The organism is Sphingobium sp. FW305-3-2-15-F-TSA7 (assembly GCF_058787155.1).
Genome location: NZ_JBYSZM010000027.1, coordinates 42,484 through 97,081 on the forward strand (window position 1 = coordinate 42,484; position 54,598 = coordinate 97,081).

General features: G+C 63.9%; 47 protein-coding genes, 1 tRNA gene and 1 pseudogene. 20 read left to right on the forward strand and 29 right to left on the reverse strand.

What is annotated here, in order from left to right:
* Positions 1 to 15 precede the first annotated feature (15 nt).
* From AC3WN8_RS20320 to AC3WN8_RS20340, 5 genes are all read right to left on the reverse strand, one after another.
* The gene (locus AC3WN8_RS20320; RefSeq protein WP_492671301.1) at positions 16 to 633 is read right to left on the reverse strand and encodes a TetR/AcrR family transcriptional regulator; all 618 of its coding nucleotides are present in this window, start codon (positions 631 to 633) and stop codon (positions 16 to 18) included.
* 138 nt (positions 634 to 771) lie between these two features.
* Positions 772 to 2,199 (reverse strand): APC family permease, encoded by a 1,428-nt coding sequence (locus AC3WN8_RS20325; protein WP_492671302.1) that lies wholly within the window; start codon positions 2,197 to 2,199, stop codon positions 772 to 774.
* A complete protein-coding gene (locus AC3WN8_RS20330) occupies positions 2,196 to 4,214 on the reverse strand; it encodes a CocE/NonD family hydrolase (protein WP_492671303.1) in 2,019 nt (672 codons plus the stop codon). The genes AC3WN8_RS20325 and AC3WN8_RS20330 overlap by 4 nt, the downstream gene beginning before the upstream one ends.
* Positions 4,215 to 4,260: 46 nt before the next feature.
* Complete coding sequence (locus AC3WN8_RS20335) at positions 4,261 to 5,370, reverse strand: Gfo/Idh/MocA family protein (RefSeq protein WP_492671304.1); 1,110 nt, start codon at positions 5,368 to 5,370, stop codon at positions 4,261 to 4,263.
* A 507-nt stretch (positions 5,371 to 5,877) separates the two neighbouring features.
* On the reverse strand, positions 5,878 to 6,279 hold the full coding sequence (locus AC3WN8_RS20340; RefSeq protein ID WP_492671305.1) for a PRC-barrel domain-containing protein: 402 nt from the start codon (positions 6,277 to 6,279) through the stop codon (positions 5,878 to 5,880).
* Between the two features lie 200 nt (positions 6,280 to 6,479).
* Here AC3WN8_RS20340 and AC3WN8_RS20345 point away from each other — a divergent pair, with 200 nt between their 5' ends.
* Positions 6,480 to 6,704, forward strand: a complete 225-nt coding sequence (locus tag AC3WN8_RS20345) for a hypothetical protein (protein ID WP_492671306.1) — start codon at positions 6,480 to 6,482, stop codon at positions 6,702 to 6,704.
* Positions 6,705 to 6,794: 90 nt separating this feature from the next.
* Here the strand turns inward: AC3WN8_RS20345 and AC3WN8_RS20350 are convergent, their stop codons facing one another.
* Entirely contained in the window at positions 6,795 to 8,114 is a 1,320-nt protein-coding gene (locus tag AC3WN8_RS20350) for an amidohydrolase (protein WP_492671307.1), read from the reverse strand.
* A 337-nt stretch (positions 8,115 to 8,451) separates the two neighbouring features.
* Between AC3WN8_RS20350 and AC3WN8_RS20355 the strand changes: the two genes are divergently transcribed.
* Entirely contained in the window at positions 8,452 to 10,110 is a 1,659-nt protein-coding gene (locus AC3WN8_RS20355) for a hybrid sensor histidine kinase/response regulator (protein WP_492671308.1), read from the forward strand.
* 4 nt (positions 10,111 to 10,114) lie between these two features.
* Here the strand turns inward: AC3WN8_RS20355 and AC3WN8_RS20360 are convergent, their stop codons facing one another.
* Positions 10,115 to 10,744 (reverse strand): LuxR C-terminal-related transcriptional regulator, encoded by a 630-nt coding sequence (locus AC3WN8_RS20360; protein ID WP_492671309.1) that lies wholly within the window; start codon positions 10,742 to 10,744, stop codon positions 10,115 to 10,117.
* A gap of 200 nt (positions 10,745 to 10,944) precedes the next feature.
* On the opposite strand from AC3WN8_RS20360, the gene AC3WN8_RS20365 reads away from it, so the two are divergent.
* From AC3WN8_RS20365 to AC3WN8_RS20375, 3 genes and pseudogenes are all read left to right on the forward strand, one after another.
* Positions 10,945 to 11,793 (forward strand): hypothetical protein, encoded by an 849-nt coding sequence (locus AC3WN8_RS20365; RefSeq protein WP_492671310.1) that lies wholly within the window; start codon positions 10,945 to 10,947, stop codon positions 11,791 to 11,793.
* Positions 11,794 to 11,891: 98 nt separating this feature from the next.
* A complete protein-coding gene (locus AC3WN8_RS20370; RefSeq protein WP_492671311.1) occupies positions 11,892 to 12,380 on the forward strand; it encodes a hypothetical protein in 489 nt (162 codons plus the stop codon).
* 38 nt (positions 12,381 to 12,418) lie between these two features.
* Positions 12,419 to 12,529: pseudogene (locus AC3WN8_RS20375) on the forward strand (nucleotidyltransferase); the annotation flags it as partial.
* 174 nt (positions 12,530 to 12,703) lie between these two features.
* Here AC3WN8_RS20375 and AC3WN8_RS20380 read toward each other — a convergent pair.
* The gene (locus AC3WN8_RS20380; protein ID WP_492671312.1) at positions 12,704 to 13,024 is read right to left on the reverse strand and encodes a YdeI/OmpD-associated family protein; all 321 of its coding nucleotides are present in this window, start codon (positions 13,022 to 13,024) and stop codon (positions 12,704 to 12,706) included.
* A 409-nt stretch (positions 13,025 to 13,433) separates the two neighbouring features.
* Between AC3WN8_RS20380 and AC3WN8_RS20385 the strand changes: the two genes are divergently transcribed.
* The gene (locus tag AC3WN8_RS20385) at positions 13,434 to 15,470 is read left to right on the forward strand and encodes an amidohydrolase family protein (protein ID WP_492671313.1); all 2,037 of its coding nucleotides are present in this window, start codon (positions 13,434 to 13,436) and stop codon (positions 15,468 to 15,470) included.
* Positions 15,471 to 15,747: 277 nt separating this feature from the next.
* Here AC3WN8_RS20385 and AC3WN8_RS20390 read toward each other — a convergent pair.
* The 3 genes from AC3WN8_RS20390 to moaA form a co-directional block, all read right to left on the reverse strand.
* Positions 15,748 to 15,822: transfer RNA gene (locus tag AC3WN8_RS20390), tRNA-Asn, on the reverse strand.
* Between the two features lie 175 nt (positions 15,823 to 15,997).
* Positions 15,998 to 16,789: an NAD kinase gene (locus AC3WN8_RS20395; protein ID WP_492671314.1), complete on the reverse strand. Its 792-nt coding sequence runs from the start codon at positions 16,787 to 16,789 to the stop codon at positions 15,998 to 16,000.
* The gene (gene moaA, locus AC3WN8_RS20400; protein WP_492671315.1) at positions 16,786 to 17,799 is read right to left on the reverse strand and encodes a GTP 3',8-cyclase MoaA; all 1,014 of its coding nucleotides are present in this window, start codon (positions 17,797 to 17,799) and stop codon (positions 16,786 to 16,788) included. Before moaA ends, AC3WN8_RS20395 begins: the two co-directional genes overlap by 4 nt.
* A 95-nt stretch (positions 17,800 to 17,894) precedes the next feature.
* Between moaA and AC3WN8_RS20405 the strand changes: the two genes are divergently transcribed.
* Entirely contained in the window at positions 17,895 to 19,934 is a 2,040-nt protein-coding gene (locus AC3WN8_RS20405; protein WP_492671316.1) for a putative bifunctional diguanylate cyclase/phosphodiesterase, read from the forward strand.
* Here the strand turns inward: AC3WN8_RS20405 and AC3WN8_RS20410 are convergent, their stop codons facing one another.
* From AC3WN8_RS20410 to AC3WN8_RS20420, 3 genes are read right to left on the reverse strand one after another with little or no spacing between them, the layout of a single operon-like run.
* A complete protein-coding gene (locus AC3WN8_RS20410; protein ID WP_492671317.1) occupies positions 19,935 to 20,492 on the reverse strand; it encodes a GAF domain-containing protein in 558 nt (185 codons plus the stop codon).
* 56 nt (positions 20,493 to 20,548) lie between these two features.
* Complete coding sequence (mfd, locus tag AC3WN8_RS20415; RefSeq protein ID WP_492671318.1) at positions 20,549 to 24,022, reverse strand: transcription-repair coupling factor; 3,474 nt, start codon at positions 24,020 to 24,022, stop codon at positions 20,549 to 20,551.
* A 34-nt stretch (positions 24,023 to 24,056) separates the two neighbouring features.
* Positions 24,057 to 24,323: an FAD assembly factor SdhE gene (locus tag AC3WN8_RS20420; RefSeq protein WP_492671319.1), complete on the reverse strand. Its 267-nt coding sequence runs from the start codon at positions 24,321 to 24,323 to the stop codon at positions 24,057 to 24,059.
* A gap of 89 nt (positions 24,324 to 24,412) precedes the next feature.
* Here AC3WN8_RS20420 and recG point away from each other — a divergent pair, with 89 nt between their 5' ends.
* Positions 24,413 to 26,473: an ATP-dependent DNA helicase RecG gene (gene recG / locus AC3WN8_RS20425; RefSeq protein ID WP_492671320.1), complete on the forward strand. Its 2,061-nt coding sequence runs from the start codon at positions 24,413 to 24,415 to the stop codon at positions 26,471 to 26,473.
* Between the two features lie 12 nt (positions 26,474 to 26,485).
* On the opposite strand, the gene AC3WN8_RS20430 is transcribed toward recG, so the two are convergent.
* The gene (locus tag AC3WN8_RS20430; protein ID WP_492671321.1) at positions 26,486 to 26,839 is read right to left on the reverse strand and encodes a hypothetical protein; all 354 of its coding nucleotides are present in this window, start codon (positions 26,837 to 26,839) and stop codon (positions 26,486 to 26,488) included.
* 104 nt (positions 26,840 to 26,943) lie between these two features.
* Positions 26,944 to 28,176 (reverse strand): tyrosine--tRNA ligase, encoded by a 1,233-nt coding sequence (tyrS, locus tag AC3WN8_RS20435; protein WP_492671322.1) that lies wholly within the window; start codon positions 28,174 to 28,176, stop codon positions 26,944 to 26,946.
* Between the two features lie 25 nt (positions 28,177 to 28,201).
* On the opposite strand from tyrS, the gene AC3WN8_RS20440 reads away from it, so the two are divergent.
* Both AC3WN8_RS20440 and AC3WN8_RS20445 read left to right on the forward strand, forming a co-directional pair.
* Entirely contained in the window at positions 28,202 to 28,855 is a 654-nt protein-coding gene (locus AC3WN8_RS20440; protein ID WP_492671323.1) for a DOMON-like domain-containing protein, read from the forward strand.
* Between the two features lie 4 nt (positions 28,856 to 28,859).
* A complete protein-coding gene (locus AC3WN8_RS20445; protein WP_492671324.1) occupies positions 28,860 to 30,059 on the forward strand; it encodes an exo-beta-N-acetylmuramidase NamZ family protein in 1,200 nt (399 codons plus the stop codon).
* Between the two features lie 114 nt (positions 30,060 to 30,173).
* Here the strand turns inward: AC3WN8_RS20445 and AC3WN8_RS20450 are convergent, their stop codons facing one another.
* Both AC3WN8_RS20450 and AC3WN8_RS20455 read right to left on the reverse strand, forming a co-directional pair.
* Positions 30,174 to 30,506 carry a hypothetical protein gene (locus AC3WN8_RS20450; protein WP_492671325.1) on the reverse strand — a complete coding sequence of 111 codons (333 nt, stop codon included), beginning with the start codon at positions 30,504 to 30,506 and terminating at the stop codon, positions 30,174 to 30,176.
* Positions 30,507 to 30,638: 132 nt separating this feature from the next.
* Complete coding sequence (locus AC3WN8_RS20455; RefSeq protein ID WP_492671326.1) at positions 30,639 to 31,817, reverse strand: vWA domain-containing protein; 1,179 nt, start codon at positions 31,815 to 31,817, stop codon at positions 30,639 to 30,641.
* A gap of 110 nt (positions 31,818 to 31,927) precedes the next feature.
* On the opposite strand from AC3WN8_RS20455, the gene AC3WN8_RS20460 reads away from it, so the two are divergent.
* Positions 31,928 to 33,340 (forward strand): methyl-accepting chemotaxis protein, encoded by a 1,413-nt coding sequence (locus AC3WN8_RS20460; RefSeq protein ID WP_492671327.1) that lies wholly within the window; start codon positions 31,928 to 31,930, stop codon positions 33,338 to 33,340.
* 12 nt (positions 33,341 to 33,352) lie between these two features.
* Here the strand turns inward: AC3WN8_RS20460 and AC3WN8_RS20465 are convergent, their stop codons facing one another.
* The 6 genes from AC3WN8_RS20465 to AC3WN8_RS20490 all read right to left on the reverse strand — a co-directional run bounded on the left by AC3WN8_RS20465 (position 33,353) and on the right by AC3WN8_RS20490 (position 40,013).
* Positions 33,353 to 34,198 carry an AAA family ATPase gene (locus tag AC3WN8_RS20465; protein WP_492671328.1) on the reverse strand — a complete coding sequence of 282 codons (846 nt, stop codon included), beginning with the start codon at positions 34,196 to 34,198 and terminating at the stop codon, positions 33,353 to 33,355.
* Between the two features lie 93 nt (positions 34,199 to 34,291).
* On the reverse strand, positions 34,292 to 34,963 hold the full coding sequence (locus AC3WN8_RS20470; protein WP_492671329.1) for a DUF6975 family protein: 672 nt from the start codon (positions 34,961 to 34,963) through the stop codon (positions 34,292 to 34,294).
* Between the two features lie 203 nt (positions 34,964 to 35,166).
* Positions 35,167 to 37,200: an RNA polymerase sigma factor RpoD gene (gene rpoD / locus AC3WN8_RS20475; protein WP_492671330.1), complete on the reverse strand. Its 2,034-nt coding sequence runs from the start codon at positions 37,198 to 37,200 to the stop codon at positions 35,167 to 35,169.
* An 18-nt stretch (positions 37,201 to 37,218) separates the two neighbouring features.
* Positions 37,219 to 39,075 (reverse strand): DNA primase, encoded by a 1,857-nt coding sequence (dnaG, locus tag AC3WN8_RS20480; RefSeq protein ID WP_492671331.1) that lies wholly within the window; start codon positions 39,073 to 39,075, stop codon positions 37,219 to 37,221.
* Positions 39,076 to 39,450 (reverse strand): GIY-YIG nuclease family protein, encoded by a 375-nt coding sequence (locus tag AC3WN8_RS20485; RefSeq protein ID WP_492671332.1) that lies wholly within the window; start codon positions 39,448 to 39,450, stop codon positions 39,076 to 39,078.
* A 110-nt stretch (positions 39,451 to 39,560) separates the two neighbouring features.
* The gene (locus AC3WN8_RS20490; RefSeq protein WP_492671333.1) at positions 39,561 to 40,013 is read right to left on the reverse strand and encodes a GatB/YqeY domain-containing protein; all 453 of its coding nucleotides are present in this window, start codon (positions 40,011 to 40,013) and stop codon (positions 39,561 to 39,563) included.
* A 128-nt stretch (positions 40,014 to 40,141) separates the two neighbouring features.
* Between AC3WN8_RS20490 and carA the strand changes: the two genes are divergently transcribed.
* From carA to AC3WN8_RS20515, 5 genes are all read left to right on the forward strand, one after another.
* Positions 40,142 to 41,305, forward strand: coding sequence for a glutamine-hydrolyzing carbamoyl-phosphate synthase small subunit (gene carA, locus AC3WN8_RS20495; protein WP_492671334.1), 1,164 nt, complete (start codon positions 40,142 to 40,144; stop codon positions 41,303 to 41,305).
* A 49-nt stretch (positions 41,306 to 41,354) separates the two neighbouring features.
* Positions 41,355 to 44,696, forward strand: coding sequence for a carbamoyl-phosphate synthase large subunit (gene carB, locus AC3WN8_RS20500; RefSeq protein ID WP_492671335.1), 3,342 nt, complete (start codon positions 41,355 to 41,357; stop codon positions 44,694 to 44,696).
* Between the two features lie 78 nt (positions 44,697 to 44,774).
* On the forward strand, positions 44,775 to 45,251 hold the full coding sequence (greA, locus tag AC3WN8_RS20505) for a transcription elongation factor GreA (RefSeq protein WP_492671336.1): 477 nt from the start codon (positions 44,775 to 44,777) through the stop codon (positions 45,249 to 45,251).
* 5 nt (positions 45,252 to 45,256) lie between these two features.
* A complete protein-coding gene (locus AC3WN8_RS20510) occupies positions 45,257 to 45,883 on the forward strand; it encodes a rhomboid family intramembrane serine protease (RefSeq protein WP_492671337.1) in 627 nt (208 codons plus the stop codon).
* A 216-nt stretch (positions 45,884 to 46,099) separates the two neighbouring features.
* Entirely contained in the window at positions 46,100 to 47,356 is a 1,257-nt protein-coding gene (locus AC3WN8_RS20515; RefSeq protein WP_492671338.1) for an MFS transporter, read from the forward strand.
* Between the two features lie 83 nt (positions 47,357 to 47,439).
* On the opposite strand, the gene AC3WN8_RS20520 is transcribed toward AC3WN8_RS20515, so the two are convergent.
* The 5 genes from AC3WN8_RS20520 to AC3WN8_RS20540 form a co-directional block, all read right to left on the reverse strand.
* Complete coding sequence (locus AC3WN8_RS20520) at positions 47,440 to 47,670, reverse strand: DUF4170 domain-containing protein (RefSeq protein ID WP_492671339.1); 231 nt, start codon at positions 47,668 to 47,670, stop codon at positions 47,440 to 47,442.
* 119 nt (positions 47,671 to 47,789) lie between these two features.
* Positions 47,790 to 48,365: a hypothetical protein gene (locus AC3WN8_RS20525; RefSeq protein WP_492671340.1), complete on the reverse strand. Its 576-nt coding sequence runs from the start codon at positions 48,363 to 48,365 to the stop codon at positions 47,790 to 47,792.
* A gap of 51 nt (positions 48,366 to 48,416) precedes the next feature.
* Positions 48,417 to 48,725 (reverse strand): DUF3618 domain-containing protein, encoded by a 309-nt coding sequence (locus AC3WN8_RS20530; protein ID WP_492671341.1) that lies wholly within the window; start codon positions 48,723 to 48,725, stop codon positions 48,417 to 48,419.
* On the reverse strand, positions 48,722 to 49,135 hold the full coding sequence (locus AC3WN8_RS20535; RefSeq protein WP_492671342.1) for a phage holin family protein: 414 nt from the start codon (positions 49,133 to 49,135) through the stop codon (positions 48,722 to 48,724). Before AC3WN8_RS20535 ends, AC3WN8_RS20530 begins: the two co-directional genes overlap by 4 nt.
* 32 nt (positions 49,136 to 49,167) lie before the next feature.
* Positions 49,168 to 49,764, reverse strand: a complete 597-nt coding sequence (locus tag AC3WN8_RS20540; protein ID WP_492671343.1) for a hypothetical protein — start codon at positions 49,762 to 49,764, stop codon at positions 49,168 to 49,170.
* A gap of 296 nt (positions 49,765 to 50,060) precedes the next feature.
* On the opposite strand from AC3WN8_RS20540, the gene eno reads away from it, so the two are divergent.
* The 4 genes from eno (at position 50,061) to AC3WN8_RS20560 (ending at position 54,348) form a co-directional block, all read left to right on the forward strand.
* Positions 50,061 to 51,332, forward strand: coding sequence for a phosphopyruvate hydratase (eno, locus tag AC3WN8_RS20545; RefSeq protein ID WP_492671344.1), 1,272 nt, complete (start codon positions 50,061 to 50,063; stop codon positions 51,330 to 51,332).
* Positions 51,333 to 51,433: 101 nt separating this feature from the next.
* Positions 51,434 to 51,745, forward strand: coding sequence for an FtsB family cell division protein (locus tag AC3WN8_RS20550; RefSeq protein ID WP_492671345.1), 312 nt, complete (start codon positions 51,434 to 51,436; stop codon positions 51,743 to 51,745).
* Between the two features lie 123 nt (positions 51,746 to 51,868).
* Positions 51,869 to 52,930: a pyruvate dehydrogenase (acetyl-transferring) E1 component subunit alpha gene (gene pdhA, locus AC3WN8_RS20555; protein WP_492671346.1), complete on the forward strand. Its 1,062-nt coding sequence runs from the start codon at positions 51,869 to 51,871 to the stop codon at positions 52,928 to 52,930.
* Positions 52,930 to 54,348 carry a pyruvate dehydrogenase complex E1 component subunit beta gene (locus AC3WN8_RS20560; protein ID WP_492671347.1) on the forward strand — a complete coding sequence of 473 codons (1,419 nt, stop codon included), beginning with the start codon at positions 52,930 to 52,932 and terminating at the stop codon, positions 54,346 to 54,348. Before pdhA ends, AC3WN8_RS20560 begins: the two co-directional genes overlap by 1 nt.
* Positions 54,349 to 54,598: the final 250 nt, after the last annotated feature.

Genomic DNA, 54,598 nt, shown 5'->3' on the forward strand with positions numbered 1-54,598 from the left:
CGACGAGGGGCCGTTTCACGACTTTTCCGAAAACCTCGGTGCGCCAAGCGCCTCGCAGACATAGTCCTCGACGATCGAGAAGAGGTCCATCGATTTGAAGGCGCTGGGCGACGCCATGACGATGCAGCAAAGCCCGTCGAGCAACGCGTTCACGCCAAGTGCGGCATGTTGAACATCGATATCGGGTTTGAGCACGCCGGCTGCGTGGAGCAACCGGATCTCGTCCTCCAGCATATCGAGGAACTTGCGATCCCTTTTGTGCTGGCTGCGCAAAAGTGCCGGGTTGCCGATCGCGCGGCCGCGAAAGGCTTCGAGCAATCGCGCCGTCCGGACATGCTTGGTCGTCGTCGGAAGATGCCGGCGGATCATGAGGAACAGGCGTTCCGCACCATTGTCCGATGCGGGCATCTCCGCCGATTTGTCGAGCAGCTCGTCGAAGATATGGTTCTTGGCGAAGAAGAGGAGATCTTCCTTGTTCCGGAAATAGTGCTGGACTGCGCCGGTCGTCACGCCGGCGCGGGCGCCGATTTCGGCCAGCCGGGCGTTTTCCAGGCCCACCTCCAGGATCACGTCGCAGGCCGCTGCCGCGATCGTCGCCCGGCGTTCGTCATGGTCGAGTTTCGGGCGGGCCATTCTTATTATCCTTGCGATATTGCAAATCGGGAGCGCCATAACAGGCTCGACGATGTTTGTGCCATCACAAAGCCGGTGCGTAAACAACCGGGCGTGCAGGGATGCGGCAACAGGGCGTGATCCCCGATCGGAAAGCGCTCAGCTGATCGCGTCGGCGCGCACCCTGTTTCGCATGCCCAGCCAGAAGACGATCCCGATCGCGGCCCAGGCGGAGAGCAGGACATATTCGAGCGGGACCTGCGCATGCGCGCTCAGCAGCGGCATGATCAAGGCCGTCGCGGCCATGACGAGCGAGCCGGCAACGCCGATCATGATCGCCCATGGCCTGGCAAGAAAGTCATGGCGATCGGTCCGGGTGTCGCGCCTGCGCAGGATGATCACCGCCATGCAGCACGCCGTCAGGACGATCGTGGCGCCGATCGAGCACATATTGATGATCGGAACGATCGCACCCGCGCCAAGAAAGGCGCCCAGCAGGGTCAGGCCGGTCAAGGCGATGACGGCCGCGACCGGAGTGCTGTCATGCTGGCGTGTGGTCGCAAGCACCGATGGGAGGTGGCCGACGCGCGCCATAGCGACCATCAGCCTGACCGCGGTGATCAGAATCCCGTTCCATGTCTTGAGGATCGACATGATCAGCGCGACGAGGAATGCCGTCGAGAGCACCGGCCCGAACGGCAGCAGGCTGACCGCGAAGATCGGCGGCATTTCGGAGCTGGCAAGCAGTGCCGCCGGGAGCGCGAGACCGCAGGCGATGATGGCGAAACAATAGAATGCGGCCGCACCGACGACCGCCAGGATCATGATCCTGGCGATCCCCGACAGCCTGATGGTGGCATCGCGCTCTTCGATCGCCTGCGGGATGACCTGAAAGCCGTTCAGGAGAAGTCCGGAGATCGCGAAGATCCAGAGCGCGCCATGCCACCATGGCGACCCGCGCGTCGTCTCGAGCAAGGGCGGGGCAGGGCGGTCGACCGCGAAGACCATGACATAGCAGAGCAGGGCGAGCGTGATGACCAGGAAGCCATAGGTCAGGATGTTGTGGAAGGATGAGGCCGAACGATTTCCGCGGATGTTGATGGCGCCCATGGCCAGGGCGCCGGCGATGCTGATCAGGATCGCGTCCATGGTCACGGCATGGCCCAGCACCGAATAGAGGCTGGTTGCGGCCTTGAGCCCCGGCAATATCTGTTGGAGCGCGAGGGCGAGCGCGATTCCCTCGAAGATCATCACGCTGACCAGATTGAGCAACAGGAACCAGCCCACGATGAACGCGGTCGAGTCACCGAATGTCGCGCGCATATAGACGAATTCGCCGCCTGCTTCCGGCAGGCGACTGGTCAGTTCGGCATAGCAGGCCGCAATCGCGGCCATCACGATGCCACCACAGATAAAACCGATCATGGCGCCGCCGATGCCGGCCTGATCGATCCATTCCTTGAGGACGAGCACCCAGCCCGATCCGACGATGCAGCCAAAGCCCAGTGCGAAATAGGTCGGGTATCCCAGCGCTCCCTTCAGCCGTGATGCCTTGATCGGCGCCGGCGCGGGCGATTTCCCGTTCATCGTCCGCTCTCCGCCGTCGCGGCAGCTTTGCCGAGGGGCGCGATGGGGAGTTCGATCCGCGACAGGGTGGCCCCGCCCAGAAACATCTTCAGTCTCGGGGCAATGTCGAGAATGGGCGTCGTCGTATTGCCCTTGTCGTTTCCGGATATCGTGACCCGGATCCGCGATCCGGCCCGGAAGACCTTGCCGGTCACGAGCATCGGGAACCGGATCAGCGTGGCGTCGCCGTTCAATGCGGGTGCTGCCGTGACATCGGCGGCGTTCGAGGTCGGGAACGGCCGACCCAGATTGTCATAGGGCGCGGGGCCGAGCGTCCGATGCGACGACCGGATCATGCCCTCCGTGACCAGGCGCGACGTGCCGTCGGGATCGACTTCACTCAGATAGGCATAGATGTCGACGACCGGCGCGTTTTCGCTCGACAGCCACAGCGACAGCGACGGGCTTCCCGCCACCAGCATGTCGGTCTCGATCGGATCGCTCGTATAGGTCAGCGAACGAAGGTCGTTCTGCAGCATCGCGATCGGATAGATGCGCTTATATTCCCACCGTGTGCCGGCTGTGCCCAGGCTCGTGCCGTAATCGACGACCCAATTGTCCAGTGACCTTTGGGGCGCTGTCACTGACAGGGCGCCGTCATTCTGCGACTGGACCGTCCCGGTTCGGCCCGGCGAAAGATAATAGGATATCGTCCGTGTGCCGGGGAGCGGCCAGGTGTCGGAAGACAGCCCGATCGCTTGTTTCTGATCGATCGCGACCTCGAGGCGGATTGCGGGTTTCTCCATCGCGTCATTGGGCATCTGCTTGAGCCAATGGTCGAACCATCGCAGCGCCTCGGTGGTGCGGACGGTCCGGAATTCGAGGTTCCTCGGATTAAGACCTGGCCCGAGCGCCCCGCCATGCCCCCAGGGGCCGTAGATCAGCTTGTGCGGCACGCTGATATTGGCGTTCCAGAGCATCATGTCGGTCACATAGAGATCCTCCCATCCCCCGATGAGGAGCGTGGGGACGTTCGCGGCGTTGAACTTCGGCACCAATGTGCTGAGATTGTTCGCGCCGACGGCCTGATAGCGATCGATGAAGCCGAGCGTGTCGCGCAGCACGCCGATACCGGTAAAATCGGCGCTATAGGTGCGGTAATCCGTTCCCGCCGGCTCTTGCTGATGCTGTTCGATCGCCTCGCGCAGCAAGCGCCTGTCTGCATCGGCATCCACCGGCGTGATCGCCGCACGCGCCTTGGCGGCGGAGGCCAGGCTGTCGAGGCGGGCGACGGCCGCCTGCCATGCGCCCGCCCAGCCGCTGCGATGGATCCCGCCCATCGCATAGGCGCTGTTGGCACCGTCGAAAAAGCCCTGGACCATGACCAGCGCCTTGAGTGGCGCGGGCTTCAGCGCTGCGACCCTGGGCTGCACTTCGGCGAGATAGGATGTGCCGAACATCCCGACGCGGCCATTGCTCCATGGCTGGCGGGCTATCCAGTCCACCAGATCCTTGCCGTCGCGCCCCTCGACATCGTCGCCTTCGTGATGCTGCGGACCAAAGGACGCGCCGGCACCGCGCATCTCGGCGATCACGACCGCATAGCCATGCCGCAGGAACTGGGCGACCGATCCCGATTGCGTCGCGTCATCGGCGCCGCCGATATCCAGTCGCGCCACGCCGTCGCGATCGACCTTCAACCCTTCGGTGGATGTGAAGCTGCCGTCCGGGTTCGTCGAGCCCCGGGAATAACGGGTATAGAGGAATATGGTGGGAAGCTTCCTGGTCCGGTCCGTTGCCGGCAGGTAGAAATCGACGGCGAGCCTGGTCTTGTCGCTTACCGGAACATAGATCGATTTCCTGGATGCGGATGTGTGGACTCCGCCGCCGGCGACATATCGATCCTGATCCCAGACCGTTTTCTCGGTGGAACCGGATGGATTGGCCGGCGATGGCTGGGCATGGGCCGCCGACGATATCAGCAGTCCTATGAAAAGCAGGGTCGATCCAAGGACATTTCTGGATTCATCGGACATTCTCGTTCGCCCCATGCTGTTAAGCCAACGTCCAGGGATATGGACGTCAGGATGCCATTTGCGCAAAGTCGTCGATGGTGATCTTTTTTCCCAGTCTTCGGCTCGTATAGATCGCCTCGAGCACCGTCAGCGCACGCACGCCATCCTGACCCTTCACCGGTGCGTCTTCGTCGCGGTCGATCGCCGATATGAATGCGCTCATCTGGCGCGCGAACTGGACAGGCGAGGATATCTGATCGGTCGCCACCTTCCGGATGCCCGATGCGGTGGTCAGGAACAGCAGGTTGGGATAGCCGAAGATCCGGATGCTCCCATGCGAGCCATAGACATCGATCGATGCGGACTGGGTATCCCAGGCGCCGCGATCAGCATATCCCCGGTTGCCCCAGCCGTCACCGACGCCGAAGACGCCTTCATTGGGCAGCTTGGTCGGAAAGGATATCTCATTGTAGAGGAGATGGCCGATCGCCGCGCCGCCGTTCATTTCGACGATCGCGAATTCAGGGGCGGGGTTCGCGCCCGAAATGTTCCCGGAGCCATAGGCCGAGCAGATCTCGCTGCCCACCAGCCATGGGAAAAGGTCGAGCATATGGATGCCGTGATCGACCAGCCCCCATCCGCCACCGCCGGGGCCGCCCATGGGATAATGGACCGCGTTCATCGGCTTGAAACCGGACAGTCCCGAGCCGCCGATCAGTTCCTCCCTGACCATCTGGACATCGCCGATCTCGCCATCGGCGATCAGGGCCTTCGCCGCCGCGATCGAAGGCAGATAGCGCTGCGTCGAACCGTAGAACAGGCGCACGCCGCGCGCTTCGCAATGATCGACCATCCGCTGCGCGCTGGCCGCGTCCGGGGAAAGCGGCTTTTCGCAGAGGATATCGATGCCGGCATCCGCCGCCTGGATCACGATCTGCTCATGCGTCGAGACCGCCGAGCAGACGCACAGGATATCGGGTTTTGTGCGATCGATCAGTTCTGTCAGCATCGCAAATGTCGGCAGGCCCCGCTCACCGAAGCTTTCGCGCCGCCGAGGATCGGGGTCGACGCCGCCGACCAGTTCGACATCGTCCATCTGGCGATAGGCATGCCAATGTGCTTCCGCGACGATGCCCAGCCCCACAATGCCGACCCGATGCTTGCCCTTGTCTGTCATCCGTGACGGCTCTTGCCGATCAGCGCGTCCGGAAGATGGTCCATCGACAGGTGATGCGAAGCGCCGGTGGATGGCCCGTTCGCTTGAGCCGATACGCGAAACTCAGGGGTGATCATGACGGTGTTGCGGGCCTCTCCGGGTAAATATATTATTACGATAATAACAATTAAATCGCATGTGGCTAGAGCCTTTTCCTCCTGGTGGTGCAGGCGAATTCCTTGTGATCGCGGGTTTCATGCGCGAAGCCCGCGATATGCCCTGATTTCCGAAGCGCCGGATGAGTTCGTCCGACTTCAAATCACGCTATCGGCAGGCGTTGCCTTCGCCCGGCCACCTCGTTGGCGAAGACGGTGGTGCGGCCGTGCGGGGATCGGACGCGATGCCTCCCAAGGAAAGTGCTCGCGGGGTCGTCAAAAGTGCCCCCCGTCAGGCCAATGCGGTTTCGGACGACCGCTTGGCATTTTGATCGGCCGACTATGCCGGATGCCCGGCAATCCCGGATCGGGCTTACCAATAGGGCACGGAGCCATAGGGGCCGTAATAGCCGAAGATCCGTTCGCCATAGGTCTGATGGCTGGGGCCGCCGAGCGCGCTGAGTTCATACCGGTCGTAATAGGGCGCGGACTCCAGCGTCGCCCGATCCAGGGGCACGACATAGCCGCCGCGCTCGGGATCATAATCGAGCAGCGACCAGGGCACCGGATGGAATTTTTCACCGATGCCGAGAAAGCCGCCGAACGACACGATCGCATAGATGACCTGACCGCTGACCCGCTCGATCGATAGATCGTCGACATGACCGAGCCGCTTGCCCGCCTCATCGAAGACGGGCGCGTCATTGACCCGGCTTGCCAGGATGAACCGATGCGCGCTTTCCTCGATCGGCAGTTCCGAAATTGTCTGGTCCATGATCATGCTCCTGCTGGCCCGCGCAAGCTGCGCTTGGTTCGCTTGGCGAGGCGATCTTCCCAGTCAAACAACCCTCGAAACCGGGCGTTCGTTCCGAATGCGACATTTGAAGCAGGTCGGGATGTGGCGTCCTATTGGCGCAACCATCGCCAAGGAATTACGCTCTGCGACTTCGCGCCAAAACCGCTTTGGAGACGATCATGATGGAAGAGGAACAGCCGCTCGGGCATCGGGATATACAGACGCTGATCCTGCGTGCGCTGGTTCGCAAGCTCATGGAAAAGGGCTTGCTGTCGGAAACCGACGTCAGAGTCCTGTTGCTGGAAGCGGCAAAGGGCCTCGACATTGTAGGCGGAAACCTGACCCCGCAGGCCGCGCGCGACATTGCCGAGGATGATCTGGTGCGCCAGTTTCTCGGTCGCTGAGCGACTGCGGCATGGCGGATCATGCCATGCCGATAGTCGGCGAGAGCGCCGCGCCGACGTGCTGACGGCTCCGGTCGTCATGGGGCGTGGCTATTTCCTGAGCAGGTCGAGCGCCGCCACCGTCATCGCCTGCGCGCCCAGCGTTACCGCGGGCCTGGCTTCGACCCGGAAGAGGGGGGAGTGGTGCGGCCGGATCGGCGCCCCGCCATTCCGCGCCGCGTCGAATTCGGCCTGGGGCGTGCCGCCGACCCAGAAAAAGGCGCCGGGCACTTTGTGCTCCTTCTGGATGTAATAGGAGAAATCCTCGGCATACATGCTCGTGCGCGGCTGATCGTAGAGCACGTCCTTGCCCAGCGCCGCCGCAAATGCCGCGCGGACGCGCGTGGTCAGTGCGGGATCGTTGCTGGTCACCGGGCTCGATTGCGCGCCGATCCGGACCGTGGCGAGCTTGTCCTCGGGCATGCCGTTCATGCGGCTCACATTGGCCGAGATCCGCTTGATCCCCTCGAGCAAGGTCTGCCGGGTTTCCTCGTCGTCGGCACGAACGCTCAACTGCAACTCGGCCTTGTTGGGGATGATGTTGTGCTTGATGCCCGCCTGGAACGCCCCGACGGTGATCACGCCGGGCTTGAGCGGGGCGATGGTGCGGCTCACCAGCGTCTGGAGCGCCATCACGATCTCGGCCCCCATGACCACCGGATCCTTGCCCATCTGCGGTGACGCGCCATGCGCTGCCACGCCGGGAACGGTGACTTCGATATCGTCGATCGACGACATCGCGGTTCCCGGCACCAGCCCGATCCTGCCCGAGGGATAATCGGAGGTGACATGGAAGGCGACGGCGAAATCGGGCTTGGGGAAGCGGGTGTAGAGGCCGTCCTCCAGCATCATCCGCGCGCCTGCGACCCGTTCTTCGGCCGGCTGGACGACGAATATGATCGTGCCCTTCCACTGGTTCTTCAGCCGGGCGAGCTGGCGCGCGGCGCCGATCAGCGCGGTGATATGCACGTCATGACCGCAGGCATGCATCACCGGCTTGGTCACGCCGTCCCGATCGACGCTGGTGGCGGTCGACATATAGGGAAGGCTGCTGTCCTCCTTGACCGGCAACCCGTCCATGTCGGCGCGCATCAGCAGCACCGGCCCGCTGCCGTTGCGCATCACGCCGACGACGCCGGTGCCGCCGACCTTCTCGGTCACCTCGATCCCGGCGATCGCGCGAAGCTCCTTCGCCATGATCGCGGCGGTACGGGTTTCCTGAAAGGACAGCTCCGGATTCTTGTGGAAATCGACGAACAGCGTTTCGAGATGGGCGGCATAGTCCGCCTCGACCGCGGTCACGACATCCGACTTGGCCAGGGCAGGGGCAGCGATCAGACTGGTGGCGAGCAGGGCGGTCAGCAGGCGCATTTCAGGAATCCCCTAAATTATTGGCTGTGGTCGACCGGACGGAAGAGTTGGCGCGATATGCCTGGATCGCTTTCAAAGCGGGCTCTGCGTCAGCAACTCGCGTCGCAGCGACGCTCTATCTCGATTGGACGCATCGCTGCCGCAAACCAGTAATTTTGGGCCAGAGCGTTAGTCATTCTCGCTCTTGGCGCGATGATCCTGCGTCCGCGCTCATGCGAGACCCTCCCTCATCCATTTCAAGCGCGGCTGCTATGTGGCAGCATGGATGTGCGCTCGACGGAACCGCGAGCCCGATATCCCTCCGAGGCAAGAAGAGCTCGACAAGGTAAGCCCGCGAATGAATTCCACCGTAAAATCGTCTCTTTCCGGATGGAGTTCGGCACGCGATTCCAGCCATGATGCCGAGAAATCCCAGGCTCTCGTCAGGGTGGTTATCGCCTTTTTCTTCCTTCTGTCTCTATGCGCGATGATGATCTTCGACAGAAGGGCGTATGATTCGATCCATGAATTCTTCTATCTCATGGTGGTCGTACAGGTCCTCTCGATCCTGATTCTCACCTTTGTTAAAAAATATCCGGGAGTTTATCATTCAAGGCGACTGTTCGTCATGTTCCTTGACTACGGAGTTTTGACCTATGGTCTTATAGAGGGCGGGTATTCACTAATTCCTTTGTACGCGATACTGCTTTGGGTGACGGTCGGGAATGGCTTGCGGTACGGCGTCCACTATCTTGCCGGGGCAACCGCGATCGCGCTCTGTTCGCTTGGACTGGTGATCGGTTTCACTCCCTATTGGTCGAGCCAGCCCTATCTTGCCTTCACCTTCGTTCTGACGACGATCATCGTCCCTGCCTATGCCTTCAGCTTGCTCACGCGGTTGCGTCGGGCTTCCGAGGCGGCGGTTGCGGCCAACGCTGCCAAATCGCGCTTCCTGGCCGAAGCGAGCCACGATCTGCGCCAGCCGATCCACGCGATCGGCCTGTTCACGAATTGCCTGCTCGATGCCCCGCTTCGGACCGAGGATCGGCAATTGGTCGAGAATATCGACAAGTCCCTGAACAGCGTCTCGCTGCTGTTCCGCTCGCTGCTCGACGTCTCCACGCTCGATGCCGGTGGCATCGTGCCGAAGATCGAGGGGGTGCACATCGGGATGCTGCTACAGGATGTGATTCATCAGAATTCCAAGGCGGCCGAATGGACGGGGTCTGTCGTTCGTCAGGTCGGTTGCGGGCTGTACGTGCGCACCGACTCCGGCCTGCTTGCGACGATGGTGCAGAATATCCTGTCGAACGCGCTCAAATATGCGCCGGGCAAGCCCGTTCTGGTCGGATGCCGGAGGCGGCGGGGGCGGCTGGCAATCGAGATATGGGATCGTGGAAACGGGATCGAAGAGGGGCATTTGCACAGAATTTTCGAGGAGTTTTACCGGGTCAAGGAACGCGGCCGCGACATTGACGGGATCGGGCTGGGCCTGTCGATCGTCAGGCGCCTGGCCGATGTGCTGGATTTGGCGGTTTCGGTGCGATCGCAGCCCGGTCTCGGTGCGGTCTTCGCGATCGAGGGGCTCGTCATCGGGGACGGACCGACCGCTCCCGAAATCGTTTCGAAACTGGCCGCACCAAGCCCGCTTAGGGGGCTGCGCATATTGCTCGTCGATGACGAGCGCGAAGCCTTACTGGCGACGGCAACCCTCCTCGAGCGCTGGGGTTGCATCGTTCAGCCCGAAACCTCGCTGCCTCAGATTGTCCGGCCCTGCGATATCGTCATCGCCGACTATGATCTCGATTCACCGGTGACGGGTGTCGATTGTATCGCCCAGGTGCGACGGATGCTGGGACGGCATGTCGCGGCGATCGTCATCACCGGCGGTGATGTACGGGCCATCGCCCGGGAACTCGACGATCCGACAATCCCGATCGTGTCGAAACCCACGCGTCCGGCAGAGTTGCGGTCGCTGCTCGGGGCCCTCAAGCGTCAGGGTGAGGAGGCGCGCTGAGCGTTCAAAGACCCAGATCCACCGCTTTTGCCGCCGCTGCGGCGCGCGTCGGTACATTGAGGCCGCGCAGCAGGTCAGAGACGTGAACACGGACCGTGAAGGGTGAAATCCCGAGTTCTCGGCCGATCTCCTTGTTGGTCCTTCCCACCGCAATCAGGCGCAGCACGTCCAACTGGCGCGTCGTCAGCACCGCCTTCGCCGAAGGCAGTTCGAATCCGGTGGGGGATCGCTGCACGACGAAATCGCCATCGCGGACCGCCTGGATCGCAAGGCTGATCTCATGCGGCGGCACGGCCTTGCTGATGAAGCCGTCGGCGCCTGCCGCAAGGACGGCATCGATCGTTTCCTCCCGATCGAGCATCGAAATGACGACGATTGATGCACGCGGGAATTCCCCGCGCAGGGCACTGATGGAATGCTCGGCATCGAAACCCGGAAAGATCAGGTCGAGAAGGAACAGGCCGGGCGTATCGCCGCGGCGAACTTCCTCGAGAAGGTCTCCCCATGCGCCGCCTTCAACAATCTCTGCATCGGGCGCCAGCCGCTGGACGATCCGGCGCACGCCGTCGCGGAACATCGGATGATCGTCGGCGATGACGATCCTCTCGGCGAGGCGGGCGGCAGGACTCGTCATCCCGCCAGGCCTCGGAAGACCGTTTGCGAGCCGCTGAGAACAGACGTGCCGACATCCATCATGCTGATCATTACATCCGATCCGCAAGTGAAGCACCTAGTGCATCTGTGCTAGTGAAACATGTCTGGCGGAATGCGAAGACGTGGTTCGAAGCGGCTTTCCGAATGTACCGGAAACGCAGTATCGATAGGAAATCCGCGATGCCCAGGGCAGTGACGAGCCGACATATCCTTGTCCCTTTGACGGCGCTGCTATGCCTCTCATTCCCGGGCGTGGCGCAGGCCGGGCCGTGCGAGGACAGTTTCAAGATCAGCGGCAACGTCCTTTCGGGACCGCGCTACACCGCGACGCTCACCGTGCCTGATCTGACCCCGGAGAGCGCGGTCAACCAGATGCGCGCACTCGCACCCTCGGAAAAACTCGACGTGCTTACGGCGGACCCGGCGGGCGGCAACATGCTGCTGGAAATGCCGCAGAGCCTGACGCATCGCGCGATCCCGTTCGTCTTCACCGCGACGCGCGAGGCTGGTGGCAGCCGGGCCGAACTGCTCGCCAAGTTCAACAAGGGCTCTATCGTCGGCGAGAAGACGTTCAGGCGAGACATGTGTGCGCTCCTGTCGCGCTTGCGCGGCGGCAAGGCGGGTATCGCCGCGGGCAGGGCGGTCGTGGCGCCGAGCCCGCCGACCAGGATCGATGCGCTGGCGCTGTCGCAGCGGCTGGCCGGTGAGACGATGGACAAGCCCGCCGCGATACCGCTGCGCTATGCCGGCAAGTCCTTCACCGTATCGGGCAAGTTCGATTATGCGGAGCAGGACGGTCCCCAATATCGCATTGCCTTCGATGTTCCGGATCCCAGCAAGCTGCTGTTCACGCCGGGCCCCGGTGCACCGCAGTTCAAGGTCGATATTCACTGCATGATGGCAAAGGACCAGGCCACCTATGCGCTCAGCTTGAGCAAGGGTGAGCGCATCCGGTTGACGGGCAGGTTTCTCGAGTATCGCCAGTCCCGCACCACGCTTTACCTCGGCGATTGTCGCCCCGAGAAATGAAGGGCGCGATCGCATTCCCGCCCTTGCCGGATTTCACCGGATTTCACCGGATTTCCGATTTTCAGGCAATCATGACCAGTTCCGGAAAAGGATCTCCCATGCAAAAGTCGATGTTCGCCATGGCGCTTGCGGCGACCTGTGCCGCGCCGCTTCACGCGCAGACCGGGGAGGGCGCGGCGCATATGAACGGCGCCCGGCCGGTGTCGATGGGCAGTTTCGCCGGCGCGCGGCTCCGCATAGCGCTCGGCGGCGCAAAGGGGGAGACGCGGGCCGTTTGCGCCGGCCTGACCGTCGCGCCGATGCAGCGTAGCAATGGCGGCGATCTCAAAGGTCTCGCCTGGCGGATCGGCGAAGGACTCGAGTTCGGCCTCAGGAGCGACGAGCCCGAACCGCTCGTCTCGTTGGCCGGGCTGCGGCTGACGCCGGTGCGTTATGCGCCTGGCAGGTCGATGCCGGCGAAGGGGCGCAACAATCTGTCTGACGCTGGCGTCGTGGCCGTTGTCGTCGGGGGACTGGCCGTCCTTGGCGGCATCGGCCTGTTGGTCGCGCTCGATGCGTCGGATGATCCCGATCGCTGCTGCGAATAGGCACCGGTCGGGCGGTCCGGCGGGAAGCGCGCACCGACTCGAAGCATTATCGCGTAAGCGAGGAGGAGCTAACCTGGCTCGGCGAGCAGGTCGAGGAACTCGGCAGGGTCGTAAACATCGTGTGCTCTGAGACGCTCACGGCATTCAGTACACTGAGGAGGTTTGGAGGACGAAGAGTATTTGGGGCTTCGCCGGTGAAAGCGACCGCTTCCATGAGGCAATCGTCGAACTCACCGACGAGGGGGGATCGAATTCAAAAGCATGCACAAGGTGAAATGCTGTCCGCGAGTCCTCCTGGACCGCCCGGACAGCAACATTCGCTCTCAGGCCGGTTCTGGGCCCTTTTTTCCCTTATCGATCAGGACTGCCTGTTGCCATCGGCTTGGCGCCTTGTCGGTACGGTGAATACACCCCACCCAGCAGCAGGGCCGCTTCTTCCCCTCCGACAGCTCCTCACAGGTTCGCTCGATACGGCGTTGGCGCGTCATTGGCTGCTTCGCGTCATCGACCCAGCAGATGAATTCATTCCGTCCCAGCGGCGTCAGGCGTTCCCACAGTGCAAGGATTTTGGGATCAGATCGAATTGCTGCCTGAAGGTCGTCACCTGCCTCATGGACGGTGCCATGGGGAAAAACATCTGCCACGAAACCTCCAAGCATTGGTGCGCCCCAACGGAGTTTATCAACGCCGTGGGAAGAGCGGCTTTCGAGCTTAACGCTGGACCACGGAATGTCCACGATCAGACTCGGGCCGTCATCCACCTGCTGGTGCCCCGGCGGCGTAATCCTATCAATCTCGCCGTCTCGCTCGACTCTCTCTGACGGCTCCGTTCGGCCGCGGGCCGGACTCACCGTTCGAGACGGTCTCCTCGGCGGCGCGCGTTGCGGAATGTCTATGCAGACGTCCACCGCTTGCGTCTCGTCCGACCGATTGAATTGGGAATCGGCCGCAGGTGTCCTGGTCAGGGGATGTCGTTCACATCCGACCATTCTGCGGTTGCGTCAGACCGACCGGCTTGCCACTCTCGTGATATTCTTGCCGGGGGCGACCATCATGCACCGAACTATCCTCGCGACCTTGCTTGCCGCCACCGCTTCGATCGCTGGCGCCTCGACCCCGAAAGAGCAGCTGATGAAGCCGCCCGCGGAAGCGCGGCATTATACGATCAGCTCGACCGCCGGGAAGCATGGCGACATCTGGTCGTGGAAGACGCCGGACGGCCGCGTCGCCTATCGCATGTCGATGTCGTTGCGCGGCTGGGTCACCGAAACCGATGAACTGGTGACGCTCGGGCCCGACCGGCGCCCATCGGCAATCGCCATCCGCGGCTATACCGACACCGGCGAAGCCACCGAGGATTTCAGCGTCGACGCCGGCGGCGTCGCGCATTGGAAGACGGTCGTCGACTCCGGCTCGGCACCGTTCGGCGCCAAGCGCTACAATAGCTATGGCGGTCCCTGGCTTGCCAGCGAACTGGAGGTCGAGGCGCTTGTCGCTGCGGGCGACAAGGGCGTCGACCTGTTGCCGACCGGCCATGCCAGCATCGCGATTGGCGAGCCAGTGCAGATCGACGGTCCGCAAGGCAAGAAGACCGTCAAGCTCGCCTTCATCACCGGCACGGGCTTCTCGCCGTCGCCGGTCTGGCTCGACGGCGACAATCGCTTCTTCGGCAACGCCGGCGGGATGTCGCTATTGCCCCAGGGTTATGAGAGCCAGGGGCCCGCGCTGAAGGACATTCAGGACAAGGCGACCGCGGCGATGGTCCGCGATGTCGCGCACCGCTTCCTGACGCCCGCGAATCGCACAGCGACTCTGGTCGACAACGTCCTGATGTTCGATTCGGTCGCCGGCCGCTATCTGCCGAACCGCGCGGTGCTGATCAGGGACGGCAAGGTTGCTGCTGTCGGCGCTGCCGGATCGATCAAGGCCCCCGCGAACGCGACCGTGATCGACGGGCGGGGCAAGACGATCCTGCCCGGTCTGTGGGATTCGCATCAGCATGTCGGCGACGACTGGAACCTGCTGCAGAATCTGGCCACCGGCATGACCAATTATCGTAGCCCCGGCTCGATGATCGACGACGCGTTGAGCATCTACAAGCGCCGTGCTGCCGGCGACCTGCTGGCACCCGACGGCAAGATCTCGGTGATCATCGATCGAAAGGATCCGCTGGCCGCACAGGGCGCGCTCACCGTCTCCTCAGCAGCGGAAACGGTCGCCGCGGTCGACAAGGTGAAGGCGACCGGTCTGTGGGGCGTCAAATTCTATACCTCGATGAACCCCGCTTGGATCGCTCCCGGGGCGGCAGAGGCGCACAAATTGGGCTTGCACGTGCACGGCCATATCCCGGCCGGCATGCGCCCGCTCGAGGCAGTCCGCGCCGGCTATGACGAGGTCACGCACATCAACTTCATCATGATGCAGGCAATGCCGCAGGATGTCGTCGACAAGGCCAACACCGCTGCGCGGCTCGAGGGGCCCGCGAAATACGGCAAGGATGTCGACCTCGACTCTCCCGCGATGAAGGCGTTCTACGCGGAGCTCGCAAAGCGGAAGACGATCATCGACCCGACGCTGACGGTATGGGAGCCGCTGATGACCTCCGACGGCACCGCACTGGCCCCCGAATATGCGCCCTTTGCCGACGTCGCGCCGCCCTCGGTCGTGCGCGGGTGGAGGATCGGCGGCTATCCGTTGTTCGGCGGCCTGACCCGCGACGATTTCCGCAAGAGCTTTGCCAAGATGGTCGGCCTGGTCGGCCGGCTGCATAAGGCGGGCGTGCGCATCGTCGCCGGCACCGACGGTTATGGCCTTGAACTGGTCCGCGAGCTTGAACTCTATCAGGAGGCGGGTCTGACCAACGCGGAAGCGCTGCAGACCGCGACGATCGTTCCGGCACGCATGACCGGCATGGACGACCGCATCGGATCGATTGCCGCTGGCAAGACCGCGGACATCATCCTGGTCGATGGGGATGTCTCCAGGGATCTCACCAAGCTCCGCCGTGTCGAGACGGTGTTTCTCGACGGGTATCGGCTGGATGGAAACGCGCTTCGCAAGGCGAGTGGTTTGAGCGGGATGCCGAAATAGGGGCCTGTCTTGCGATCGCTCGGTTGCAGAGCTGGCCCCTGGCAAGCCTGTCGGATGGGCTCGCAAAGCGCGTGCTCACAAGGCCCATCGCATGTTCCATATACGGCCGCCCGGTGCCAAAAATTCCGCTTTGGATCTTTTGGTTTCGAACAGCTCGTGGGCCAACGGTGAGCTTACCGTGACCTTTCGAGATTCATTTGGAATGCTTAAGGAATTTCATCTGGGCGGACCGTCCCCCGAGCCCGTCAAGGGCTCGGGTAAATCGGACTGTCGAAAATGGCTCCCCGGGCCTGATTCGAACAGGCGGCCGTCCGATTAACAGTCGGATGCTCTACCGCTGAGCTACCGGGGAACACTGATCGGAGGCGGGCCTATAGCAGCGGGATTCGCCGGTTGGCAAGCGCTGGTTCGCGATATCCGAAATGAGTGCGAAAACGTCCGGATTCCGGGGTGTGTCGCGAAGCGCATTCGCTGATTTCCGGCCGAATCCGGCCGCGCGGCGGGTGTCGTCGCGAACGGGCGCGCGGTCAGATCGCGAACTGTTCCATCGCGATGCGGTCGTCCAGCGCGTGTTCCGGATCGAACATCAGGCTGAGCGTGCAGGACCGGTCGATCGCGACCTCGACCCTGGCGACGTCGCGGATTTCGCGCTGATCGGCAACCGCGCTGACCGGGCGCTTGGCAGCGTCCAGAACCGTGAAACCGAAACGCGTCTTTTCCGGCAATATCGCGCCGCGCCAGCGTCGCGGGCGGAACGGGCTGATCGGGGTGAGCGCGAGCAGCGTGGAGCCCAAGGGTAGGATCGGGCCCTGCGCCGAATAATTATAGGCGGTGGAGCCCGCCGGTGTCGCGACGAGCACGCCGTCGCACACCAGTTCGGGCAGAACCGCATTGCCGTTCACCGTCACTTCGATCTTCGCGGTCTGGCGCGTCTCGCGCAGCAGCGAGACTTCGTTGATCGCGGGCAGCGAGACGCTTTTCCCGTCGATGGTCGTCGCGTCCATCCGCAGCGGCGTCACGCTGAAGGTCTTGGTCTGCGCCAGGCGCATTTCGAGATGGTCGGCGCGCCATTCGTTCATCAGGAACCCGACGGTGCCGAGGTTCATGCCGAAGACCGGCACGATTCGCCGCCGTTCGAGCATCTGGTGAAGCGTCTGGAGCATGAAGCCGTCGCCACCCAGCACGACGAGCATGTCGGCGCGTTCGGGCTCCACCCATTGATAGATTTCGCGCAATATGGCTGCGGCCTGTTGCGCGGCTTCGGTCGGAGACACGACGAGGCCGCGCGTCTTCTCCGCCCAGGACTCGGCCTGGGTCATCCGCCAGTGACGCTCATATGGCGTTCGACGGCAGGTGTTTCGCCGCGGGTTTCGATCTTGAAGTCGTGGCGCGCGGGCTTGAGGCGCAGCGCGGTGTCGATCGCGGCGTCGACCGCATCCATTCCGCCCTCGGCAAGCGCCTGTTTCAGGTCGACACGGTCGTCATGGCCCAGGCACATATAGAGCTTGCCCGACGCGGTCAGGCGAACCCGGTTGCAGCCGTCGCAGAAATTGCGCGTCAGCGGAGAAATCAGTCCGATGCGGACGCCGAGTTCCTCCACCATGCTGTAGCGCGCGGGACCGCCCGTGGTCAGGTCGAGTGGACGCAGCGTGAAGCGCTCGGTCAGCCGGGCATGGACCTCGGTCAGCGGCAGGAAACGATCGGTGCGGTCCTCGTCGACCTGGCCGAGCGGCATCGTCTCGATCAGCGTCAGGCCGAAACCCTCATCGCCGCACCAGCGCAGCATCGGCTCGATCTCGTCCTCGTTCATCCCCTTGAGCGCGACCATGTTGATCTTGATCGCAAGCCCAGCCGCCTTGGCGGCCGCCACGCCGCGCAACACGCGGTCGAGATCGCCCCAGCGGGTGATATGGCGGAAACGGTCGGGATCGAGGCTGTCGAGGCTGACATTGATCCGCCTGACCCCCGCGTCGAACAGCGGCCCCGCCATATCGTCCAGCCGATTGCCATTGGTGGTCAGCGTCAGTTCGTCGAGCCCGGCGCCGATATGACGGCCGATATGGCGTGCCACCCGGTCGAGTCCGCGGCGAACCAGCGGCTCGCCGCCCGTCAGCCGGATCTTGCGAACGCCACGCGCGACGAAACGATCGGCGATCGCCTCCATCTCCTCCAGGCTCAGGATCTTGGATCGCGGCAGGAAGGTCATCGCCTCCGACATGCAGTAACGGCAGCGCAGATCACAGCGGTCGGTGACCGACAGGCGCAGATAGGTGATCCGGCGGCCGAGGCCGTCGGTCAGGGATGTCGGCGAGGGTGCTGCCGTCTGCATACCCCTAGCTAGGCGCTGTACCCATTTCCGGCAAGATAAAGGCGATTGCGCGGATGAAGGGCATTGTTAATCATTGGCGCCGAGGGGATGGCTGCGTGACGACTGAAATACCGGATCTGCCCCAACCTCTCCAGCCGGCGCCGCTGTTCCTGCTGTCGTTCCGCCATCGCGACGCGCTTGCCGCATCGGCGGAAAAGGTGGGCTGGCGTGCGATCGCGGCGCGGCGACCCGATGGAATCGAGCGACGGTTCATCGCAAGCGGCGCGGTGGTCGCCGTGGTCGACACGCGCGGTGCGCTGGAGGAAGGGCTCGCCGCGACGCGAACGCTTGCCGATCCGGTCGAAGCGAATGCCGGTGCATTGCTCGTGATTCTCGCGCGCAGCGATGTCGGCGCGCTCGATGCGCTGTTTGGCGCAGGCGCGACTCATTATCTCACCAGCCCGTTCGGCGAGGCGGAATTCGCGCAGGCGTTGCGTTTCGCCGAGCGCCACAGCGATCGACTGTCGGGCGGCTGGCATGCCAGGGATCGGGTGCTCACCGAAAGCGATGGCGGGCTGGGCTGGCGCTACACGCCGGACACGGGGCTGACGCTGGGCGAGCCGTTCCGGGACAGACTCGGCGTGGTGGCATTGCGGATCGATGGGCTGGTATCGCTCTATCGCCTGCTCGACGCGGACGGGCGGGCGGCCGCCCGGATCGCCATCGGCCGGCTGAGGGCGGGGGCGCGGACGACGGCGTTCGCGCACCGGCTGCCGTCGGGCGAGCATATCGCGCATCACCTCCATATCGATGCGGACGGCGCGATCGCCGGCAGCATCGAACCGCTCGACGAGGTGGAGGAACCCGAAACGCGCGGGCGCCGCGATGCGCTCACCGGTCTGCGCGACGGCATTGCCGCGCGTCGCTGGCTCGAGACGCGATTGAAGGTGGGAACGCCGGTGACGTTGCTGCTGCTGTCGGTCAGCCGATTCGACATGATCAACGCGGCGTTCGGTCGCGAGACCGGCGACGGGCTGATGCGATCGGCGGCCAGGCAGATTGAACGCTTCGCCGTCGAAGCCGGTGGACGCTCCGTCCTGGTCGCGCGCGTCGCGGGTGCCGAATTCGCGATCGGGCTGGAGGAAGGCGAGCCGGCCGAACGCGCTCGATTGCTCGCCGATCAGCTGTCGCGCGTCTTGACCCGTCCGTTCGTGGCGGGCGAGCATATGGTTCCGCTCGGATGCCGGATCGGGCTGGCGACGGCGGATGGCGCGGGTGACGACGCCACCGGCCTGTTGCGGCGCGCCAGTGCCGCGCTGGCGGAAGCCAAGACGGGCGAGAGCGGGACGGTGCGGACCATCGGCGGTGCCGAGGCCGTGGCGGTTGCGCTCGGCAGCCGGCTGGAGATCGACCTGCGCCGCGCGCTCGACCAGAATGAAATCGAGATCGTGTTCCAGCCCCAGATCTCGGTCACGACCGGCCGGATCGACGGCGTCGAGGCACTGGCGCGCTGGCGGCATCCCGAACTGGGCGAGTTGGGGGCTTCGACATTGTTCGCGGCGGCGGAGCGGTCCGATTATCTGCTGCCCCTGTCGGAGCATGTTCAGCGCCGCGCCGTCGCGCTGGCCGCGGCCTGGCCCGAACGGCTCTCCGCGCTCAGGCTGTCGGTGAACGTCACGGCCGCGGACATTGCCGTGACCGATTTTGCCGAGCGTTTCCTGGCGATGGTCGATGAAAGCGGCTTTCCGCGTGGGCGGTTGACCGTCGAGATCACCGAAAGCGGGCTGATCGAGGATCTGGGGCAGGCGGCGGCCTTGCTCGCGGCGTTGCGCGCGGGCGGATGCCGCGTCGCGATCGACGATTTCGGCACGGGCTATTCCAGCCTCGCCTATCTCAAGGCGCTGCCGCTCGATTACCTCAAGATCGACAAGAAGCTCGCCGAGGATATCGAGGGATCGAGCCGCGATCGCGTGGTGGTGCGCGGCGTCATCGAAATGGCGCGGTCGCTGGGTCTGAGCGTGGTCGCCGAAGGCGTCGAGACCGCGACCCAGCTCGCGCTGCTCGCACGCGAGGGCTGCAACTATTATCAGGGTTTCCTCTGCTCCGAGCCGGTGGATGGCGCGAGACTGGCCGAGCTGGTCGACCGGATGGGCTGATCAATAACTCGGAATTGGCGAGCCACCCCAAGGCGTTCTGCGGCCGGTGCAATAGTTGGTCGCATGATCGATATTGTCGATATTGTAGAGCACCGCACCCATCGAACGCGCGAGCGATTCGAACAGCGCGACCGTTTCGTCGTCGATCCTGCCAGTTCTTTGCCAATACAGGCCGACCGACGCGACCGGCTCGCCGATGCCGACCGGGAACATCGCCATGCTCCGCACGAAGGTCTGCAGATAGAGATGCTGCGGCACGCGCGAGTCGAGCGTGATGTTCGAGATCAGGATCGGCTCATGCGCCAGCATCGCCAGGCCCGAGACGCATTGTTCGATCGGAAAATCCTGACCGGTCCAGAGCGGCCCGATCGCGTCCTCGGCGATATAATGGACGCGCCCGCCGATCCTGCGGACAATGGTGATGCCGTCGGCATTGGCGATGGCGCGCGCCGAATCGCGCACAATATCGACGACATCGGCGATGGTATCAGCCCGTTTCAAGGCCTCGATCGTCGCCAGCAATTTGGTCCAGCGTTTCGCCGAAACCGGTCCGTTCACGATCGTTCGCCCCCACGAAACATCTCCAAACAAGGTTAAAAAACCGTGCCGGCAAGTCAAGCGGCAGCTTTGGCCAATCCCTTCGAAAGTTGAAGTGCGCCATTGAGTCGGGCCTTCGCGTCGCTCCAGGCACGGGTGATGACCAATTTGTTGTCCGGACGTAGCTTCGCCGTACCCTGAAGGCGCTCGACATAGGCCAGCAGCGCCGGAATATTCGGGAAGCTGTCATTGTGGAACGTGACAAGCGCGCCCCGTGGCCCGACATCGATCTTGGCGATGCAGGCGCGCTTGGCGTTCAACTTGATTTCGATCACGCGCAGCAGATTTTCGGTCGCCTCGGGCAGCTTGCCGAACCGGTCGATCAGCTCCGCCGCGAAGGATTCGACGCCCTGGCTGTCGTCGAGTTCGTTGAGGCGGCGATACAAGCCCATGCGCAGGTCGAGATCGGGCACATAGGTGTCGGGGATCAGGATCGGCGCATCGACGGTGATCTGCGGCGAGAAGGCTTCGCGCGGCGCTTCGAGGCCCGCGCCACCGGCTCTCGCCTCGAGAATCGCGTCTTCCAGCATCGACTGGTAGAGTTCGAAGCCGACTTCCTTGATATGGCCGGATTGTTCGTCGCCGAGCAGATTGCCGGCGCCGCGTATGTCGAGGTCGTGGCTTGCCAGCTGGAAACCGGCACCCAGGCTGTCGAGGTCGGACAGCACTTTGAGGCGCTTCTCCGCGGTTTCGGTCATCAATCGTTCGGGCGCGGTGGTCAGATAGGCATAGGCCCGCGTTTTCGACCGGCCGACCCGCCCGCGCAGCTGATAGAGCTGGGCAAGCCCGAAGCGATCGCCGCGATTGACGATCAGCGTGTTGGCGCTGGGAATATCCAGCCCGCTCTCGATGATGGTGGTCGAGACCAGCACGTCATAGCGCCGGTCGTAGAAAGCGGACATGCGTTCCTCGACCATGCCCGGCGCCATCTGGCCATGCGCGACGACATAGCTGATCTCTGGCACCTCATCGCGGAGGAAGGTTTCGATATCGGGCAGGTCGGCAATGCGCGGCGTGACGAAGAAGCTCTGCCCGCCGCGATAATGTTCGCGCAGCAAGGCTTCGCGCAACACCACCGGATCCCAGGGCATGACATAGGTGCGCACGGCGAGACGGTCGACCGGCGGCGTCTGGATCACCGACAATTCGCGCAGGCCCGACATCGCCATCTGCAAGGTCCGCGGGATCGGCGTCGCGGTCAACGTCAGCACATGGACGTCGCTCTTCAGCGCTTTCAGCCGCTCCTTATGGGTGACGCCGAAGCGCTGTTCCTCGTCGACGATCACCAGGCCGAGCCGCTTGAAATCGATGCCCTTGGCCAGCAGTGCATGGGTGCCGACGACGACGTCGATGGTGCCGTCGGCCAGCCCTTCCTTCACCGCCTTCGCCTCCGCCGCGGGAACGAGACGTGACAGGCGGCCGACCTTGAGCGGGAAACCCTGGAAACGCTCGGCGAAGTTCATCGCATGCTGGCGGGCGAGCAGCGTGGTCGGGCAGACGACCGCGACCTGCTGCCCGGCCATCGCCGCGACGAAAGCGGCGCGCAGGGCGACTTCGGTCTTGCCGAAGCCGACATCGCCGACCACCAGCCGATCCATCGGCGTGCCCGCGCTCAAATCTCCGAGCACATCGCCGATCGCGCGATCCTGATCGTCGGTCTCCTGATAGGGGAAACGATCGACAAAGGCGGCATAGCTGCTCGCATCCGCCTCGAACACCGGCGCCGGCCGCAAGGCGCGCAGCGCCGCTGTCGCGAGCAGTTCGCCCGCAATCTCACGGATGCGCTCCTTCATCCGCGCCTTGCGGCGTTGCCATGCCTCGCCGCCAAGCTTGTCGAGCGACGCATTCTCGCTGTCGGCGCCATAGCGCGACAGCACGTCGATATTCTCGACCGGCACGTAGAGCTTGTCGCCGCCGGCATATTCGAGCGCGACGCAGTCATGCGGGCTCTGGCCGACCGGGATCTGGGTCAGCCCCTCATAACGACCGATGCCATGATCGACATGGACGACGAGATCGCCGGGGGTGAGTGTGGCCAGCTCGTTGAGGAACGCATCCGCACTTTTGCGGCGCTTCTGCCGGCGCACGAGCCGGTCGCCGAGCATGTCCTGCTCGGTCAGGACGGCGACGTCGGGCGCAGTGAAGCCGTGATCGAGCGGCAGCACGACCAGCGCCACGCCCGATACCGCCACGCCCAGCGCTTCCTGCCAGCCATCGGCCGGGATCGCGCCTTTCAGCCCGTGATCGCCGAGCAACCCGCCCAGCCGTTCGCGCGCGCCTTCGGAATAGCTGGCGAGCACCAGTTTCCGGCCGGCCTTGCGCAGCGCGGTGGCGTGAGCGGCAACGGCTTCGTAGACATTGGCGCTTTGCGCGCGCTCGGGCGCGAAATCGCGGGGACCGTCGACGCCGAAATCGATGACCGCGGCGCTTTCGGGTTCGTGGAAGGCCGTGGCAAGATGGATCGGCGCACGTTCGATCCGCTCCGACCATTCGGCGGCGTCGAGATAGAGCGCGGTGGGTGCGATCGGGCGATAGCTGCCCGGGTCGTTGGACTGGGCGCGTTCGCGATTGGCGTGATAGTCGGCGATGGCCTCGAAACGCTGTTCGGCGGCGGCGACCGTGCCTGCATCGCGCAGGATCAGGGCGTCCTTGCCGATATGGTCGAACAGGGTGGCGAGCTTGTCCTCGAGCAGCGGCAGCCAATGCTCCATGCCCGCGAGGCGGCGTCCGTCCGAGACCGCCTGATAAAGCGGATCGCCCGTCGCGGTCGCGCCGAAGATCTCGCGATAGCGGCTACGGAACCGCTTGACGCTGTCGCCGTCGAGCAGCGCTTCGGATGCCGGCAACAGCGTGAAGCCGTCGACACGGCCGGTAGTGCGCTGGTCGGCCGGATCGAAGCGGCGGACGCTTTCGATCTCGTCGCCGAAAAAGTCGAGGCGCAGCGCCTGTTCCTCGCCCGAGGGAAACAGGTCGACCAGGCCGCCGCGCACCGCATATTCGCCGGCATCGGCGACGGTGTCGGTGCGGACATAACCATTGGCCTGCAGCAAGGTCGCGAGATCGTCGCGATCGATGCGTTCGCCCGGCGCAAGTGTGGCGACGAGCTGGCGGATGCGGAACGGAGTCAGCGTGCGCTGGGTGATCGCATTGACGGTCGTGACCAGGATCTGCGGTCGCGACGGCTGGCGCTGCAGCGCATGGAGCGTGGCCAGCCGTTCCGATGTCGCGCGCAGCGACGGCGAGGCACGGTCATAGGGCAGGCAATCCCAGGCCGGAAAACCGAGTATCTCGAGCTCGGGCGCGAAATAGCCCGCGGCATCGACGATCGCGCGCATCGCGATATCGTCCGAAGCGACGAACACCAGGCGGCGGGCGCCCTGGGCCTGCGCGGCGCGCGCGAGATCGGCGGCCAGCCAGGGCAGGAAACCGGTGGGCGCGCCTGCCAGGGTCAGCGGGGTACGGGCCGAGAGGATGCGGTTGAAATCGGTCACGCCGCGTCGCTCGGTCCCTCGAAAAGAGCAAATGTCATTGTGCCACCGGGATATAGCTGAGCGTCTTCATCTCGGTCATCATCGGCCCCTGATAGCGTTCGGGCACCGGCATCGTTCCGATCGCCCAGGCCATGATCTCGACATCCTCTTCGTCGATCAGGCGCTCGAACCAGTCGAGCTGTTCGGTGGTCCAACCGGCCGAATAGGTATCGAAATAACCGCCGATCAGCAGGTCGGCCTCTTTCGTGCCGCGATGCCAGGCACGGAAGAAGAGGCGCTTCAGGCGGGTTTCGCGATCCATGAGACGTCCCAACAGGAATAGGCAGACAGGAAATGGCCGGCGGGCGACTGGATACGCCTGCCGGCTTGGTTATAAGCGGCTCAGTAACGATGCGACCCGATATTCTCAATCCGCTGTTCGCCGAAATCACGGCGTTGAAGGGCGTCGGGCCACAGCTTGCCCGCCCGCTGGAGCGACTCGGCCTGGCGCGCGCCATCGACGTCGCCTTCCATCTGCCGACGGGCTGGGTCGATCGCCGGCCGATCGAAGCGCTGGAAGAGGGGATTCCAGGACAGATCGTCACCATCGCGCTGACCCCGACCGACTATCGTCAGGGCGGGCCGCGCGGGCCGTTCCGCGTCCATGCGACCGACCGGCATGGCGATGTCGTCAGCCTGGTCTATTTCGGTGGCAATCCGGGCTGGGCGAAGAAGCTGTTGCCGCTGGGCGAGCCGCGGATCGTATCGGGCAAGCTGGAAAGCTATGGCCAGGAACTCCAGATCGTCCATCCCGATCATGTCCTGCCGCTCACCGAGGCCGGCGCGCTCCCGGAACGTGAGCCGGTCTATCCGCTATCGGAAGGATTGACGGGCAAACGTGTCGCCCAGCTTGCCGAACAGGCGCTGGCCCGTGCGCCCGATCTGCCCGAATGGATCGAACCCAGCGTGCTCGAAAAACATGGCTGGCCGCGCTGGCGCGAAGCATTGGTGGGGCTTCATGTCGATCCGGCCGACGCCAAGGCGCGCGAGCGGCTGGCCTATGACGAGATCTTCGCCAATCAGCTTGCGCTGATGCTGGTGCGCGCCTCGGCGCGGCGACGGCGGGGCAGGGCGTTGCAGGGCGATGGCAGGCTCCGTGCCATGCTCAACCTGCCCTATACACCGACCGGCGCGCAGCAGCGGACCGTCGGCGAGATCGAGGGCGATCTGGCGCAGGAACGGCCGATGTTGCGGCTGCTGCAGGGCGATGTCGGATCGGGCAAGACATTGGTCGCGTTGATGTCGTTGCTGACCGCCGTCGAGGCGGGGGCGCAGGGGGCATTGCTGGCGCCGACCGAAATCCTGGCGCGCCAGCATTATGAGACCATGTCGAAACAGCTTGCCGGCCTGCCGGTGACGGTGGCGGTGCTGACCGGGCGCGACAAGGGACGCGCGCGCGAATCGACATTGATGGGGCTGGCCGACGGATCGATCGACATATTGATCGGCACCCATGCGATCTTCCAGGAAGCGGTGACCTACAAGGCGCTCGGCCTGGCGGTCGTCGACGAGCAGCATCGCTTCGGCGTGGCCCAGCGGCTGCTGCTCGCGCAAAAGGCGGAGCGTCCGCCGCATCTGCTGGTGATGACTGCAACGCCGATCCCGCGCACGCTGACGCTGACCCAATATGGCGAGATGGACGTCAGCCGGCTCGACGAGATGCCGCCCGGCCGGCAGCCGATCGATACGCGTGTCATGTCCGATCAGCGCTTGCCCGAGATCGTCGAAGGACTGACGCGCCATCTCGCGAACCAGGGCCAGGCCTATTGGGTGTGCCCGCTGGTCGAGGAAAGCGAGAATAGCGATCTCGCGGCGGCGGAAGCGCGCGCCGCGGAACTTCAGCTGCGCTTCGGCGATCGTGTGGGGGTGGTCCATGGCCGGATGAAAGGGCCCGAAAAGGACGCCGTCATGGAGCGATTCCAGCGCGGCGAAGTGCTGTTGCTGGTGGCGACGACGGTGATCGAGGTGGGGGTGGACGTGCCCAACGCCACGCTGATGATCGTCGAGGGCGCCGACCGGTTTGGCCTGGCGCAGCTCCATCAGCTTCGCGGCCGGGTGGGGCGGGGCACTGGGCATTCGGTCTGCCTGTTGCTGCGTGGCAATGGATTGAGCGAGACCGCGCGGGCGCGGCTGGCCTTGATGCGCGAAACCAATGACGGCTTCCGCATCGCCGAAGAGGATTTGCGGCTGCGCGGCGCCGGCGAGATATTGGGAACCCGGCAGTCGGGCGAAGCGCGTTTCCGCCTCGCCAGCCCGGAGCATCTCCAGTCGTTCCTGCCGATGGCGACCGACGACGCCCGGTTGCTGGTCGACCGTGACGGCGGGCTGGAAGGCGCGCGCGGTCAGGCGGCGCGGACCGCACTCTATCTGTTCGATCGCGATGCGGGCGTGGGTCTGCTGCGGTCGGGCTGATGGTTTGGAAGTTTAAACCGCCTCGGCCAGACGTTGCTCCGCCGCAATCGCGGCCAGCAGGTTGAAATAAACGGTCGGATCGAGCGCTTCGAGGAATTCGGCGCCGATATTCTGGTCCATCGACCAGGTCGCGCGGCCGACGAGTTGCCCCAGTTCGGGAAGTTCGATCGAGATCAGGCTGCCGTCGATCACCGAAAGCGACGTGCGCGCCATGAAGCCGAAGCGCGACACATTGAGCAGATAGGCGGTGGCGGGATCGCCAAAGGGGGGCGAGCAGGGGCGGATGCGGGTCGCGATGAAGATTTCGTCGCGCTGGGCGCGACGTTGATCCACCTGAAAAATATGCTGGGCCAGCGGTGCGCCCACGATTCTGTCTCCCCCCGGATTACACTGCAACGCTGTACTGTCCGGGCTGAGGAGTGGTGAAATTATCGGGTTAACGCCGCGATCACCGTGATCATGACTGGCGCTCAGGCGACGCGCGTCAGCACGCCATGCGCCTTCTTGCCCGCCGAGATCTTGACCGGAGCCTCCCCGACCGGGACGATCAGCGCCTCGTCGACCACTTTCTCGCCATCGACACGCGCGCCGCCGCCCTTGATCAGTCGCCGGGCTTCGCCCTTGGACGCGGCCAGCCCCAGCCCGACCAGCGCATCGACGATGGCTATGCTGTCCTCCAGCACCGAGAGTGTCGGCAGGTCGGCGCCGGCTGAACCCTCGACAAAGGTGCGATAGGCGGTCTCTGCGGCGGCTTCGGCGGCCTCGCGGCCATGAAGCATCGTGGTCGCCTCGTCCGCCAGGCGCTTCTTGGCTTCGTTGATCGCGGCGCCCTCCGCATTTTCCAGCGTGGCGATCTCGTCGAGCGGCAGGTCGGTGAACAGGCGCAGGAAGCGGCCGACATCGCCGTCATGCGTGTTCCGCCAGAATTGCCAGTAATCATAGGGCGAGAGCTGTTCGGCATTGAGCCAGATCGCGCCCGAGACGGTCTTGCCCATCTTGCCGCCATCGGCCGTCGTGATCAGCGGGGTGGTCATGCCGAACACCTCGACACCGTCCATCCGGCGCGTCAGTTCGATGCCGTTGACGATATTGCCCCACTGATCCGATCCGCCCATTTGCAGGCGGCAATCGATCCGGCGCGAAAGTTCACGGAAATCATAGCCCTGCAGGATCATATAGTTGAATTCGAGGAAGCTCAGCGACTGCTCGCGATCGAGCCGCAGCTTGACGCTGTCGAAGCTCAGCATGCGGTTGACCGAGAAATGCTGGCCCACCTCGCGCAGGAAGGGGATATATTCCAGCTTGTCCAGCCAGTCGGCATTGTCGACCATGATCGCGTCGGTCGGGCCGTCGCCGAAGCGCAGGAAGCGTCCGAAGACACGCTTGATGCCCGCGATATTCTGCGCGATCACGTCGTCGGTCAGCAGCCGGCGGGCTTCGTCCTTGAAGCTCGGATCACCGATCTTGCTGGTACCGCCGCCCATCAGGACGATCGGCTTGTGTCCGGCCTGCTGGAGACGGCGGAGCATCATGATCTGCACCAGGCTGCCGACATGGAGCGACGGCGCGGTGGCGTCGAAGCCAATATAGCCGGGGACGACCTGCTTGACGGCAAGCGCGTCGAGCGCCGCGGCGTCGGTGATCTGGTGGATATAGCCGCGCTCGGCGAGCAGGCGGAGGAGATCGGAGTTGTATTGGGTCATGGCGCCGTGCGCCTAGCATGTGTGCATGCATGTCATCTACTGTCATGTGGCCTCACATGATCACGTCATTCCAGCGAAAGTTGGAATCTCGCTTCTGGACACCGCGGCAAGAAGAAGTGAGATTCCAGCTTTCGCTGGAATGACGGAGTTGGCGGCGGTGCAGCATTTTCTGATACCTCATCACGATATGCCTTGCAGTACGGAAATCACGCTTTCCGTTGCAGTGTCGCGTGATGGAGACCGGCTTTCGCTCCATTATCTCGTCACCGGCGAGGTCGAGCGGTTGCGATATCCGGAAATCGTCTCCGGCGGTCGCGCCGACGGGCTCTGGCAGGAAACCTGTTTCGAAGCCTTTGTCCGTTCGGGCGATGATACCGGCTATCACGAGTTCAATTTTTCGCCGTCACGGCAATGGGCATCCTATCGTTTCGACGATTATCGCAGCGGGATGCGCGAAGCGCCGATCGAACCGGCCATCCTGATCGAAAAAGGGGAAGGGCAATATCGCTTGGGCGCAACGGTCGAACTGCCTGGCCGCAATCCCTGGACGCTCGGCATAAGCGCCGTCATCGAGGAAATCGACGGCCGCAAATCCTATTGGGCGCTGGCGCATCCGCCTGGAAAGCCCGATTTCCATCATTCCGATTGCTTTGTCCTCGAACTCCCGGCAGCAGGCTGAACCCATGAAATTCGGTATCGATCGTCTCCTCGCCGACCCTGCCTTGCGCAAGCCGCTGGAGGGCAGGCGCGTGGCGCTGCTCGCCCATCCGGCCTCCGTGACCGCGGATCTGACCCATTCGCTCGACGCGCTGGTTGCCGCAGGGCTCAACGTCACCGCGGCGTTCGGGCCGCAGCACGGGCTGCGCGGCGACAAGCAGGACAATATGATGGAGTCGCCCGACTTCACCGATCCTGTTCATGGCGTGCCCGTGTTCAGCCTTTATGGCGAGGTTCGTCGTCCGACGGGACAGGCGATGGGCACGTTCGACGTGCTGCTGGTCGACCTTCAGGACGTCGGCTGCCGCATCTACACCTTCATCACCACCTTGCTTTACGTGCTCGAAGCCGGCGCCGCGCATGGCAAGGAGATCTGGGTGCTCGATCGCCCCAATCCCGCCGGCCGGCCGGTCGAAGGCCTCACCCTCCGTCCGGGTTGGGAAAGTTTCGTCGGCGCGGGGCCGATGCCGATGCGCCACGGCCTGACATTGGGCGAACTCGGCCTCTGGTTCATCGACCGGTTCAAGCTCGACGTCGACTATCGCCTGATCGAGATGGAGGGATATGAGCCCGAAGCCGGCCCCGGATTTGGCTGGCCATTGGGCGAACGCATCTGGATCAATCCCAGCCCCAACGCGCCCAATCTCTGGATGGCGCGCGCTTATGCCGGCACGGTGATGCTCGAAGGTACGACCTTGTCCGAAGGGCGGGGGACCACGCGGCCGCTCGAGATCTTCGGCGCACCCGATATCGATGCGCGCGCGGTGATCGCGACGATGCGCCGGCTTGCGCCCGAATGGCTGACGGGATGCCTGTTGCGCGACTGCACCTTCGAGCCGACATTCCACAAATATGCGCAGCTTATGTGCAGCGGCGTCCATATCCATGCCGAAGGGCCGGCCTATGATCATCAGGCGTTCCGGCCGTGGCGGGTGCAGGCACTGGCGTTCAAGGCGATCCGGGAATTGCAGCCCGACTATGATCTGTGGCGCGATTTTCCGTACGAATATGAATTCGGCAAGCTCGCCATCGACGTGATCAACGGTGGCCCGGCGCTGCGCGAGTGGGTGGACGATGCAGACGCGGTGCCGGCGGATCTCGATGCGCTGACCATCCCCGACGAACAGGCCTGGATCGAGGAACGGCGCGCTTTCCTGCGTTACTGACGCGCCAACCCCGGCGCCTTTGCAGACGCCGGGGCCGGGAGAGAGCGATTTGATGCTTTGTGGTCGCGCGGCTGTTTGCGAATAACCGGTTCCAACTTATTCGCGCCGCGCTTTTCAACGCCGATGCTGGCGGTCGTGCTTCTGGATCTTGATCCGCGCGCTCAGTGCGTCGAAGCGGCGGTCGAGATCGGCACGCTCGCGGGCGGTGAACACGCCGCCCGAACGGCGATACTGCTGCTCCAGGCGATTGAGCGAACGAAATTCGGTGCGCAGCCGCGTCGCCTCGTTCCGGTTCAGCGCGCCGCTGCGCACGCCCTGGTCGATGCGCCGGTCGAGCTGCTGCTGGCGCTGATTGATATTCTGCCACGGCGCCGCATTGGCGGCCATCGGCGTGGTGAAGGCGATCGCGGCGGCGAGGGTCGCGAGGATGATGTTCTTACGCTGCATGTTACAAACTCCCGTCCCTTGATTGGAACGAGACCTGTCTAGGGTCGCCTTGTCGCGAGACTGTGCCGGAGGCGCGCTTTTGTGTCGCAATATGTCGCAGCACTGTGTCGCAATGTGCCGCAGCCCTGCCGATCAGTGCTTGCGCGTCAGTTCCCGCATCGCGTCGTCCAGGCCGTTCAGCGTCAGCGGATACATGCGGTCGTTCATCAGTTCCCGGATCATCTTCACCGATTGCGAATAGCCCCAATGCGCCTCGGGCACCGGGTTGAGCCAGACGGCGGCGGGATAGACATGCGCCATGCGGCTGAGCCACACCGCGCCCGATTCCTCGTTGAAATGCTCGACCGAGCCGCCGGGGTGGCTGATCTCATAGGGGCTCATCGAGGCATCGCCGACAAAGACCAGCTTATAGTCGTGGCCATATTTGTGGAGCACGTCCCAGGTCGGCGTCCGCTCGGTGAAGCGGCGGCGATTGTCCTTCCACACGCCTTCATAGGGGCAGTTGTGGAAATAGAAGAATTCGAGATTCTTGAATTCGCTCGTCGCCGCCGAGAAGAGTTCCTCGCACAGCTTGATATGCGGATCCATCGAGCCGCCGACGTCGAGGAACAGCAGCAGCTTGACCGCATTGTGCCGCTCGGGGCGCATATGGATGTCCAGCCAGCCCTGGCGCGCGGTGCCGTCGATTGTCGCGTCGATATCGAGCTCGTCGGCCGCACCTTCGCGTGCGAAGCGGCGCAGACGACGCAGCGCCACCTTGATGTTGCGCGTGCCCAGTTCTTTGGTCGCATCGAGATTCTTGAATTCGCGCTTGTCCCAGACCTTGACCGCGCGGCCATGCTTGCTTTCGCCGCCGATGCGGACGCCTTCGGGATTATAGCCCGAATTGCCGTACGGACTGGTCCCGCCGGTGCCGATCCATTTGCTGCCGCCCTGATGGCGGCCCTGCTGCTCTTCCAGACGCTTCTTCAGCGTCTCCATGATCTCGTCCCAGGAACCGAGCGCCTTGATCTGCTCCATTTCCTCAGGGGTCAGGAATTTCTCGGCAACCGCCTTCAGCCAGTCCTCGGGAATCTCGGCCGCGCCGGTGCCGAAGCTGGTCTCGATGCCCTTGAAGACCTTGGCGAAGACCTGGTCGAAGCGGTCGAGCAGGCCCTCGTCCTTCACGAAGGTCGCGCGCGAGAGCCAGTAGAATTCCTCTGGCGTCTGCTCGATCACGTCGCGGTCGAGCGCTTCGAGCAGAACGAGATGCTCCTTCATCGAGGCAGGAATGCCCGCGGCGCGAAGCTCGTCGAGAAAGTTGAAGAACATGGCTTTCCTTACCGTTCGCGCGGCGGCTGTCCAAGCGTGAAAGACGGGTGGTTAAGGGGCCTTCAACCAATGGCGCCTAGGATCCGATGGAGCAATTCCAAGGGGGAAGCATGGCGAGCAATCTCGCAGTCGCGGAAGAAGGCGGGATGGATAGCGGCGCACTCGACGCGGTCGCGCGCAATTGCGGTCGTGTCGCGGTCGGCTGCAGCGATGCGGCCGGCTATGTCGCCGGCGTTTCCGAACGCATCGCACGCCAGCTCGACATGCTCTCGGCGCTGGAGGAAGTGACCGCCGCGCTCGAGGCGGATCAGCGCCGCGTCGCCGATTCGACCGATGAAGCGCGGCTGCTGTCCGAACAGGCGCGCGAGAAATTGGGCAAGGGCGCCGCGATGATCAGCGGATCGCGCGGCCAGTTCAACGAACTGACCGACCTCGTTTCGCAGCTCGGCGCGCGGATGACGAGTTTCGCGGCGGCGATGGAGCAGGTGCGGCGCGTCAGCACGGTGATCGACACGATCGCGCGCAAGACCAACATGCTTGCCCTCAACGCCACGATCGAGGCGGAGCGCGCCGGCGATGCCGGGCGGACCTTCGCGGTGGTCGCGAGCGAAGTGAAGAAGCTTGCGCAGGAGACGCGCGGCGCGACCGAACAGATCTCGCGTACGCTGGCATCGCTCACCAACGAGGCCGGTACCGTGATCTCCGAGATCAACGACGGCGTGATGAAGAGCGTCATCGCGCAGCGCGGGTTCGCGACGATCGACGAGACCGTCCGCGACGTCGCGGAGATCGTCGGCCAGGTCGACAACCAGACCGACGGGATCGCGCGATCGACGGGCATGATCCACGACAGCGTCGCGCGGGTGCGCGACGGTCTGTCGCTGTTCGCGAGCGATGCGCGCGCAAGTGCCGCGGCGCTCGGCAATACCAGCGTCAGGATGGACTCGATGGAGCAGCTGTCCAACGCGATGTTCAACGATCTGATCCAGGGCGGGTTCGCGAGCGAGGATCGCTATTTCGTCGATCTGGCGATCACCGAGCGCGACCGGATCGCGGCGATCACGCGCGCCGCGATCGATGCCGGGCGGCTCGACCCCGATATATTGTTCGATCGCGCCTATGTGCCCGTCGCGGGCACCGATCCGCAACAATTCACGACGCGGCTCAACGGTTTCGCCGATCTGGTGTGGCGGCCCGAACTTGACCGGATCGGCGGCATCGACGCGCGGATCGTCGCGGCGGCCTGTACCGACATCAACGGCTATCTGCCGACGCACGTCACCGCGTTCAGCCGCGCACCGACGGGCGACCCCGAACATGACCTGGCCTATTGCCGCAACCGGCTCATCCTGCTCGACGAGACCGATCGCAAGGCGAAAGCGAGCGAGAAGCCGTTCCACATGGCGGTCTATCGCCGCGAGGCGGAAGGCCAGGAATTCTACGTCGTCCGCAACGTCTATGTGCCGCTGATCTTCGACGGCCGGCGCTGGGGCGATTTCGAGCTGGCCTATATCGTCGATTGACGAGCGGGTGAGCTAGCGCTGTTGGCGCTTCGCCATGAATGCCAGCCGCTCGAACAGCATCACATCCTGTTCGTTCTTGAGCAGCGCACCGTGGAGCGGCGGGATCGCCTTGGTCGGATCGCGCGACTGGAGGACGTCGAGCGGCATGTCCTCGGCCAGCAGCAGCTTGAGCCAGTCGAGCAGTTCCGAGGTGGAGGGCTTCTTCTTGAGGCCGGGGACCTCGCGGACGTCGTAGAAAATGTCCATCGCCTTGCTGACCAGCAGTTTCTGGATGCCCGGAAAATGGACGTCGATGATCGCCTGCATCGTCTCGCGGTCGGGGAATTTGATATAGTGGAAGAAGCAGCGGCGCAGGAATGCGTCGGGCAGTTCCTTTTCATTGTTCGACGTGATGACGACGATCGGCCGCTCGACCGCCTTCACTGTCTCGCGGGTCTCGTAGACATGGAATTCCATGCGATCGAGTTCCTGGAGCAGGTCGTTCGGGAATTCGATGTCCGCCTTGTCGATCTCGTCGATCAGCAGGACGGGCAAGGTGGGGGAGGTGAAGGCTTCCCACAATTTGCCGCGGCGGATGTAATTGCCGATCTCGTGGACGCGCGGATCGCCGAGCTGGCCGTCGCGCAGCCGCGCCACGGCGTCATATTCGTACAGGCCCTGCTGCGCCTTGGTCGTCGACTTGATGTTCCATTCGATCAGCGGCGCATTGGCGGCCTTGGCGATCTCCTGCGCGAGCACGGTCTTGCCGGTGCCCGGTTCGCCCTTCACCAGCAGCGGGCGGCGCAGCGTCACCGCCGCGTTCACCGCGACCTTCAGATCGTCGGTCGCGACATAATTCTCGGTTCCGCTGAATCGCATGCTCGCCCTCGCCACTTCACGTTTACGTCAATGGCGTTAGGGCGCGATTCCCGGCGGCGCAAGGGTTGCCGGATGCCGAATCAATGATGGGGATCAGGCGTGATGGCGCGCGCGCTGCCGCGAATCGAGTACGGTCCACAGGCCGCGATGCTGGGCCAGGATCTGCTGCGCGCCAAAGCCGAGCGCGCGCGCGGCGCTGGCATTCTCCGATGCCGTAACGGCAACCGAGCGCGTTTCACGCTCGTCGGGCAGCCGGGCGGGCTGCGGCTGGACGCCGAGTCGCTGCGCGGCGACATCGAGTATGTGACGGATCGCTTTCCAGTCCATCACCAGCGCGATCGCGGCGCCCAGCGCGCAGCCCGAGCGTTCGGACTGGGCGAGCGTCTCCAGCGCGTGGCGCTGGCCGATCACGGCCGCCTCGCATTCGGCATGGCCAGGCGTGCTCGGCAGCGGGCCGGCGGCGACGCTGATCCGGGTCAGAAAGGCACGCTCGAGCGCGAAACCTTCGGCTGCGGTGGCGAGCCAGCTCCGCGCACCGGGTTCGACCTCGCGCATCGCGGCGAATTCGATCACGCCGGGGTGACGGCCGTGGAGCATGCAGAGATAATGTGCCGCGTCCGCCAGGTTGCGCGTCGCATGGCGCCCGAACAGCAGGTCCGCGGAGGCGGGGTAGGGATGGCTTGCGGTTCCGTCGGTCGTCAACAGCGTGGCGAGCGTTTCCGCTACGCCGGCGCCGCGGAACTTCAGAACTGCTTGAGTCGCCATGATGTCTTCCCGCCCTTTTCGCCATCGTCGTTCCGAGGGCTTTTCCGAACCTGAACCGGTTCTAGGGGGTTCTCGTAAATAGGGTGTTTATCGCGCGTTAGAATTGTGTTCGGATTTGACGATATCGGCATCGTCGAAACGCGACGGGCCCGCATGCCCCCTGAAAAGGCATGCGGGCCCGAAACCATTCGTCGGCAGGCGATTTATTGGTCGAGGAAGCTCCGCATCTTGCGCGAACGCGACGGATGCTTGAGCTTGCGCAGCGCCTTCGCCTCGATCTGGCGGATACGCTCGCGCGTCACGCTGAACTGCTGGCCGACCTCTTCCAGCGTATGATCGGTGTTCATGCCGATGCCGAAGCGCATGCGCAGCACGCGTTCCTCGCGGGGGGTAAGGCTGGCGAGGACGCGGGTGACCGTTTCCTTCAGGTTCGCCTGGATCGCGGCATCCACGGGGATGACGGCGTTCTTGTCCTCGATGAAGTCGCCCAGGTGCGAATCCTCCTCGTCGCCGATCGGCGTTTCGAGGCTGATCGGTTCCTTGGCGATCTTCATCACCTTGCGGACCTTTTCGAGCGGCATCGACAGCCGTTCCGCCATTTCCTCGGGCGTCGGCTCGCGGCCCTGTTCGTGCAGGAACTGGCGGCTGGTGCGGACCAGCTTGTTGATCGTCTCGATCATATGGACCGGGATACGGATCGTCCGCGCCTGGTCTGCGATCGAGCGGGTGATCGCCTGACGGATCCACCAGGTCGCGTAGGTCGAGAATTTATAGCCGCGGCGATACTCGAATTTATCGACGGCCTTCATCAGGCCGATATTGCCCTCCTGGATGAGATCCAGGAATTGCAGGCCGCGATTGGTGTATTTCTTGGCGATCGAGATGACGAGGCGGAGATTGGCCTCGACCATCTCCTTCTTCGCGATCCGCGCTTCGCGCTCGCCCTTCTGCACCATGTTGACGATGCGGCGGAATTCGGAAAGCGACATGCCCGTCGCCTGCGCGATTTCCGAGATCTCGGTGCGGATGCGATCGACGGCGGCGGCTTCGTTCTCGACGAACGCGGCCCATTTTTTGTCGATCTTCGCGACGCGCTCGAGCAGCCCCTCGTCGAGTTCGTTATCGACATATTCGTCGAGGAACGACTTGCGCGGCACCTTGTGGCGTTCGGCCAGGCGCAGCATCTGGCCGCCCAGCGCGGTCAGGCGCCGGTTGTAGCTGTAGAGCTGATCGACGAGATATTCGATCTTCGCGCCATGGAACTGGACGCTCTCGACCTCGGCGGTGAGGTCCTCGCGCAGCTTCTGGTACTTCTTTTCCTCGGCGGCTGGGAAATCATTGCCGACGCTCAGGGATTCGATGCGCACCGCCTGGAGCTTCGAGAATTTCTTGTAGAGCGACGTGATCGTCGCGAATTTCTCGAGCGCCGCAGGCTTCAGCGTCTCTTCCATCTGCGCGAGGCTGAGGGTGTTGTCCTCTTCCTCGTCGTCCGAAGGCCGCTTGGCGCGGCGCTCGGTCATCGAATCCTCGTCGTCGTCGTTCGAGGTTTCTTCCTCGACCTCTTCCTCCTCCTTGTAGGAGGGGCCGGCGGTCTTCTCGGAAATCTCGCCATCGCCTTCGGCGTCTTCGTCGGTCAGGCTTTCCGGCGCGGGATCCTTGGAGAGCATCGCGTCGAGATCGAGGATCTCGCGCAGCTGCATCGTGCCTTCGTTGAGCGCGTTCGACCAGTCGATGATCGCGTTGAAGGTGATCGGGCTTTCGCACAATCCCAGGATCATCGTGTCTCGGCCGGCCTCGATGCGCTTGGCGATGGCGATTTCGCCCTCGCGGCTGAGCAATTCGACGGCGCCCATCTCGCGCAGATACATGCGCACCGGATCGTCGGTGCGGTCGATCGTTTCCTTGCGCTTCTCGGCGACATTGCCCGAGGAGCCGTCGGCCGGATCGGCGGCGTCGTCAGCATCGTCCTGATCGGCCTGCTCGTCGGCATCCTCGCCGGCGTCCTCGTTCTCGACGATATTGACGCCCATCTCGTTCAGCGCGGACATCACGTCCTCGAGCTGATCCGAGGACATCTGGTCCTGCGGCAGCGCTTCGTTGAGCTGGTCATAGGTGATGTAGCCGCGCTTCTTTGCGCGGGCGATCAGCTTCTTGAGCGACGCCTCGTTGAGATCGATCAGCGGCGCATCGCCGCTTTCCGGCGTCTCTCCCGAATCCGTCCCGTTCGTCTTTGCCATGTAACCGCCTAGTCCCGTCTAAATGTCCGCACTCTCGTCGCCGCTCGCGAAACTGGCGATCCGTTCGTCCGCTTCGCGCCGAGCGGTCCGCAGACGTGCCTGTTCCTCCACGAGCGCTCCATCCCATTCCAACTCCAGCCGCAACGTGACCGCGGCAAGTGCCGCGTCGAGCTCTGGAACGGCAGCGAGTGCTTCAATCGCCATAATTATACTGCGGTGTGCTGACTCAGGTACCGCATTGCTGCGCATCGACGAAAAGGCAAGCCTCTTTGTCGAGACGAGGTGTTTTGAAAGTGTGTCGAGCCCAGCATCGGCCAATATGGGGGCGAGGCTGGCCGGATCAAGCGCCTGCCGAGAAAAGGCCGCATCGATCAGCGCGGCGCGCAGTCGTTCGAGATTCGGATCGGTGAGGGGAATCGCCGAAAGCGAATCGGCGCAATGTTCGATGGCAGCCGGATGGGCGAGCAATCCGCCGAAGATCGCGCGCGCCAGATGGATGTTGATGCCTTCGCCGTTGATCCGCTTCGTCGCTTCGGACAGCGGGCGCGGGGGCGGCATCCACTTGCCGCCGCCGCTGTTGCCGCGGCGCTGCTGCTGTTGCCGGGCGGGGCGGCTCTGTTCGTAGAGCGAATCGAAGCGCGCTCGGAATTCCTGGCGATATTGCTCGCGGACGTCGCCGTCCTTGATCGTCTGGGCCTGGTCGTTCAGCCGCTTCCTCAGCCCGGCGCGCGCTTCGGGGGTGTCGAGCGGGGCCGCGGCGAGTTCGTGGCGCCACAACCGGTCGACCAGCGACTCGGGTTTTTCGAGCAGCGCCTCGACCGCGGCGCGTCCGCCCGCACGGACGAGATCGTCGGGATCCTGGCCTTGCGGCAGCGTGAGGAAGCGCAGCGTGCGGCCGGGCTCGAGATGGGGCAGGGCGCGTTCCAGCGCGCGGATCGAGGCTTTCTGCCCGGCATTGTCGCCATCGAAGCAGAGGATCGGCGCATCGCTCATCCGCCACAGCCGCTCGATCTGCGCCTCGGTGAGGGCGGTGCCGAGCGGCGCCACCGCTTCCTCGATTCCCGCCTGTGCCAGCGCGATCACGTCCATATAGCCCTCGACGACGACGACCCGGTCGGATTTGCGGGCGGCCGGACTGGCGCGATCGAGATTGTAGAGCGTGCGCCCCTTGTCGAAGAGCGGCGTGTCGGGCGAGTTGAGATATTTGGGTTCGCCCGCACCCAATATGCGCCCGCCAAATGCGATGACGCGCCCGCGCTGGTCGCGGATCGGGATCATCAGCCGTCCGCGAAAGCGATCATAGGGCTCCTTGCCACCTTCGGGCTCGATCAGCAGCCCGGCTTCGACCAGCATCGCCACATCGATCTGCTTGAGCGCGGCTTTCAGCTTGGTGCGCGAATCGGGTGCGAAGCCGAAACCGAAGGCCTTGCGCGTCGCATCCGAAATGCCGCGCTTCTGCAGATAGGCGCGCGCCTCCGCGCCTTCGATCCCGTCCAGCTGCGCGACGAACCAGTCCTGCGCGGCCTGCATCACGTCGTGCAGCCCGGATGCGCGCTCGGCACGTTCCTGCGCCTTGGGATCGGGGGCAGGGACATCGAGTCCCGCGGCCTGTGCCAGTTCCTTCACCGCATCGATGAAGGGCAGGCCGCGCTGATCGGTCATCCATCGGATGGCATCGCCATGCGCTCCGCAGCCGAAGCAATGGTAGAAACCCTTCTCGTCGTTGATCGTGAAGCTGGGCGTCTTTTCCTGATGGAAGGGGCAGCACGCCTTCCACTCGCGGCCGGCGCGCTGGATCTTCACGGTCTTGCCGATCAGGCCGGACAGCAAAGTGCGCGCGCGGAGTTCGTCGAGGAATTGCGGGGAGAGAGTCATTTATTGCCCGTCCCGGACTGGGTAGGGAGTGGCGCCATAATCTCCGTTCGTCCCGAGCGAAGTCGAGGGACGCTCACGCGGAGGCTTGCTGAAATGGGACACCATTGGCCAATCACCCCTGATCAGGGCTTCCTTCTTGGCGCGTGACCAAGGCTTGATCCTCCGCTCCATCTCAAGTGCCTCAATCCGGGTCTGAAAATTCTCAGACCACATCAATGTGACGGGGCGTCGGCGCGATGTGAAATCACAGAAGCCTCCAGTCTGATGTTCCGCGATTCGACGTTCGAGGTCATCGGTATGACCGGTGTAACAACGGCCATCCGAGCATCGCAGAACATAGACCCAGAATGCCATGCCGAACCTTGCTACACGCATGCGCCGGTGTCGAGCAAAGCTGCCCGATCCGCACTGGTACGGACGCGTTGGCGCGGGGCCCTACGTCCCTCGACTTCGCTCGGGACGAACGGTGATTTCGGGGCTTGGGGCTAAACCAACGCCGCCTTCACCGCCGCACTCGCCTTGCTCATGTCGAGCTGGCTGCCGTGACGGTCCTTCAGCAGTGCCATCACCTTGCCCATGTCCTTGACCGACGAAGCGCCCGTCTCGGCCTTGATCGCCTCGATCGCCGCGGCGGTCTGGGCGTCGTCCATCTGGGTGGGCAGGAAGCGTTCGATCACGACCACTTCGGCCTGCTCGGCATCGGCGAGTTCCTGGCGGCCGCCCTTCACATACATCTCGATCGATTCGCGGCGCTGCTTGACCATTTTCTGCAGCACTTCGACGACCAGAGCATCGTCGTCGGCGGGCGCCTTGCCCGTGCGCGCCTCGATGTCGCGGTTCTTGATCGCGGCCTGGATCAGGCGCGTGGTGGCGGTGGTTTCCTTGTCGCCCGCTTTCATCGCGGTAATCTGGGCGGCCTTTATGTCGTCACGAATCATGGGTTTCTCGGCCTGTTTCGGGAAAGCGATCAGCATAGCCTTCGGCGTCTGATTTTAATAGATTGACCCCGCCCGGCTCGGATCCTAGTGACCCCGCCGTTTAACCTGTTCCCCGGGAGTAGCTGCACATGGCTGATGCCAAACCGACCACCGCGCCTGAAGGGGCGACGGGGGCATTGGTGCTGGCCGATGGTTCGGTGCTGTGGGGCCGCGGCTTCGGCGCCGAAGGCGCGGCGGTGGGCGAGGTGTGTTTCAACACCGCCATGACCGGCTATCAGGAGGTGATGACCGATCCCTCCTATGCCGGTCAGATCGTCGCCTTCACCTTTCCGCACATCGGCAATGTCGGTACCAATCACGACGATATCGAAGCGACCAATCCGCATGCGCTGGGCTGCGTCGTCCGCGAGGACGTCACCGCACCGAGCAATTTCCGCAACATCCAGCGTTTCGACGACTGGCTGAAGGGCAATGGCCGGATCGGGCTGGCCGGGATCGACACCCGTGCGCTGACGCGCAAGATTCGGGTCGAGGGCGCGCCCAACGCCGTGATCGCGCACAATGCCAAGGGGCGCTTCGACATCGACGCGCTGCTGGCGCAGGCGCGTGGCTGGCCGGGGCTGGAGGGCATGGACCTCGCCAAGGATGTCTCCACGCTCCAGAGCTATCAATGGCGCGACGGATTGTGGTCGCTGGGCAGCGGCTATGCCGTCGATGAAGCGACCGACGATCGTCCGCACGTCGTCGCGATCGATTACGGCCTCAAGCGCAACATCCTGCGCAATCTGGTGGCGGCGGGGGCCCGCGTCACCGTGGTGCCCGCCACCGCGACCGTGCTGGACGTGATGACGCATCGGCCCGACGGCGTGTTCCTGTCCAACGGCCCCGGCGATCCCGCCGCGACCGGCGCCTATGCCGTGCCGGTGATCAAGGATCTGCTCGATCGCGACATGCCGATCTTCGGCATCTGCCTGGGCCACCAGCTGCTCGGCCTCGCGGTCGGTGCCAAGACCAGCAAGATGCACCAGGGCCATCGCGGCGCGAATCATCCGGTCAAGCGCATCGCCGACGGGGCGGTCGAGATCACCAGCATGAATCACGGTTTCGCGGTCGAGACGAAGACGCTGCCGAAAAACGCCAAGGCGACGCATGTCAGCCTGTTCGACGGTTCGAACGCCGGCTTCGAACTGACGGACAAGAAAGCGTTTTCCGTGCAATATCACCCAGAGGCGAGCCCGGGTCCGCAGGACAGCCATTATCTGTTCGAGAAGTTCGTCGGGATGATCAAGTGACCGGTTCGCACAGCATGGCTGTCAAAATATTCGAGACGAAGGCGAACTAATGCCCAAACGCACCGACATCTCCTCCATCCTCGTCATCGGCGCCGGCCCCATCGTGATCGGCCAGGCGTGCGAGTTCGACTATTCCGGTACCCAGGCGATCAAGGCGCTGAAGGAAGAGGGGTACCGGATCGTCCTGGTCAATTCGAACCCGGCGACGATCATGACCGATCCCGAGCTGGCCGACGCGACCTATGTCGAGCCGATCACGCCCGAGATCGTCGCGAAGATCATCGAGAAGGAGCGTCCCGACGCGGTGCTGCCGACAATGGGCGGCCAGACCGCGCTGAACACCGCGCTCGCGCTGTTCAACGACGGGACGCTGGAGAAATACGGCTGCATCATGATCGGCGCCGACGCCGAGGCGATCGACAAGGCCGAGGACCGGCTGAAGTTCAAGGATGCGATGAGCAAGATCGGGCTCGAATCGGCGCGCTCGGCAATCGCGCATTCGCTCGATGAAGCCATGGCGGCATTGGAGAAGGTGGGGCTGCCCGCGATCATCCGGCCGAGCTTCACACTGGGCGGCACCGGTGGCGGCGTCGCCTACAACAAGGACGAGTTCCGCCGGATCGTCTCGGGCGGGCTCGAAGCCAGCCCGACCACCGAAGTGCTGATCGAGGAATCGCTGCTCGGCTGGAAGGAATATGAGATGGAAGTGGTCCGCGACCGCGCGGACAATTGCATCATCATCTGTTCGATCGAGAATGTCGATCCGATGGGCGTCCATACCGGCGATTCCATCACCGTCGCGCCGGCGCTGACGCTGACCGACAAGGAATATCAGATCATGCGCAACGCATCGATCGCCTGTCTTCGGGAAATTGGTGTTGAAACAGGCGGTTCGAACGTACAGTTCGCGGTAAATCCGAAGGATGGCCGACTGGTCGTCATCGAGATGAATCCGCGCGTCTCGCGGTCCTCGGCGCTCGCGTCCAAGGCCACTGGCTTCCCGATCGCCAAGGTCGCGGCGAAGCTGGCGGTGGGCTACACGCTCGACGAGATCATGAACGATATCACCGGCGCGACCCCGGCGTCGTTCGAACCGACGATCGATTACGTCGTCACCAAGATCCCGCGCTTCGCCTTCGAGAAATTCAAGGGCTCCGAACCGATTCTCTCCACCGCGATGAAATCGGTGGGCGAAGTGATGGCGATCGGCCGCAACATCCATGAAAGCATGCAGAAGGCGCTGCGCGGGCTTGAAACCGGGCTTTCGGGCTTTAATTTCGTCGACAATCTGGTCGGCGCGCCCAAAGACGACATCATTGCCGAACTGTCGCGCGCCACGCCCGACCGGCTGCTCGTGGCGGCGCAAGCGCTCCGCGAGGGGCTGAGCGTCGACGAGATCCACCAGGTCACGAAATACGATCCCTGGTTCCTCGAGCGGATCGCCGAAATCGTCGCCGCCGAGCGCGAAGTGCTCGACAATGGCCTGCCGCGCGATGCGCAGACCATGCGTCGCCTGAAAGCGATGGGCTTTTCCGACAAGAGGCTCGCCTATCTCGCGCTGCAATCCGCCAATCTTCGCGGTGGCGCGAGCATGGAGCGCGCGGTGGCGCGCGGTTCCGGCCTGATCCGCGAGGCGGTGGTCGCGATGACCGGCGGTGTGACCGAGCAGGAAGTGCGCGCCTTGCGTCACAGGCTTGGCGTGCGGCCCGTGTTCAAGCGGATCGACACCTGCGCGGCCGAATTCGAGGCCAAGACGCCCTATATGTACTCGACCTATGAAGCGCCCGCATTCGGCGAGCCCGAATGCGAGAGCCAGCCGACCGACCGGAAGAAAGTCGTCATCCTGGGTGGCGGTCCGAACCGGATCGGGCAGGGGATCGAATTCGACTATTGCTGCTGCCACGCCTGTTTCGCGCTGGAAGAGGCGGGTTATGAGACGATCATGATCAACTGCAATCCGGAGACGGTGAGCACCGATTACGACACGTCCGATCGCCTCTATTTCGAGCCGCTGACCGCCGAGGATGTGCTGGAGATCCTGCATGTCGAGCAGTCGAATGGCACGCTTGCGGGCGTGATCGTCCAGTTCGGCGGGCAGACGCCGCTCAAGCTTGCCCAGGCGCTCGAAGATGCCGGCATCCCGATCCTCGGCACGTCGCCCGATGCGATCGACCTGGCGGAGGATCGTGAGCGTTTCGCGGCGCTGGTGACCAAGCTCAAGCTGCTCCAGCCCGCCAACGGCATCGCGCGCAGCCGAGAAGAGGCGATCGCGGTCGCGGATCGGATCGGCTACCCCGTTCTGATGCGTCCCAGCTATGTGCTTGGCGGTCGCGCGATGGAGATCGTCGACGGTCCTGCGCAGCTCGACGCCTATATCCAGACCGCGGTGCAGGTTTCGGGCGATTCGCCGGTGCTGATCGACCAGTATCTGCGCGACGCGATCGAGGTGGACGTGGATGCGATCTGCGACGGCGACGACGTCGTCGTGGCGGGCGTGCTCCAGCATATCGAGGAAGCCGGCGTCCATTCGGGCGACAGCGCCTGCACCATTCCGCCCTACAGCCTGTCCGACGCGATCGTGGCGGAGATCGAGCGCCAGACCGACCTGCTCGCCCGCGCGCTCGAAGTCCGCGGGCTGATGAACATCCAGTTCGCGGTGAAAGACGGCAAGGTCTATCTGATCGAGGTCAATCCGCGCGCCAGCCGCACCGTGCCCTTCGTCGCCAAGGCGATCGGCCAGTCCATCGCCAAGATCGCATCGCGGGTGATGGCGGGGGAGAAGCTGGCGGCGCTGCCGCAGATCGACCGCCACATCAAGCATATCGCGGTCAAGGAAGCGGTCTTCCCGTTCGCGCGCTTCCCCGGCGTCGATCCCGTGCTCTCACCCGAGATGAAGTCGACGGGTGAAGTTATGGGAATCGATATGGATTTTGCGATTGCTTTCGCCAAGTCCCAGCTTGGGGCGGGTGACGAGCTTCCCCAATCGGGCACCGTGTTCGTCTCGGTCAAGGACAGTGACAAGCCGGTCATCCTGCCGGCGGTCAAGCTACTCGCCGGACTCGGCTTCAGCATGGTTGCGACCAGCGGCACCGCCGATTTTCTCGAGAAGGAGGGGATTGCGGTCGAGCGGGTCAACAAGGTGGCGCAGGGACGACCGCATATCGTCGACCGCATCATCGACGGCGGCGTCGACCTGATCTTCAACACCACAGAGGGTTGGCAGAGCCACAAGGACTCGGAATCGATCCGCGCTTCGGGGCTTTCGAAGAAGGTTCCCTACTACACGACGGCGTCCGCAAGCGTGGCCGCGGCAGAGGCAATTGCTGCAATGCGCAATCAAAAACTTGAAGTACGGTCGCTCCAGTCATATTATTCTAGTTCGCACGCCTGATCCCGACAATATGACGCGCGACAGGTGGCCCTGCTATGATGGGGCCGCTTGGGGGAGTTTTGACGAAGGACGAGAGTCATGGCGACGGTCGAGAAAATGCCCATGCTGCAGGAGGGCTTCGACAAGCTGACGGCCGATCTCCGCCGCTTGAAAGCCGAGCGCCCGGAGATTGTCGACGCGATCGAGGAAGCACGTGCGCACGGCGACCTTTCCGAAAATGCGGAATATCATGCCGCCAAGGAGCGTCAGGGCCAGATCGAGGCGTCGATCGGCGATATCGAGGACAAGCTGTCCCGCGCGCAGATCATCGATCCGACGACATTGTCGGGTGACAAGGTGATCTTCGGCGCGACGGTCACCTTGCTCGACGAGAATGACAAGCCGGTGAAATACCAGATCGTCGGCCAGACCGAGGCGGACGCCAATTCGGGGCGGATCTCGTACAATTCGCCGCTGGGCCGTGCGCTGATCGGGCGCAAGGTCGAGGATGAGGTCGAGGTGACGGTGCCGGCGGGCGACCGCTATTATCTGGTGTCGAAGATCGAGTTCATCTGACCGGCATGAACCTGCCGGCGGGCCGTCTTACCAATATCCTGGTCATTGCCACGGCGGCCATCTGGCTGGCGCTGGATCTGGCCGGCTGGCTCGACTGGGCGTCGATCGCGGCCGGATTCATTCCGGCGCGCGTCGCGGGGGCCGCGCTCGATGGCGCGGTCCCGGTCGTGCTGACACCGCTCAGCGCCACGTTCGTCCATGCCAATCTGGCGCATGTCGGCTTCAACATGCTGATGCTGCTCTATTGCGGACGTCATGCCGAATATGCGCTTGGCCCCGCGGCATTCGCGTTTCTCTATATCGTCGGCGCCTATGCGTCGGCGGGCGCGCAATATCTCGTCGATCCGGGCTCGATCGTGCCGATGGTGGGGGCGAGCGGCGCGATCTCGGCGGTGCTGGGCGCCTATGCGCTGCTCTTCGGACAGAAACGGGCCAAGGCGATCGGGCCGGTGCCGGCGATCGTCGTGCACATCCTGTGGCTCGCGGCGGCGTGGATCGGCGTCCAATTGCTGTTCGGCTTCGCGATGGCCGATGCGGGCATGGCGATCGCGGTGGCGGCGCATATCGGCGGCTTCGTCGCCGGCCTGCTGCTCGCGCGTCCATTGCTGCTGTGGCGATATCGCCGCGCGTGAGCGGGATTCGCGGTTGTCGTTCAACCATCATGGCTTGATCGTTGCAGTGTCATCCCGCGAAAGCGGGGATCCAGCTTCTTCTTCCTCTTTCCTGATGCTTCCCGAAATGGCGGGATCGGCCGCGCCGAGCTGACGTTTCCCGCTTTGTGAATTTTGCACTATGGTGCAATAAAGGCTCAGGGTCGCGCATTCATGCGGCCCGAATGGGAGCAGGGCATGACGGCAGGCGCGCAGGCGACCACGCGTGACGAATGGCGGGCCGGATGGCCGGTCGTGCTTGCTGGGGCCGTCGGCATCGGCGTGACCTCGCTGCATTTCTATTCGCTCGGATTGTTCATCCAGCCGCTCAGCAGCGAATATGGCTGGAGCCGGGCCGCGATCTCGTCCGGGCCCGCGATCGTCGCGATGGTCAATCTGTTCATTGCCGCACGCATCGGGCGATTGGCCGATCGCGTCGGCGTGCGTCGCGTCGCCATACCGGGCTATGTCGCTTATTGCATCGGTCTGGGGCTGCTCGGCCTGGCCGAGCCCTCCATCTGGAGCTGGTATGCGCTCTGGGCGCTGCTGGGCATCGGCTACAGCTTTGCCGGCGCCAGTCTCTGGTCGGTGGCGGTGGCCAGCCGCTTCGACCGGTCACGTGGCCTGGCGCTTGCCGTGGCCTTGTGCGGCACGGGAGTCGCGGGCGCGTCTACGCTCGTGCTCGGATCGCGCATGCTCGATCGCTTCGGTTGGGAAGCGACCTATGCGGCACTTGGCGGGTCGGTGCTGCTGCTCGGTTTGCCGCTGCTCCTGGCATTTCTGCACAGCGCGCGCGATCTCGACCTCAAACAGGCGGGCGTCGCCGCCGTCGACCGGGCGGAGGCGCCGGGCCTCAGCTTCGGCCAGGCCTTGCGTCACGCCCGGTTCTGGATGCTGTCGGCATCGGCCATGCTGATCGGCGGCGGCGTGGCCGGCCTGATCGTCCATTTCATCCCGATGGGGATCCAGCGCGGGATATCGCCGGTCGATGCTGCCGCGATCGGCGGATTGATCGGCATGGCCGCCATTGTCGGCCGTTTGATCACGGGATCGCTGATGGATCATTTTCCGGCCCGGCTGGTCGGCGGCTGCGTGTTCCTGCTGCCCGTGATCGCCTGCATCCTGCTGGCGCCGGGCGGCGGCTCGATGCCGCTGATGATGACGGCGGCCGTGATCATCGGCCTTGCGACCGGCGCCGAATTCGACGTGCTCGCGGTCCTTGTCAGCCGCTATCTCGGCATGCGCGCCTATGCGGCGATCTATGGGCAGATCGCGGCACTGTTCGGCATCGGTGTGGGCTTCGGCCCGACGATCGGCGGGGCCTTGTTCGACATGTTCGGCTCATACAGGCCGATGCTCTGGTTCCTCGCCTGCCTGTTCGCGATTGCAGCGCTGTTGCTGTTCCTGCTCGGGTCGGCACCGAAGTGGGACGAACGCGTGGATGAAGCGGAATAGGGGGCGCTGCCCATCAATTCCGATCTGTCATTCCCGCGCATGCGGGAACGACAGAAAGTGAGTCAATCGAACGGGATCGAACTTCAGCCCTGAGCGGGCTTGAGCATCTCAGGCTCGAGCAGGCGGTGGAGATGCACCACCACATAGCGCATCTCGGCGTCGTCGACGGTGCGCTGGGCCGCGGCACGCCAGGCGTCCTCGGCGGATTTATAGTCGGGAAACACGCCGACAATGTCGATCGTCGACAGATCGGCAAAATCGAGCGTCTGCGGATCCTGGACCCGCCCGCCGAACACGAGATGCAGTTTGCTCATCGGAAACCCTTTAATTGGTCGCCGCGGAGGGGCATCGGTCGCGCCCAGTCCGCGCCGACTGAGATACAAGGGGGTTCCCTAATGATCCCGGCCGGCGCGTCAATCGCAACGCGCCGTGTTCAGGCGCTCGGCGCCTTTTTTGCCGCCGCCGGCTTCGGGGCGGCTTTCGCTGCCGTGCGGGTCGGCTTCGCCGTCGGCTTGGCGACGGCCTTGGCCGCCGCATTGCCGGCTTCATTCGCGGCGGCGGAGACGGACTTGAGCAGGCTCTGCGCCTGCTTCTTCGCGGCATCCTTGCTGATGCCGAGCGCGTCGAGCTTCTTCTTGCCTGCGGTCTTCGCGGCTTGCGCGGCATTGCCCGCCGCCTTGTTGATCTTGCGTCCGGTCGCGCCCAGCGTCTTCACTTCCTGCTGGGTGCGCGGCAACAGCGAGCCGATCAGCGCGCCCAGCGCGATCCCGCCGACAAGGAAGGCGAGCGGGTTTTCATCGAGCTGCTGGCCGGCCTTGGCGCCGGCACGCTTCACGCCCGCCTGGGCGGTGGAATAGGCCTTGTTGGCGCGCGTGCGCGACGCCGAATAGGCGGTCTTGGCCTTTGCCTTGCCGCTGGCGAGCGCCGTCTCGGCGGCGCCGCGCGCGGCCTCGATCGTCTCGTTCGCGAACTCGCTCGCCTTCTTGGCGCTGTCAGCGATCTTGGTCATGCTTCATCCTCCAAAAGGCGGCCATGCGGCCGGTCGTTTCGCCTTTGACTGCTAGTCCCCGGCGCGGGTCGTTTTCATCCTGTCGACCAGATCCCCCAGCGCCGACAGGATCGGTGCGCGAAAGACCCAGGCCAGCACCGCAAGCACGATCGCCGCGGTGGTGAACGGTCGCTTCTTGACCGTCTCGATCGCATCCGCTGCGATCTCGTCGGCCTTTTCGCGCAGATCCTCCAACGCCTCTTCGATCAGCGCCTTGGGTTTCAGCCGGTTCTGCAACTCGATCAGCGTTCCGGTCAGCCGTGCGCGTGCGGCCGACGATTCGCGCCTTGCCCGGGCGAGGCGGATCTCCTCGCGTGTCATAGGCCCAGGTCCTCGCCCTCGTCTTCATCCTGCCTGTCGCCAAGATCCTTTCGGATCCGCGCGGCGACCAGCCCAATCAGCAGCGCCGCGAGCAGCATCGCGACGACAGCGACGAGAAATGCCGCCAAGGCCGCACCCATCAAGGGCGCGAGCGCGAAAACCAGCGCCATGAGCAGCAAGGTGACCGAGCCGAAGGCGAGCAGTCCGCCCACCGCGGCAAGCGCGAGGAGCGTGCGATAGATATTGACCTTGTGGATCGCCTCCACCCGGTAGAGCTTGATTTCCGCGCGGACGAAGTTTTCGGCATCGTCGACCAGCCGGCTCAGCAGGTCGGCGATGCTACCTTCTTCGTGCTTCCGCTCTTCGGTCTCCACAAGAGCGTCGGATGGCGGCACGTGCGGCGTGGTCATGTCCGGCGCGTTCGTCACCCCCGTGCGGTCCGTCAGGCCTTGCCGTCGCTATCGTTGCCGGCCTTGATCAGGCGTGCGAGGACGAAGCCGATCGCCGCCGCCGCGCCGATCGCGACCGCCGGGCTCTTCTTGACGAAATCGGTCGCATCGCGGACCAGTTCGTCGACGTCCTTGCCCTTCAGCGTGTCGGCGAAACCCGAAACCGCGTCGGCCGCCTTGCGCGTGTAATCGCCATATTGCGATCCCACCTTGCTATCGACGGTGCCGGCGGCGTCGCCGATCATGCGCGCGACATTGTCGAGCGCCGACGCGGCGCGCGCCTTGCCTTCGGTCGCGGCGCCGCGAGCGCGGGCGGCCGCCTGATCCTTCAGCGCGGAGGCTTCCTTGCGCACCGCCGACGTCGCATCGTTCGCGGCGGCCTTGAGCTTGCTGTCGGCCTTGGCGGCCGCCTTGGGTGCGGCGCGTGTCGCGGCGGCCTTCACCGGCGCCGCGCGTCGCGCGACCGGCTTCGCCGCGGCTGCCGGCTTGGCTGCCTTGGATTTCGCGGCGGTGGGGGCTTTCGCGGCGGCGGGCTTGCGCGTCGCGGGCTTCTTGGGTGCGGAAGCGCTCGGGATCGGATCGTCAGCCATTTTTGCTTTCCTTTCGAAAACTCGATTCACAGCTACAACAATCTCTGTCCTTCGCAAGTTCCGCCCGTATCATCACTAGGTTGAGGATGGGGCCGATATGAACTTGCCCCCGCGCCGCTTTCCCGCAATTGCGCTCGCGTGGCTTGGCCGATAGAGGCACGGCCATCCCATCGTCGCCAGACTCGCTCTGGTTCAAATCGAACCGGAACGGGTCTGGCTTGCCCTTGTTTGCCGGGATTTTCGAGCCGGCAGGTGCGTTCGCCTGCGTCGAAAACCCTCTAGCCGGAGAGCCACCAATGACTGCGATCGTCGACGTCCATGCGCGCCAAATCCTCGATAGCCGGGGCAATCCCACAATCGAGGTCGACGTCTCGCTGGAGGATGGCAGTTTCGGCCGCGCGGCCGTGCCTTCGGGCGCGTCGACCGGTGCACACGAAGCGGTCGAGAAGCGCGATGGCGACAAGACCCGCTGGCTGGGCAAGGGCGTGACCGCGGCGGTCGAGGCCGTGAACGGTGAGATCGCCGAGGCGATCCTGGGCCTGGAGGCCGAGGATCAGGGTGAGATCGACGCGGCCATGATCGAACTGGACGGCACCCCCAACAAGGGGCGTCTCGGTGCCAACTCGATCCTCGGCGTCAGCCTGGCGGCCGCCAAGGCCGCGGCGGATTCGCGCGGGCTGCCGCTTTACCGCTATGTCGGCGGGGTCTCCGCGCATCTGCTGCCCGTCCCGATGATGAACATCATCAATGGCGGCGCGCATGCCGACAATCCGATCGATTTCCAGGAATTCATGATTATGCCGGTCGGCGCGGAGAGCCTGGTCGAGGCGGTGCGCTGTGGTGCCGAGATCTTCCATACGCTGAAGAAGGGGCTGCACGACAAGGGGCTGGCAACCGCGGTCGGCGACGAAGGCGGTTTCGCGCCCAATCTCGCCAGCGCGTCCGATGCGCTCGACTTCATCATGCAGTCGATCGAAAAGGCAGGCTACACGCCCGGCGACGATGTCGTGCTTGCGCTCGATTGCGCGGCGACCGAATTCTTCAAGGATGGCGCCTATCACCTCGATGGCGAAGGCAGGATACTCTCCCCCGTCGAGATGGCGGATTATCTTGCGGATCTGTGTGCACGCTATCCGATCAAATCGATCGAGGACGGCATGGGCGAGGATGATTTCGAGGGCTGGAAGGCGCTGACCGACAAGATCGGCGGCAGTGTGCAGCTTGTCGGCGACGACCTGTTCGTGACCAATCCGAAGCGGCTTGCCCAGGGCATCCGCGACGGGCTCGCCAATTCGCTGCTGGTGAAGGTCAACCAGATCGGCACGCTGACCGAAACGCTGGAAGCCGTTTCGATGGCGCAGCGCGCGGGCTATACTGCGGTGATGTCGCATCGTTCGGGCGAGACCGAGGACGCGACGATCGCCGATCTCGCGGTCGCGACCAATTGCGGGCAGATCAAGACGGGCTCGCTGGCGCGTTCCGATCGGCTTGCAAAGTATAACCAACTCATCCGTATCGAGGAACAGCTCGGACCGGTCGCACGCTATGCAGGGCGAATCTTTGGCTGAATCAATGCCCTGATCGGCGAATCTCATATTGCTGCTTTATTACGGCCGGGGAGGACTTTGTGCTTGACCCGTAGAATCCCGTGTGATTCAAGGATTCTACGATGTCCAAGGCCATTTCCTTCCTGTCCCTGATCAGATCGGCGGCGCCGTCGGCGCTGATGTTTCTCGTCATCGCGACATTCGCTGGATATGCGCTGATGGGATCGAACGGCGTGCTGGCCTGGGGTGACTATAAACGTCAGCTTCAGGAACGGCGCGTCGTGCTCGCCAAGCTCGAGGCCGAAAAGGCGGTGCTGGCCAATCGCGTGGCGCTGCTCGATCCGCGCCGCGCCAATCCCGACATGGCCGATGAGCTGATCCGTCGCGAGCTCGGCCTTGCGCATCCTGACGAGATCATCCTGCCTGTTAAATGATCGGCCAATTAATCTGGTCAAATGATCTTTGAGCGCCGATAATCGCGTGCTGGCCGTTGCGGAATCCTTGGGGCCGCGCCTATAGACCGGCTCATACCGTTCCTCCTTCCCCAGGGTGATGAGTTGGCAAGAGCATCGACAGCGAAATCCGGCAAGGCCGCCACGGGGGCGCCGCCGCCCGCCAATCGGGAGCGCCCCGAAGAACCGAAGCGCTACGAGGCGAGCAAGGACGAACTGCTCGAATTCTATCGTGAGATGCTGCTGATCCGCCGTTTCGAGGAAAAGGCGGGACAGCTTTACGGCCTGGGTCTGATCGGCGGTTTCTGCCATCTCTATATCGGTCAGGAGGCTGTTGCGGTCGGCCTGCAATCCGCGCTCGAAGTCGGCAAGGACAGCGTGATCACCGGCTATCGCGACCATGGCCATATGCTCGCTTACGGTATCGATCCCAAGGTGATCATGGCCGAACTGACCGGCCGCGAGGCTGGCATCAGCCGCGGCAAGGGCGGTTCGATGCACATGTTCTCGGTCGAGCATAAATTCTATGGCGGCCACGGCATCGTCGGCGCGCAGGTGTCGCTGGGCACCGGCCTCGCCTTCAAGCACAAATATGCCGATGATGGCGGTGTCGCCATGGCCTATTTCGGCGATGGTGCGGCCAATCAGGGGCAGGTGTACGAAAGCTTCAACATGGCGGAGCTGTGGAAGCTGCCGATCATCTTCGTCATCGAAAACAATCAATATGCCATGGGCACAAGCGTGAATCGTTCCTCGGCTGAGGATCAGCTTTATCGCCGCGGCGAGAGCTTCCGCATCCCCGGCATCCAGGTCGACGGCATGGACGTGCTGGCAGTGCGCGGTGCGGCCGAGACCGCGGTCAAATGGGTGCGCGAGGGCAAGGGGCCGGTGCTGCTCGAGCTCAAGACCTATCGCTATCGCGGCCATTCCATGTCCGACCCGGCCAAATACCGGTCGCGCGAGGAAGTGCAGGCAGTGCGCGACAAGTCCGACCCGATCGAGCACGCCAAGAAGGAGCTCGAAGCGCTCGGCGTCTCGGAAGATGCGCTCAAGGATATCGACAAGGAGATCCGCAAGGTCGTGGCGGAGGCGGCGGACTTCGCCGAAACCTCTCCCGAGCCGGAACCGGCGGAACTCTACACGGACGTGCTGGTGGATACTTACTGATGGCGATCGAACTCAAGATGCCCGCGCTTTCCCCGACGATGGAGGAAGGCACGCTTGCCAAATGGCTCGTCAAGGAAGGCGATGCCGTGAAGTCCGGCGACATTCTCGCCGAAATCGAGACCGACAAGGCGACGATGGAGTTCGAGGCGATCGACGAAGGCACGGTCGCGAAGATCCTCGTGCCCGAAGGCAGCGAAGGCGTGAAGGTCGGCACCGTGATCGCGATGATCGCCGGCGAAGGCGAAGATGCGGCAACGACGGCGGCGTCCGCCGCGGAGGCTGCCCCGGCGCCCGCCGCGGCACCGGAACCCGTTGCCGGGGAACCGGCCGGCAGCCAGGGTGAAGAAAAGCCTCAAAAGGCCGAATCCGGCACGTCCAAGCTGTCGAGCGATGTGCGCGCCAGCGTGTCCGATCCCGACATTCCGGCCGGTACCGAGATGGTCAAGACGACGGTGCGCGAAGCGCTGCGCGACGCGATGGCCGAGGAAATGCGCGCCGATGATCGCGTCTTCGTGATGGGTGAGGAAGTCGCCGAATATCAGGGCGCCTACAAGGTCACCCAGGGGCTGCTCGAGGAATTCGGCGCCAGGCGGGTGATCGACACGCCGATCACCGAATATGGCTTTGCGGGCGTCGGCACCGGTGCGGCGATGGCGGGCCTCAAGCCGATCGTCGAATTCATGACCTTCAACTTCGCCATGCAGGCGATCGATCACATCATCAATTCTGCGGCCAAGACCAATTACATGTCGGGCGGACAGATGCGCTGCCCGATCGTGTTCCGCGGCCCCAATGGCGCCGCGTCGCGCGTGGCCGCGCAGCACAGCCAGAATTACGGTCCCTGGTATGCCGCGGTTCCCGGCCTGATCGTGATCGCGCCTTATGACGCGGCCGATGCCAAGGGGCTGTTGAAGGCGGCGATCCGTTCCGAGGATCCCGTCGTGTTCCTCGAAAACGAGCTGCTCTACGGTCGCAGTTTCGAAGTGCCGAAGCTCGACGATTATGTCCTGCCGATCGGCAAGGCACGCGTCGTGCGTGAGGGCAGCGACGTGACGCTGGTGAGCTATTCGATCGGCGTCGGCCTCGCGCTCGAAGCCGCCGAGACGCTGGCGGGCGAGGGCATTCAGGCCGAAGTGATCGACCTGCGCACGCTGCGCCCGCTCGATACCGCCACGGTGCTCGCCAGCCTTAAAAAGACCAATCGCATGGTCGTGGTCGAGGAAGGCTGGCCGGTCTGCTCGATCTCGAGCGAGATCCTTGCGGTCGCGATGGAGCAGGGCTTCGACGATCTCGACGCACCCGTGCTGCGCGTGACCAACGAGGACGTGCCGCTACCCTATGCCGCCAAGCTCGAAAAGCTGGCGCTGGTCGATGCGGAGCGGGTGGTCAGGGCGGCGAAGGTTGTGTGTTACCGCTGAGGTGCTGGCTGCGCCCTATACCAGTTGCGGGAATTGTGAGTCGTGCAGACTAGCCATTCCCGCATGATATTCTAGAGCGGGATGCGCTTAGGTTGAAACGCATCCCGCTCTATTGACTATTTGTTTTCTGCATTTTGCGAGTCGTCAGGTGATTCCACCTGCCTTGAAATCATTCTAGGTGGTGGTGACATTTTAGGGATTCACGGGGTGCAGGATTTCTGATTCAACGCTGGCTTTTGGAGGCTGGTGT

Coding starts and splice junctions, on each gene's coding strand:
- AC3WN8_RS20510 (WP_492671337.1), top strand. CDS start 45,257: ATGAACCTGCCGGCGGGCCGTCTTACCAATATCCTGGTCATTGCCACG.
- AC3WN8_RS20525 (WP_492671340.1), bottom strand. CDS start 48,365: ATGACCAAGATCGCTGACAGCGCCAAGAAGGCGAGCGAGTTCGCGAAC.
- moaA (WP_492671315.1), bottom strand. CDS start 17,799: ATGCAGACGGCAGCACCCTCGCCGACATCCCTGACCGACGGCCTCGGC.
- AC3WN8_RS20320 (WP_492671301.1), bottom strand. CDS start 633: ATGGCCCGCCCGAAACTCGACCATGACGAACGCCGGGCGACGATCGCG.
- AC3WN8_RS20520 (WP_492671339.1), bottom strand. CDS start 47,670: ATGAGCAAACTGCATCTCGTGTTCGGCGGGCGGGTCCAGGATCCGCAG.
- AC3WN8_RS20485 (WP_492671332.1), bottom strand. CDS start 39,450: ATGCGTGTAGCAAGGTTCGGCATGGCATTCTGGGTCTATGTTCTGCGA.
- dnaG (WP_492671331.1), bottom strand. CDS start 39,075: ATGACTCTCTCCCCGCAATTCCTCGACGAACTCCGCGCGCGCACTTTG.
- AC3WN8_RS20395 (WP_492671314.1), bottom strand. CDS start 16,789: ATGACCCAGGCCGAGTCCTGGGCGGAGAAGACGCGCGGCCTCGTCGTG.
- AC3WN8_RS20550 (WP_492671345.1), top strand. CDS start 51,434: ATGTCCAAGGCCATTTCCTTCCTGTCCCTGATCAGATCGGCGGCGCCG.
- AC3WN8_RS20535 (WP_492671342.1), bottom strand. CDS start 49,135: ATGACCACGCCGCACGTGCCGCCATCCGACGCTCTTGTGGAGACCGAA.
- AC3WN8_RS20445 (WP_492671324.1), top strand. CDS start 28,860: ATGAAATTCGGTATCGATCGTCTCCTCGCCGACCCTGCCTTGCGCAAG.
- carB (WP_492671335.1), top strand. CDS start 41,355: ATGCCCAAACGCACCGACATCTCCTCCATCCTCGTCATCGGCGCCGGC.
- AC3WN8_RS20465 (WP_492671328.1), bottom strand. CDS start 34,198: ATGCGATTCAGCGGAACCGAGAATTATGTCGCGACCGACGATCTGAAG.
- greA (WP_492671336.1), top strand. CDS start 44,775: ATGGCGACGGTCGAGAAAATGCCCATGCTGCAGGAGGGCTTCGACAAG.
- AC3WN8_RS20420 (WP_492671319.1), bottom strand. CDS start 24,323: ATGGATCGCGAAACCCGCCTGAAGCGCCTCTTCTTCCGTGCCTGGCAT.
- AC3WN8_RS20365 (WP_492671310.1), top strand. CDS start 10,945: ATGCCCAGGGCAGTGACGAGCCGACATATCCTTGTCCCTTTGACGGCG.
- AC3WN8_RS20530 (WP_492671341.1), bottom strand. CDS start 48,725: ATGACACGCGAGGAGATCCGCCTCGCCCGGGCAAGGCGCGAATCGTCG.
- AC3WN8_RS20335 (WP_492671304.1), bottom strand. CDS start 5,370: ATGACAGACAAGGGCAAGCATCGGGTCGGCATTGTGGGGCTGGGCATC.
- AC3WN8_RS20340 (WP_492671305.1), bottom strand. CDS start 6,279: ATGGACCAGACAATTTCGGAACTGCCGATCGAGGAAAGCGCGCATCGG.
- AC3WN8_RS20355 (WP_492671308.1), top strand. CDS start 8,452: ATGAATTCCACCGTAAAATCGTCTCTTTCCGGATGGAGTTCGGCACGC.
- AC3WN8_RS20385 (WP_492671313.1), top strand. CDS start 13,434: ATGCACCGAACTATCCTCGCGACCTTGCTTGCCGCCACCGCTTCGATC.
- AC3WN8_RS20470 (WP_492671329.1), bottom strand. CDS start 34,963: ATGGCGACTCAAGCAGTTCTGAAGTTCCGCGGCGCCGGCGTAGCGGAA.
- AC3WN8_RS20450 (WP_492671325.1), bottom strand. CDS start 30,506: ATGCAGCGTAAGAACATCATCCTCGCGACCCTCGCCGCCGCGATCGCC.
- recG (WP_492671320.1), top strand. CDS start 24,413: ATGCGACCCGATATTCTCAATCCGCTGTTCGCCGAAATCACGGCGTTG.
- carA (WP_492671334.1), top strand. CDS start 40,142: ATGGCTGATGCCAAACCGACCACCGCGCCTGAAGGGGCGACGGGGGCA.
- AC3WN8_RS20490 (WP_492671333.1), bottom strand. CDS start 40,013: ATGATTCGTGACGACATAAAGGCCGCCCAGATTACCGCGATGAAAGCG.
- AC3WN8_RS20325 (WP_492671302.1), bottom strand. CDS start 2,199: ATGAACGGGAAATCGCCCGCGCCGGCGCCGATCAAGGCATCACGGCTG.
- AC3WN8_RS20515 (WP_492671338.1), top strand. CDS start 46,100: ATGACGGCAGGCGCGCAGGCGACCACGCGTGACGAATGGCGGGCCGGA.
- AC3WN8_RS20345 (WP_492671306.1), top strand. CDS start 6,480: ATGATGGAAGAGGAACAGCCGCTCGGGCATCGGGATATACAGACGCTG.
- AC3WN8_RS20330 (WP_492671303.1), bottom strand. CDS start 4,214: ATGTCCGATGAATCCAGAAATGTCCTTGGATCGACCCTGCTTTTCATA.
- AC3WN8_RS20350 (WP_492671307.1), bottom strand. CDS start 8,114: ATGCGCCTGCTGACCGCCCTGCTCGCCACCAGTCTGATCGCTGCCCCT.
- AC3WN8_RS20460 (WP_492671327.1), top strand. CDS start 31,928: ATGGCGAGCAATCTCGCAGTCGCGGAAGAAGGCGGGATGGATAGCGGC.
- AC3WN8_RS20455 (WP_492671326.1), bottom strand. CDS start 31,817: ATGTTCTTCAACTTTCTCGACGAGCTTCGCGCCGCGGGCATTCCTGCC.
- AC3WN8_RS20360 (WP_492671309.1), bottom strand. CDS start 10,744: ATGACGAGTCCTGCCGCCCGCCTCGCCGAGAGGATCGTCATCGCCGAC.
- AC3WN8_RS20440 (WP_492671323.1), top strand. CDS start 28,202: ATGCATGTCATCTACTGTCATGTGGCCTCACATGATCACGTCATTCCA.
- AC3WN8_RS20370 (WP_492671311.1), top strand. CDS start 11,892: ATGCAAAAGTCGATGTTCGCCATGGCGCTTGCGGCGACCTGTGCCGCG.
- AC3WN8_RS20560 (WP_492671347.1), top strand. CDS start 52,930: ATGGCGATCGAACTCAAGATGCCCGCGCTTTCCCCGACGATGGAGGAA.
- tyrS (WP_492671322.1), bottom strand. CDS start 28,176: ATGACCCAATACAACTCCGATCTCCTCCGCCTGCTCGCCGAGCGCGGC.
- AC3WN8_RS20540 (WP_492671343.1), bottom strand. CDS start 49,764: ATGGCTGACGATCCGATCCCGAGCGCTTCCGCACCCAAGAAGCCCGCG.
- eno (WP_492671344.1), top strand. CDS start 50,061: ATGACTGCGATCGTCGACGTCCATGCGCGCCAAATCCTCGATAGCCGG.
- rpoD (WP_492671330.1), bottom strand. CDS start 37,200: ATGGCAAAGACGAACGGGACGGATTCGGGAGAGACGCCGGAAAGCGGC.